General features: G+C 72.3%; 46 protein-coding genes (1 of these 46 running past the window's edge). 29 read left to right on the top strand and 17 right to left on the bottom strand.

The window, feature by feature from the left end:
• Window positions 1-825, top strand: partial view of an acyl-CoA synthetase gene (locus tag ACFXI4_RS17885; protein WP_384991638.1) — the 3' portion only. 729 nt of this gene lie to the left of the window's left edge; the window shows 825 of its 1554 coding nt (coding positions 730-1554); its start codon lies beyond the left edge, outside the window; its stop codon occupies window positions 823-825.
• A 21-nt stretch (window positions 826-846) separates the two neighbouring features.
• Here the strand turns inward: ACFXI4_RS17885 and ACFXI4_RS17880 are convergent, their stop codons facing one another.
• Both ACFXI4_RS17880 and ACFXI4_RS17875 read right to left on the bottom strand, forming a co-directional pair.
• Window positions 847-1059 (bottom strand): helix-turn-helix domain-containing protein, encoded by a 213-nt coding sequence (locus tag ACFXI4_RS17880; RefSeq protein WP_384991635.1) that lies wholly within the window; start codon window positions 1057-1059, stop codon window positions 847-849.
• A gap of 208 nt (window positions 1060-1267) precedes the next feature.
• Window positions 1268-3673 carry a penicillin acylase family protein gene (locus ACFXI4_RS17875; protein ID WP_384991631.1) on the bottom strand — a complete coding sequence of 802 codons (2406 nt, stop codon included), beginning with the start codon at window positions 3671-3673 and terminating at the stop codon, window positions 1268-1270.
• A gap of 107 nt (window positions 3674-3780) precedes the next feature.
• Here ACFXI4_RS17875 and ACFXI4_RS17870 point away from each other — a divergent pair, with 107 nt between their 5' ends.
• The 4 genes from ACFXI4_RS17870 to ACFXI4_RS17855 all read left to right on the top strand — a co-directional run bounded on the left by ACFXI4_RS17870 (window position 3781) and on the right by ACFXI4_RS17855 (window position 8543).
• Window positions 3781-5280, top strand: a complete 1500-nt coding sequence (locus ACFXI4_RS17870; protein WP_384991628.1) for an acyl-CoA synthetase — start codon at window positions 3781-3783, stop codon at window positions 5278-5280.
• Window positions 5281-5365: 85 nt separating this feature from the next.
• Complete coding sequence (locus ACFXI4_RS17865; protein ID WP_384991625.1) at window positions 5366-6904, top strand: fibronectin type III domain-containing protein; 1539 nt, start codon at window positions 5366-5368, stop codon at window positions 6902-6904.
• A 9-nt stretch (window positions 6905-6913) separates the two neighbouring features.
• Window positions 6914-7633 (top strand): class I SAM-dependent methyltransferase, encoded by a 720-nt coding sequence (locus tag ACFXI4_RS17860; RefSeq protein ID WP_384991622.1) that lies wholly within the window; start codon window positions 6914-6916, stop codon window positions 7631-7633.
• 73 nt (window positions 7634-7706) lie between these two features.
• On the top strand, window positions 7707-8543 hold the full coding sequence (locus tag ACFXI4_RS17855; RefSeq protein ID WP_384991619.1) for an alpha/beta fold hydrolase: 837 nt from the start codon (window positions 7707-7709) through the stop codon (window positions 8541-8543).
• A 68-nt stretch (window positions 8544-8611) separates the two neighbouring features.
• Here ACFXI4_RS17855 and ACFXI4_RS17850 read toward each other — a convergent pair whose 3' ends face one another.
• Window positions 8612-10222, bottom strand: a complete 1611-nt coding sequence (locus tag ACFXI4_RS17850; RefSeq protein ID WP_384991616.1) for an acyl-CoA synthetase — start codon at window positions 10220-10222, stop codon at window positions 8612-8614.
• 186 nt (window positions 10223-10408) lie between these two features.
• Between ACFXI4_RS17850 and ACFXI4_RS17845 the strand changes: the two genes are divergently transcribed.
• From ACFXI4_RS17845 to ACFXI4_RS17805, 9 genes are all read left to right on the top strand, one after another.
• Window positions 10409-11209 (top strand): crotonase/enoyl-CoA hydratase family protein, encoded by an 801-nt coding sequence (locus ACFXI4_RS17845; protein WP_362723298.1) that lies wholly within the window; start codon window positions 10409-10411, stop codon window positions 11207-11209.
• Window positions 11210-11333: 124 nt separating this feature from the next.
• Entirely contained in the window at window positions 11334-12275 is a 942-nt protein-coding gene (locus tag ACFXI4_RS17840; protein ID WP_384991613.1) for a Zn-ribbon domain-containing OB-fold protein, read from the top strand.
• Entirely contained in the window at window positions 12272-13342 is a 1071-nt protein-coding gene (locus ACFXI4_RS17835) for a thiolase domain-containing protein (protein WP_384991611.1), read from the top strand. Before ACFXI4_RS17840 ends, ACFXI4_RS17835 begins: the two co-directional genes overlap by 4 nt.
• Complete coding sequence (locus ACFXI4_RS17830) at window positions 13339-14505, top strand: thiolase domain-containing protein (protein ID WP_384991609.1); 1167 nt, start codon at window positions 13339-13341, stop codon at window positions 14503-14505. Before ACFXI4_RS17835 ends, ACFXI4_RS17830 begins: the two co-directional genes overlap by 4 nt.
• A gap of 83 nt (window positions 14506-14588) precedes the next feature.
• The gene (locus ACFXI4_RS17825) at window positions 14589-14831 is read left to right on the top strand and encodes a DUF397 domain-containing protein (protein WP_384991607.1); all 243 of its coding nucleotides are present in this window, start codon (window positions 14589-14591) and stop codon (window positions 14829-14831) included.
• 149 nt (window positions 14832-14980) lie between these two features.
• A complete protein-coding gene (locus tag ACFXI4_RS17820; protein WP_384991605.1) occupies window positions 14981-15886 on the top strand; it encodes a universal stress protein in 906 nt (301 codons plus the stop codon).
• Between the two features lie 137 nt (window positions 15887-16023).
• Window positions 16024-18687 (top strand): ATP-binding protein, encoded by a 2664-nt coding sequence (locus ACFXI4_RS17815; RefSeq protein WP_384991603.1) that lies wholly within the window; start codon window positions 16024-16026, stop codon window positions 18685-18687.
• A gap of 708 nt (window positions 18688-19395) precedes the next feature.
• Window positions 19396-19701, top strand: a complete 306-nt coding sequence (locus tag ACFXI4_RS17810) for a hypothetical protein (RefSeq protein WP_384991600.1) — start codon at window positions 19396-19398, stop codon at window positions 19699-19701.
• Window positions 19702-19789: 88 nt separating this feature from the next.
• A complete protein-coding gene (locus ACFXI4_RS17805; RefSeq protein WP_362727862.1) occupies window positions 19790-20287 on the top strand; it encodes a hypothetical protein in 498 nt (165 codons plus the stop codon).
• A 6-nt stretch (window positions 20288-20293) separates the two neighbouring features.
• Here ACFXI4_RS17805 and ACFXI4_RS17800 read toward each other — a convergent pair whose 3' ends face one another.
• Window positions 20294-22282 carry an N-acetylmuramoyl-L-alanine amidase gene (locus tag ACFXI4_RS17800; RefSeq protein ID WP_384991596.1) on the bottom strand — a complete coding sequence of 663 codons (1989 nt, stop codon included), beginning with the start codon at window positions 22280-22282 and terminating at the stop codon, window positions 20294-20296.
• A gap of 254 nt (window positions 22283-22536) precedes the next feature.
• Window positions 22537-23676 (bottom strand): aminoglycoside phosphotransferase family protein, encoded by a 1140-nt coding sequence (locus ACFXI4_RS17795; protein WP_384991593.1) that lies wholly within the window; start codon window positions 23674-23676, stop codon window positions 22537-22539.
• 266 nt (window positions 23677-23942) lie between these two features.
• Here ACFXI4_RS17795 and ACFXI4_RS17790 point away from each other — a divergent pair, with 266 nt between their 5' ends.
• Window positions 23943-25442, top strand: coding sequence for a hypothetical protein (locus ACFXI4_RS17790; protein WP_362723277.1), 1500 nt, complete (start codon window positions 23943-23945; stop codon window positions 25440-25442).
• 54 nt (window positions 25443-25496) lie between these two features.
• Here the strand turns inward: ACFXI4_RS17790 and ACFXI4_RS17785 are convergent, their stop codons facing one another.
• Window positions 25497-26927, bottom strand: a complete 1431-nt coding sequence (locus tag ACFXI4_RS17785; protein ID WP_384991590.1) for a PP2C family protein-serine/threonine phosphatase — start codon at window positions 26925-26927, stop codon at window positions 25497-25499.
• A gap of 349 nt (window positions 26928-27276) precedes the next feature.
• Between ACFXI4_RS17785 and ACFXI4_RS17780 the strand changes: the two genes are divergently transcribed.
• Together ACFXI4_RS17780 and ACFXI4_RS17775 are read left to right on the top strand one after the other, a co-directional pair.
• Window positions 27277-27690 (top strand): SsgA family sporulation/cell division regulator, encoded by a 414-nt coding sequence (locus tag ACFXI4_RS17780; protein WP_362723272.1) that lies wholly within the window; start codon window positions 27277-27279, stop codon window positions 27688-27690.
• Between the two features lie 140 nt (window positions 27691-27830).
• Window positions 27831-29858 (top strand): phosphocholine-specific phospholipase C, encoded by a 2028-nt coding sequence (locus ACFXI4_RS17775; RefSeq protein WP_384991587.1) that lies wholly within the window; start codon window positions 27831-27833, stop codon window positions 29856-29858.
• Here the strand turns inward: ACFXI4_RS17775 and ACFXI4_RS17770 are convergent.
• Together ACFXI4_RS17770 and ACFXI4_RS17765 are read right to left on the bottom strand one after the other, a co-directional pair.
• Window positions 29848-30876 (bottom strand): Gfo/Idh/MocA family protein, encoded by a 1029-nt coding sequence (locus ACFXI4_RS17770; RefSeq protein WP_384991584.1) that lies wholly within the window; start codon window positions 30874-30876, stop codon window positions 29848-29850. The genes ACFXI4_RS17775 and ACFXI4_RS17770 overlap by 11 nt on opposite strands.
• Before the next feature lie 81 nt (window positions 30877-30957).
• Window positions 30958-32052: a chemotaxis protein gene (locus ACFXI4_RS17765; RefSeq protein WP_362723627.1), complete on the bottom strand. Its 1095-nt coding sequence runs from the start codon at window positions 32050-32052 to the stop codon at window positions 30958-30960.
• A 79-nt stretch (window positions 32053-32131) separates the two neighbouring features.
• Here ACFXI4_RS17765 and ACFXI4_RS17760 point away from each other — a divergent pair, with 79 nt between their 5' ends.
• The 3 genes from ACFXI4_RS17760 (at window position 32132) to asnB (ending at window position 35514) form a co-directional block, all read left to right on the top strand.
• Window positions 32132-32482 carry a hypothetical protein gene (locus ACFXI4_RS17760; RefSeq protein WP_384991581.1) on the top strand — a complete coding sequence of 117 codons (351 nt, stop codon included), beginning with the start codon at window positions 32132-32134 and terminating at the stop codon, window positions 32480-32482.
• Window positions 32483-32570: 88 nt separating this feature from the next.
• Window positions 32571-33350: an alpha/beta fold hydrolase gene (locus tag ACFXI4_RS17755; RefSeq protein ID WP_362723633.1), complete on the top strand. Its 780-nt coding sequence runs from the start codon at window positions 32571-32573 to the stop codon at window positions 33348-33350.
• Between the two features lie 325 nt (window positions 33351-33675).
• Window positions 33676-35514, top strand: coding sequence for an asparagine synthase (glutamine-hydrolyzing) (gene asnB / locus ACFXI4_RS17750; RefSeq protein WP_384991577.1), 1839 nt, complete (start codon window positions 33676-33678; stop codon window positions 35512-35514).
• Window positions 35515-35517: 3 nt separating this feature from the next.
• Here the strand turns inward: asnB and ACFXI4_RS17745 are convergent, their stop codons facing one another.
• Window positions 35518-37116, bottom strand: coding sequence for an alpha/beta hydrolase (locus tag ACFXI4_RS17745; protein WP_384991574.1), 1599 nt, complete (start codon window positions 37114-37116; stop codon window positions 35518-35520).
• 279 nt (window positions 37117-37395) lie between these two features.
• Here ACFXI4_RS17745 and ACFXI4_RS17740 point away from each other — a divergent pair, with 279 nt between their 5' ends.
• The 3 genes from ACFXI4_RS17740 (at window position 37396) to ACFXI4_RS17730 (ending at window position 39763) form a co-directional block, all read left to right on the top strand.
• Window positions 37396-38049: a chaplin gene (locus ACFXI4_RS17740; protein ID WP_384991570.1), complete on the top strand. Its 654-nt coding sequence runs from the start codon at window positions 37396-37398 to the stop codon at window positions 38047-38049.
• 255 nt (window positions 38050-38304) lie between these two features.
• Window positions 38305-39159, top strand: coding sequence for a GNAT family N-acetyltransferase (locus ACFXI4_RS17735; RefSeq protein ID WP_384991568.1), 855 nt, complete (start codon window positions 38305-38307; stop codon window positions 39157-39159).
• Between the two features lie 319 nt (window positions 39160-39478).
• Window positions 39479-39763, top strand: a complete 285-nt coding sequence (locus tag ACFXI4_RS17730) for a hypothetical protein (protein WP_384991565.1) — start codon at window positions 39479-39481, stop codon at window positions 39761-39763.
• Window positions 39764-39799: 36 nt separating this feature from the next.
• Here the strand turns inward: ACFXI4_RS17730 and ACFXI4_RS17725 are convergent, their stop codons facing one another.
• Window positions 39800-40063, bottom strand: coding sequence for a GlsB/YeaQ/YmgE family stress response membrane protein (locus tag ACFXI4_RS17725; protein ID WP_384991562.1), 264 nt, complete (start codon window positions 40061-40063; stop codon window positions 39800-39802).
• Window positions 40064-40279: 216 nt separating this feature from the next.
• Between ACFXI4_RS17725 and ACFXI4_RS17720 the strand changes: the two genes are divergently transcribed.
• Window positions 40280-41695, top strand: a complete 1416-nt coding sequence (locus ACFXI4_RS17720; RefSeq protein ID WP_384991559.1) for a hydrolase — start codon at window positions 40280-40282, stop codon at window positions 41693-41695.
• Here ACFXI4_RS17720 and ACFXI4_RS17715 read toward each other — a convergent pair.
• Together ACFXI4_RS17715 and ACFXI4_RS17710 are read right to left on the bottom strand one after the other, a co-directional pair.
• Window positions 41682-44432: a sugar-binding domain-containing protein gene (locus tag ACFXI4_RS17715; protein WP_384991557.1), complete on the bottom strand. Its 2751-nt coding sequence runs from the start codon at window positions 44430-44432 to the stop codon at window positions 41682-41684. The two genes, ACFXI4_RS17720 and ACFXI4_RS17715, sit on opposite strands and share 14 nt — an antisense overlap.
• Before the next feature lie 111 nt (window positions 44433-44543).
• On the bottom strand, window positions 44544-45731 hold the full coding sequence (locus ACFXI4_RS17710) for an ROK family protein (RefSeq protein WP_384991554.1): 1188 nt from the start codon (window positions 45729-45731) through the stop codon (window positions 44544-44546).
• Window positions 45732-45870: 139 nt separating this feature from the next.
• Here ACFXI4_RS17710 and ACFXI4_RS17705 point away from each other — a divergent pair, with 139 nt between their 5' ends.
• A complete protein-coding gene (locus tag ACFXI4_RS17705) occupies window positions 45871-47340 on the top strand; it encodes an APC family permease (protein ID WP_384991552.1) in 1470 nt (489 codons plus the stop codon).
• 155 nt (window positions 47341-47495) lie between these two features.
• A complete protein-coding gene (locus ACFXI4_RS17700; RefSeq protein WP_384991974.1) occupies window positions 47496-48263 on the top strand; it encodes an ArsR/SmtB family transcription factor in 768 nt (255 codons plus the stop codon).
• 73 nt (window positions 48264-48336) lie between these two features.
• On the opposite strand, the gene ACFXI4_RS17695 is transcribed toward ACFXI4_RS17700, so the two are convergent.
• Window positions 48337-48777 (bottom strand): SPW repeat protein, encoded by a 441-nt coding sequence (locus tag ACFXI4_RS17695; RefSeq protein ID WP_384991549.1) that lies wholly within the window; start codon window positions 48775-48777, stop codon window positions 48337-48339.
• 180 nt (window positions 48778-48957) lie between these two features.
• Window positions 48958-49548: a sigma-70 family RNA polymerase sigma factor gene (locus ACFXI4_RS17690; protein WP_384991547.1), complete on the bottom strand. Its 591-nt coding sequence runs from the start codon at window positions 49546-49548 to the stop codon at window positions 48958-48960.
• A 242-nt stretch (window positions 49549-49790) separates the two neighbouring features.
• On the opposite strand from ACFXI4_RS17690, the gene ACFXI4_RS17685 reads away from it, so the two are divergent.
• On the top strand, window positions 49791-50744 hold the full coding sequence (locus ACFXI4_RS17685; protein ID WP_384991544.1) for a MerR family transcriptional regulator: 954 nt from the start codon (window positions 49791-49793) through the stop codon (window positions 50742-50744).
• A gap of 150 nt (window positions 50745-50894) precedes the next feature.
• Complete coding sequence (locus tag ACFXI4_RS17680) at window positions 50895-52142, top strand: NAD(P)/FAD-dependent oxidoreductase (RefSeq protein WP_384991541.1); 1248 nt, start codon at window positions 50895-50897, stop codon at window positions 52140-52142.
• A 243-nt stretch (window positions 52143-52385) separates the two neighbouring features.
• Here the strand turns inward: ACFXI4_RS17680 and ACFXI4_RS17675 are convergent, their stop codons facing one another.
• The 3 genes from ACFXI4_RS17675 to ACFXI4_RS17665 all read right to left on the bottom strand — a co-directional run bounded on the left by ACFXI4_RS17675 (window position 52386) and on the right by ACFXI4_RS17665 (window position 56883).
• Window positions 52386-53891: a cryptochrome/photolyase family protein gene (locus ACFXI4_RS17675; RefSeq protein WP_384991538.1), complete on the bottom strand. Its 1506-nt coding sequence runs from the start codon at window positions 53889-53891 to the stop codon at window positions 52386-52388.
• A gap of 13 nt (window positions 53892-53904) precedes the next feature.
• A complete protein-coding gene (locus ACFXI4_RS17670) occupies window positions 53905-55278 on the bottom strand; it encodes a cryptochrome/photolyase family protein (protein ID WP_384991536.1) in 1374 nt (457 codons plus the stop codon).
• 75 nt (window positions 55279-55353) lie between these two features.
• Entirely contained in the window at window positions 55354-56883 is a 1530-nt protein-coding gene (locus tag ACFXI4_RS17665) for an SDR family oxidoreductase (RefSeq protein WP_384991533.1), read from the bottom strand.
• Window positions 56884-57112: 229 nt separating this feature from the next.
• Between ACFXI4_RS17665 and ACFXI4_RS17660 the strand changes: the two genes are divergently transcribed.
• On the top strand, window positions 57113-57280 hold the full coding sequence (locus ACFXI4_RS17660) for a hypothetical protein (RefSeq protein ID WP_384991531.1): 168 nt from the start codon (window positions 57113-57115) through the stop codon (window positions 57278-57280).
• Window positions 57281-57401: the final 121 nt, after the last annotated feature.

The following is a 57401-nucleotide window of genomic DNA, read 5'->3' as shown; positions in this document are numbered from 1 at the left end:
CGCCTGATCGACGCACACCGCTGCACCCACACCCATATGGTCCCCACCCAGTTCCACCGCCTGCTCGCCCTCCCCGAACAGGTACGCGCCCGCTACGACGTCTCCTCCATGCGGCACGCCATCCACGGCGCCGCTCCCTGCCCGGACCACGTCAAGCGGGCGATGCTCGACTGGTGGGGTCCCAGCGTCGAGGAGTACTACGCGGCCAGCGAGGGCGGCGGCGCCTTCGCCACCGCCGAGGACTGGCTGAAGAAGCCGGGTACGGTCGGCAAGGCCTGGCCGATCAGCGAGCTCGCGGTCTTCGACGACGACGGCAACCGGCTGCCGCCCGGTGAACTCGGCACCGTCTACATGAAGATGAACACCGGCGGCTTCTCCTACCACAAGGACGAGGCCAAGACGGAGAAGAACCGCATCGGCGACTTCTTCACCGTCGGTGATCTCGGCTACCTCGACGAGGACGGTTACCTCTTCCTGCGCGACCGCAAGATCGACATGATCATCTCCGGTGGCGTCAACATCTACCCCGCCGAGATCGAGTCCGCGCTCCTCTCCCACCCCGCCGTCGCCGACGCGGCCGCCTTCGGCATCCCGCACGACGACTGGGGCGAGGAGGTCAAGGCCGTGGTGGAACCCGCCCCGGGACACGAACCCGGCCCGGAACTGGCCGCCGCCCTCCTCGCCCACTGCGCGGAACAGCTCGCCGGCTACAAGCGGCCCAGGACCGTCGACTTCATCACGGAGATGCCCCGCGACCCCAACGGCAAGCTGTACAAGCGGCGTCTGCGCGACCCGTACTGGCAGGGCCGCACCCGCCCGGTGTGAGCACCGCGCCGGCCGACGGCCTCAGAGATGCCGGCGCGGATGGTCCTCCAGGAATCCGGCGAGGCCGGCTGCGGCGGTGCCGATCTCGCGGTAGACCCGGGACAGCAGCTGCCGTACACCCTGCTCGGTGAGGCGCAGTTCCTTGGCGACCACGGCCACCGGGTGCCCCATGACGGTGAGTTCGGCGGTCCTCAGTTCCTGCGTGGTCGGCGTGTCCGCCTGCGTGCAGCGCAACGGCGGCAGACGCAGGCCTGCCGCCGACAGCTCACCCCTGGCCCGGGCGGCGAGCGCCTGGGCCGCGCATTCCCCAAAGGGGCGTACGGGAGCACGCTGAAGCAGAATTCCCCTGGTCCGAGCGACTGTTGATGCACGGAGCGACGACCAGAGCCTCCGCTGTCACGCGCATACGGTCCCGCCCCACGTGGAGCGGGGCCGCACGCGTTCAGCTTGCGTGCACCCGGACGGATTTCAACGCCGGGGACGAAAGGATGTCCTTCTCGCAGAACCGCGCCGTCACCCAACTCCCGGCCGAGAACAGCCGGGTCTGGTCACTGTGGTGCGGCGAGTGCGGATTCGAGGACTGGGAGTACGTCAGCAAGGTGCGGGCGACGGGGCAGTGACCGCCGTCCCAGCCCACCGCCTGGATGTGACTCGACCCGAACGCGACGTCCGCGTAGCCGCCGCGCGCGGCGTCCCAGACCGGCTCGATCTTGTTCCAGATCCCCAGCGCCTCGGTACCGCCCGGCACCGGAAGCCGCTGCCCGTCGCGCACGACGAACTGGTGCTCCCCGAGCCGGGAGTCCAGCGGGATGCCCGCCGTCCGCAGTTCGGCCACGGCGTCGGCGAGGGCCTTGGCGAACTCGGGCGTGGCCGTGTTGAGCGTGTTCGGGGTGTGTACCGGATCGGCCGCCGAGAACGGCACCCGCCACCGCGGGGCCGTCGGTACCGTGGCCGCGAGCTTCCGCCAGAAACGGTCGAAGAGCAGCGCGCCCCGGCTGCCGGCGTTCATCGTGCGGTCCCAGGCCGCGAGCACCGGGCAGGCCGCCGAGACGTCGACCACGGTGCCGTCGCCGCCCCTCGCCCTGCCTCCGGGCAGCGCGGCACACCCCCTCGCCGCGTCGGCCGCCGCCAGGTCGCCCGCGGGCACCCGGTTCGCGAACTCCTGCTGCTGGAGGTCCTGGACGGTCAGCCCGCCCCGCTCCGCCATCGCCGCCACGTCCTCGATCGCGCCCCGCGTGCGCAGCCCGCGCTGCGTCCCCACCGAGCCGAAGATCCGCTCGTACCCGGTCAGCGGCCGGTCGGCGTTGGTCAGCCAGGCGCTGTCGTTGGAGTTCTCCACGTAGGGAGCGTCCTGGAGGACGGGCATCCGGGCGGGCCCGAAGATGCCCGCCTGCACGGCGTCGGCGTCACGGCCGGGCACGCACGCCCCGCGCGAGCCGTCGAGCACCGCGAGCCCCGCCTGCGGATAGGTGACCTTGCCGAGGTCGGTCGAGCAGCGGGCCACGAGGTCGTCGGTGATCCGGGGCAGCACCTGCGACTGGGTGAACAGGGTGTGCCCGGCGGAGTCCGCGGCGACCGTGTTCACCCACGGCAGCCCCTGGTGCCGGTCGAGGGAGGCGCGGACGTCCGCCGTGGAGCGCGCCCTGGCGAAGCCGAGCGAGGTGTCGGCGAACCGGAAGTTGGCGGCGTTGGGATCGTTGAACGCGTACGCCGTCGTGGCGGTCCAGGGCAGCGGCGGCTCGCCGTCCGGATCGGCGACGACCGGGCCGTACCGGGTCCACCACTGGGTGCGGGTGACGGGGGCGCCGCCCCTGACCGCCACGGTCACCGTCCGCCTGGTCATCCGCTCCGGCCTGCCGTCCACCAGATAGACGGTGGGGTCGGACGCGTCGAGGGCGAGCCGGGTCAGGCTGAAGGGGACGCCGGTCGCGACGGTGTGGCTCCAGGCCACCTGGGAGGTGTAGCCGATGGCCACCGTAGGGGTGCCGAGCAGGGACGCGCCGGCCACGTTCAGTTCGCCCGGGATGGTCTGCTGCGACTGCCAGAACCGGCGTCCGCCCTGCCACGGGTAGTGCGGGTTGCCCAGCAGCAGACCACGGCCGTTCGCGGTGGTGGCACCGCCGAAGGCGACCGCGTTCGATCCCATGCCGGAGGTCGCGGACCGGTCCTGTACGGCTTTGATCAGGGCCCTGGCGTCCACTCCCCGTTCGGGTACCGCGCCGGTGGGCGGCGCCGCGGCGGTGATCTCGTCCACGGCGCCGCCCTGGCCGCCCAGCACGGAGAGTGCGTAGTAACGGGTGGCCACGTCCAGCGTGGTGACCGGGCGCACCCAGGCGGCGCCCGCGCAGGCCGGGTCGGTGATCCGGTGCCGCGCCAGCCAGGTGTTGTACCCGGCGGCGAATCCCCGCATCAGGTCCTTCACCTGCCGGCTCGGGCCCAGCGGCGCCGGTTCGGTGAGCAGCCCCTCCACCGTGCCGGACTGCCGTACGCCCCGGAAGTACAGGTCGCTGGAGAGGTTGTCCCCGGCCGAGGAGAGCGACAGGTCGGTGGCCGCGGTGGAACCGAAGAAGCGCGAGCGGTCGCCGCGCACGGTCGTGAAGCCGTCGGCGAGGGTGCAGACCTGGTCGGCCGCCTGCGCCCAGCCGGTGCCGAAGCCCAGGTCGGCGTAGTCCCCGGCGAGGACGTGCGGGATGCCGTACTCGGTGTAGCGGATGACGGCGGACAGGGAGCCGTGCGAGGGACGGTCCTGACGGGCGGGCCGATCGGCCGCCGCGGCCGGTAACGCGGCCGAGGCGGTGAGCAGGGCGACGGCTGCGACGAGCAGCCGTCTCGCGCGGGTGGTGCGCATTGTGTCTCCCAACGTCGTTGCCGGACAGAGCGGTTGGGCCCGGTTGCGGGCGTGCGCGGTGCGACGGTGCTTGACCTCTCCCGGTGACGGACCGAGGATCATGAGTCATGACGCAGGGACAGGGCAGCACGGTTGACGGGGTGCTGCGGCGCAGCGCCCGGCGCACCCCCGCACGGGTGGCGCTGGAGTACGGCGACCGCCGGTGGACGTACGGGGAACTCGACGACGCCGTCTCGCGGGCGGCGAGCGTCCTGCTCGGCCAGGGCCTCACCCGCGGCGACCGGGTCGGTACCTACGGGCACAACTCGGACGCCTACCTGATCACGTTCCTCGCCTGCGCCCGGGCCGGCCTCGTGCACGTGCCGGTCAACCAGAACCTGACCGGTGACGACCTCGCCTACATCGTGGGCCAGTCGGGCAGCTCACTGGTGCTCGCCGACCCCGGCCTCGCCGGACGGCTCCCGGACGGGGCACGGGTGCTGCCGCTGCGGGACGCCGAGGGCTCGATCCTCGCCCGGCTCGCCGACGCGCCGCCGTACGACGGTCCCGAACCGCGTACCGAGGACCTGGTGCAGTTGCTCTACACCTCGGGCACCACGGCGCTGCCCAAGGGCGCCATGATGACCCACCGGGCGCTGGTGCACGAGTACCTGAGCGCGATCGCCGCCCTCGACCTGAGCGCCGGGGACCGTCCCGCGCACGCGCTGCCGCTCTACCACTCCGCCCAGATGCACGTGTTCCTGCTGCCCTACCTGGCGGTCGGCGCGACCAACATCGTCCTGGACGGCCCGGACGGTGACACCCTCTTCGACCTGATCGAGACCGGGCGGGTGGACAGCCTCTTCGCGCCTCCCACCGTGTGGATCGGGCTGTCCGACCGGCCCGACTTCGGCTCCCGCGACCTGGGCGGACTGCGCAAGGCCTACTACGGTGCGTCGATCATGCCGGTGCCGGTCCTGGAGCGGCTGCGTGAACGGCTGCCGCAACTGGCCCTGTTCAACTGCTTCGGGCAGAGCGAGATCGGGCCGCTGGCCACCGTCCTGGCGCCCGAGGAGCACAAGGGGCGGCTGGACTCCTGCGGCCGTACCGTGCTGTTCGTGGAGGCGCGGGTGGTCGGTCAGGACGGGCAGGACGTGCCCGACGGCACGCCCGGCGAAATCGTCTACCGGTCACCGCAGTTGTGCGAGGGGTACTGGGAGAAGCCCGAGGAGACCCAGGAGGCCTTCCGCGACGGCTGGTTCCACTCCGGCGACCTCGCCGTGCGCGACGCCCACGGCTTCCTCACCATCGTCGACCGGGTGAAGGACGTCATCAACTCCGGTGGCGTACTGGTCGCCTCCCGGCAGGTCGAGGACGCGCTCTACACCCACGAGGCCGTCGCCGAGGCCGCGGTGATCGGCCTGCCCGACGAGCGGTGGATCGAGGCGGTCACGGCGGTCGTCGTGGCCCGCGGCGAGGTCGGCGAGGCCGAGCTGATCGCCCACGTGCGGGAGAAGATCCCCGCCTTCAAGGCGCCCAAGCGAGTGGTGTTCGTGGACGCGCTGCCCCGCAACGCCAGCGGGAAGATCCTGAAGCGGGAGCTGCGGCAGCGGTTCGGTGAGGCCTAGTGAGCACCCAAGACGTCCGGTTCCCCACCTCGCGCGGCCTCCTGCACCACCTCCGCCGTTCACCGGTGGCGCGCACCTAGCAGACATGCGCTGCTGTCTCCCCGTCCCCCTCGGCGCACTCGCGGGCGTTCCCGGCCCCTGCGAGATGCTGCGCTCCGCTCTGCTGCTCGCACCCGCCCTGCTCAGGTCCGCCACCGTTCCCGCGCCGCGCCACCCCCGCTCCCTCGCCGCCGTCCACCTGGAACTGGTCACCCTCACCGAGGACCGCGCCGTCATCACCTGGCACACCGCCCTGCCCGGCACCGACGACGGCACCGGCCGCATGCTGCCCGCCGTCACGGAGGGCGAGGTCCGCTACGGCACCCACCCCGCGCACCTGAACCGCACCGCGGGCGAGGACCGCCCCACCGCGCACCACCATGTCGAACTCACCGGCCTGGAGCCGGGCCAGACCTACTACTACCAGGCCCGCTCCCGAGGCGTGCCCGCCACCCCCACCGCGCTGCACCTGGTGCGCGGCAACGCGGCCGGCACCTCCCGGCACGGCCTCGGCTCGCCCGGCGGCCCCTACTCCTTCACCACCCCGCAGCCGCCGCCCGGCCGCCACCTGCTGTCCGTCGCCCTCTGCAACGACCTGCACATCGGCGAGACCGTCGCCGGGCTGGTGGCCGGCGCGCCCTTCCTGCGCGGAGTCGCCCAGCGGGCCGGGCTCACCGCCCACCCGGCGCTCATGACCGGCGCCGTGCTCGACGAGGCCCACAGCCGCGGCGCCCAACTGCTGCTGGCCGCCGGTGACATCTCCGCCGGCGGCGGACCGGCCGACCTGGCGGAGGCCAGACGGATCCTGGACGGTTTCGGCACCCATCGGCGGGACTACTTCGTGGTCCGCGGCAACCACGACCGCACCACCGAGGAAGGCGACACCTTCACCCGTGCCTTCGGCCCGCCGGACGGTCCCGGCTGCTTCGAGCACGAGGTGGGCGGGCTGCGGATCATCGGTCTCGACACCTACGACAAACGCGGGAACGGGGGTGACGCGGGCGGTCTCGGCGCCGAGCAACTGGCCTGGTTCCGGCGCCGGCTGCGGGCCCGCCGGGAACAGCCCACCGTGGTCTTCGGACACCATCCGCTCACCGTCCGGGACGCCCTCTTCCCGGTGAGCCCCGGACAGCGTCTCGACCGCAGCCAGGCCCGTGTGATCCTGCGCGCCTACGCCGCGGCCCCGGGTGTGTTCCTCCACCATGCCGGCCACACCCACCGCAACAAGCGTACCCGCGTGGCCCGCGCACCCCAGGTGACCCTGCAGGAGGTCGGTGCCGCGAAGGAGTACCCCGGCGGGTTCTTCCTGCTGCGGATCCACTCCGGCGGCTACGCCCTCAACTTCTTCCGGGCCCGCCACACCGAGGCCCTGGAGTGGAACGAGCGCAGCCGACGGCAGGCCGGCGGGCTGTGGCCGTACCACGCGCTCGGCCGTACCGTCGCCGACCGCAACAGCGTGGCCGTCCGTGACCTGTCCGGTATCAGCCGCCCGGCACAGCCGTCCGCGCCGCCGCGTTCGTCCCAAGGGATGACGGCCGCGCCGAACCCCCGCCCGGATGTGGCCCGGGGCACGCCGCCTCCGTAGCGTGGTTGCATGTCGACCCTCTGGGAACTCATGCACGACTGCATCCCCGACGACCACGCCCGCCAGGTCACCTCCCGCTACTACCTCGACGAGGCCATGAGCTCGCCACGGGCCCCGGACCGGGTGGTCGACCTCGGGTGCGGGCGCGGCACCTCCGCCGGGCTCTTCCGCCGGCACGCCCCCCACGTGCGGTGGGTGGGGCTCGACATCCGGGACTCCCCGGAGGCCGCACAGCGCTCGCCCGGCGGCGACCCGGTGGTGTACTTCGACGGCGTCAACATGCCGTTCCGCTCCGGCGCCGTGCCGCTGGTCTACTCGCACCAGGTCTTCGAGCACGTCGCCCGTCCCCGGGAGCTGCTCGCGGAGGTGGGCCGGGTACTGCGTCCCGGCGGACTGTTCATCGGCAGCACCTCCCAGTTCGAGCCCTACCACTCCTTCAGCCTGTGGAACTACACGCCGTACGGCTTCCGGGTGCTGGTGGAGGAGGCCGGGCTGGCCCTGGAGGAGATCCGGCCCTCGCTGGACGGCGTGACCCTGATCATGCGCACCTACCAATCGGCTCGGAAAAAGGAGTACGGCCGCTTCTGGCAGGAGGAGTCGCCGCTCAACACGGAGATCGACACCTGGGGACGCAAGAGCGGGCGGCACACGGCCCTGGTGAACCTGCGCAAGCTCACGTTCTGCGGCCAGTTCGCGTTCCGGGTGACCAAGCCGGCCGCGTCCGTCTGACCCGGCCGCTCCCCGGCCGCCGCCGGCCGGACCCCGTTGCGGCACGGCACCGCCGTACCCCATGATCAGTGGCATGCCCAGCTTCACCGCGGGGGACGGGACCCGCCTCGCGTACCACGTCCGAGGCGAGGGCGAACCGCTCGTCGTGCTGCCCGGCGGGCCCATGCGCGCCTCCGCCTACCTCGGGGAGCTGGGCGGGCTGACAGCCCACCGCAGGCTGATCCTGCTCGATCTGCGCGGGACCGGCGACTCCGCGGTGCCCGCCGACCCGGCGTCCTACCGCTGCGACCAACAGGTCGACGACGTGGAGATGTTGCGTGCCCACATGGGGCTCGACCACATGGACGTACTGTCGCACTCGGCGGGTGCGAGCCTGGCGATCCTGTACGCGGCGGCCCGGCCGCACCGGGTACGGCGGCTCGCGCTGATCACCGGCAACCCCTCGGCCCTCGGCCTGCGGACCACCCCGGAGGAACGGCTGGCGGCAGCCCGGCTGCGGGCCCGGGAGCCCTGGTTCGGCGCGGCGTACCCGGGTCTGGAGGCCTGGCTGCACGGCACCGGCGACTTCGACGAGGCGTTCATGCCCTTCTTCTACGGCCGCTGGGACGACATCGCCCGGGCCCATGACGCGGCCGCCGCGGAACAGACCAACGACGCGGCCGCAGACCGCTTCTTCGCCGACGGAGCCTTCACACCCGACGCCACCCGGACCGCCCTGCGCGCCCTCACCTCCCCCGTCCTGCTGTACGCGGGCGAACTCGACGGCGGGCCCAGCCCCGCACTGGTCCGGCGTGCCGCCGAGGCCTTCCCGGACGCCGAGGTCATCGTGCAGCCCGGGGCCGCGCACTACCCCTGGCTCGACGACCCCGAGGAGTTCGTCCGCCGTACCGTCGGCTTCCTGGACGCCTGAGCCGTGCTCACCTGCCCGGCCGGCCGGCCTCAAGAGCCCGCCCTCGGCCTCCGGCGGTGCTCCGCGTCCTACCGGTCGGCGGCCACCGCGACCTCCCGCGCCCACCGGTAGTCCGCCTTGCCGCTCGGCGACCGCTGGATGGACTCGGCGATCACCAGCTGGCGGGGGATCTTGTATCCGGCCAGCTGGGTACGGCAGTGGGTCTGGATGTCCGTGAGGGAGGGCCGGCCGGCGCCCTCGCGCAGCTGCACCACGGCCGCCACGTGGTTGCCCCACCGGGCGTCCGGTACCCCGGCCACCAACGCGTCGTACACGTCCGGGTGGGACTTCAGTGCCTGCTCGACCTCCTCCGGGTACACCTTCTCGCCCCCGGTGTTGATGCACTGCGAGCCCCGGCCGAGCACCGTGACGACGCCGTCCGCGTCGACCGTGCCCATGTCGCCGAGGAGCACCCAGCGCCGGCCGTCCTTCTCGAAGAAGGTCTCGGCCGTTTTCCGCGGGTCGTTGTAGTAGCCGAGCGGAACATGGCCGCACTGTGCGACCCGGCCGGTCTCGCCCGCCGCCACCGGCTCGCGGGTCACCGGATCGACCACCTGCGTACGGGAGTTCACCCGGACCCGGAACCGGCTGCCGGCTCCGGAGTCGTTCGTCGCGGTGCCGTTGAAGCCGGACTCGGAGGACCCGAAGTTGTTCAGCAGCATGCAGTTCGGGACGAGTTCGCTGAACTGCCGGCGCACCGTCTCGGAGAGGATCGCGCCGGAGGAGGAGACACTGAACATGGAGGAGCAGTCGGTACCCTTCAGCGGCCCCTTCAGGGCGTCGATCAGCGGGCGCAGCATCGCGTCGCCGACCAGCGACATGCTGGTGACCTTCTCCCTCTCAACGGTCCGCAGCACCTCCTCGGGCACGAACTTGCGGTGGATGACCACCCGTTGCCCGAAGTTGAATCCGATGAAGGTGGTGAGCGTCGACGTGCCGTGCATCAGCGGGGGAGTGGGGAAGAAGGTGATCCCCGTGCCACCCGCCGCGACCCGCTCCGCCAGCTCCTCGGGCCGCCGCACCGGCTCACCGGTCGGCGCACCGCCTCCCAGCCCGGCGAAGAAAAGGTCCTCCTGACGCCACATCACGCCCTTGGGCAGCCCTGTCGTGCCGCCGGTGTAGATGATGAACTGGTCGTCCGCCGAACGCGCCGGGAAACCCCGTTCGGGCGACCCCGCCGCCTCTGCCTCCGCGAAGGACACGGCCTTGGGGCCCGACTCCGACTCGCCCACCCGCACCAGGTGCCGCAGCTTCGGCGCCCGCGGCAGCGCCGCCGCCACCCGGTCGTCGAACTCCGCGTCGAAGACCAGCGCGACCAGGTCCGCATCCTGATAGAGGTACGCCAACTCATCCTCGACGTAACGGTAGTTGACATTGACCGGCACGATCCGCGCCTTCAGGCACCCGAGCACCGTCTGGAGGTACTCGACCCCGTTGTAGAGGTGCAGTCCGAGATGCTCGCCGGGGCGGATCCCGCTGTCGGCCAGATGGTGGCCGATCCGGTTGGCGGCCGCGTCCAGCTCCGCGTAGGTCAGCCGGCGCTCCGCGCCGGTGCCGGGGTGGTCGAGGTACACGAGCGCCTCGCGGTCCGCGGCCACGTCGACGACCGACTCGAACAGATCGGCAAGGTTGTACTCCACCGCTCCTCCTGACCCCGGCAACCATGGCGAAGAAAGGCGCACTTGTCGGTTCGCCGGTCATCAGAGCAAAGGGCGCGGCAAGTGGGAAGGGTTCGCGCGAAGAAATCTGACTGACTGTCAGAAAACCCTTGAAGTGCCTCCCGCCCTACTGCAACCTGTTCTCGTTCCGGCAGAGGGGAGAGGTCCATGGGTGGGACAGAACACCTCACCGTACGGCGCGAGGGCGCCACACTGGTGCTCACGCTCGACAGGCCCGAGGCCAAGAACGCGCTCTCGATCTCCATGCTCGTCGGCCTGTACGACGGCTGGATCGAGGCCGACGAGGACGACACGGTCCGCTCCGTCGTGCTCACCGGAGCCGGTGGCGCCTTCTGCGCCGGAATGGACCTCAAGGCGCTGGCCGGAGCGGGCATGGCGGGCGAGGGGCACCGCGACCGGCTCAAGGCCGACCCGGACCTGCACTGGAAGGCGATGCTGCGCCATCATCGCCCGCGCAAACCGGTGATCGCCGCCGTCGAGGGTTACTGCGTGGCCGGCGGCACCGAGATCCTCCAGGGCACCGACATCCGGGTCGCGGGGGAGTCCGCGACCTTCGGCCTGTTCGAGGTGAGACGCGGGCTCTTCCCGATCGGCGGCTCCACGGTCCGGCTGCAACGCCAGATCCCACGCACCCATGCCCTGGAGATGCTGCTCACCGGACGGCCGTACACCGCCCGCGAGGCCGCAGCCATCGGGCTCGTCGGCCATGTCGTCCCGGACGGCGGCGCCCTCGGCAAGGCCCTGGAGATCGCCGAACAGATCAACGCGTGCGGGCCGCTGGCGGTAGAGGCGGTCAAGGCGTCGGTGTACGAGACGGCGGAGATGACGGAGACCGACGGACTGGCCGCGGAGCTGACGCGGGGCTGGCCGGTGTTCGACACCGCGGACGCGAAGGAGGGCGCGCGGGCGTTCGCGGAGAAGCGGACACCTGAGTACAAGCGCGCGTAGAGCCGTGCCGGGTGCGGCGGTCCGGACACCGCGGGCCGCCCGTGGCCGGCCGCGCCGCACGTGGTGCAGCCCCGCGCCCCTTTCGGGGGCGCCGCACACCGACCCCGTCAAGGAGGCAGCCCCGATGCCCGAAGTCCTCAGAGCCCCCCTCGTCGTCGAGTTCCCCTTCACCCGCTCCCTCGGCCCGGTCCAGAGCGCCTTCCTCACCGGACTGCGCGAACGCGTCGTCCTCGGCGTGCGGACCGGCGACGGCCGCGTCCTCGTCCCGCCCGTCGAGTACGACCCGGTCACCGCCGAGGAGATCCGCGACCTGGTCGAGGTCGCGCCCACCGGCACGGTCACCACCTGGGCCTGGAACCACGAACCCCGCCGCGGCCAGCCCCTGGACACCCCCTTCGCCTGGGTCCTGGTCCGCCTCGACGGCGCCGACACCGCCCTGCTGCACGCCCTGGACGCCCCGGGCCCCGAGGCCGTCCGCACCGGCATGCGGGTCCGCGTCCGCTGGGCCGGGGAGCGGTCGGGCGCCATCACCGACATCGCCTGCTTCGAGCCCCATGACGGCGAGGCCGCCGAACCGGCCGGGCACGGCGGCGAGTTCGAGGACGCCGTGCACTGCATCGTCGCCCACGCCCGGCTCGACTACACCTACTCCCCGGGCCGCGCCCAGGCCGCCTACATCGAGGCACTGTCCACCCGGCGGACCTACGGCGAACGCTGCCCCTCCTGCGCGAAGGTGTACGTCCCGCCCAGGGGTGCCTGCCCCACCTGCGGGGTGGCCACGACGGAACAGGTCGAAGTGGGTCCCCGCGGCACCGTCACCACGTTCTGCATCGTCAACATCAAGGCCAAGAACCTCGACATCGAGGTGCCCTACGTCTACGGCCACATCGCCCTCGACGGCGCAGGCCTCGCCCTGCACGGCCGGATCGGCGGCATCCCCTACGACCAGGTGCGGATGGGCCTCAGGGTCGAACCGGTGTGGACCGAGGGAGCCCGCTACCCCGACCACTACCGGCCCACCGGCGAACCCGACGCCGACTACGACACCTACAAGGAGCTGCTGTGACCAGGGAGGAAGCAACCGGCGTCCGGGACATCGCGGTCGTCGCCTTCGCGCAGACCGGCCACCGGCGCACCAGCGAGGAGCTCTCCGAGGTGGAGATGCTCATGCCGGTGCTGCACGACGTACTCGAACAGACCGGCCTGCGCACCGCCGACATCGGCTTCACCTGCTCCGGCTCCAGCGACTACCTCGCCGGCCGCGCCTTCTCCTTCACCCTCGCCCTCGACGGCGTCGGCGCGTGGCCGCCGATCTCCGAGTCCCACGTCGAGATGGACGGCGCCTGGGCGCTGTACGAGGCGTGGACCAAGCTGCTCACCGGGGACGCGGACACCGCGCTCGTCTACTCGTACGGCAAGTCCTCACCCGGCTCGGTCCGGGACGTCCTCACCCGCCAGCTCGACCCCTACTACCTGGCCCCGCTCTGGCCGGACTCCGTCGCCCTCGCCGCGCTCCAGGCGCAGGCCCTCATCGACGCGGGCGAGACCGACGAGCCGGCGCTGGCCGCGGTCGGCGCCCGCAGCCGGGCGGACGCCGAGGCCAACCCCCACGCCCAGCTGCGGGGTTCGGTACCGCAGGGGGACTACCTGGTCCGGCCGCTGCGCACCGGCGACTGCCCGCCCATCGGTGACGGGGCCGCCGCGGTGATCCTCGCGGCCGGGGAGCGGGCCCGTCAGCTGTGCTCCCGGCCCGCCTGGATCCGGGGCATCGACCACCGGATCGAGGCGCACGGCCTCGGCGTCCGCGACCTGACCGACGCCCCCTCGGTGCGGCTCGCCGCCGAGCGGGCCGGCGCCTTCCGACGGCCCGTCGACACCGCGGAGCTGCACGCGCCGTTCAGCTCGCAGGAGGTGGTGCTCCGCAAGGCGCTGCGGCTCGGCGACGAGGTACGGGTGAACCCGTCCGGCGGGGCCCTCGCCGCCAACCCGATCATGGCCGCGGGGCTGATCCGGCTCGGCGAGGCCGCCGCCCGCATCCACCGCGGCGACTCCGACCGTGCCCTCGCGCATGCCACCTCCGGGCCCTGTCTGCAGCAGAACCTGGTCGCCGTACTCGAAGGGGAACCGCGATGAGCAAGGAGCCCGTGGCCGTCGTAGGGGTCGGCCAGACCAAACACGTGGCGGCCCGGCGGGACGTGTCGATCGCCGGGCTCGTCCGGGAGGCCGCGCGACGCGCCCTCGACGACGCCGGACTGGACTGGGCCGACATCGATGCCGTCGTCATCGGCAAGGCGCCCGACTTCTTCGAGGGCGTGATGATGCCCGAGCTGTACCTGGCGGACGCGCTCGGGGCGGTCGGCAAACCCATGTTGCGGGTCCACACAGCGGGGTCCGTCGGCGGCTCCACGGCACTGGTCGCCGCCAACCTCGTCGCCGCCCGCGTCCACTCCACCGTCCTCACCCTCGCCTTCGAAAAGCAGTCCGAGTCCAACGCCATGTGGGGGCTGTCCCTGCCCATCCCCTTCCAGCAGCCGCTGCTGGCGGGCGCGGGCGGTTTCTTCGCCCCCCACGTGCGGGCCTACATGCGGCGCAGCGGCGCCCCCGACACCGTCGGCTCGCTGGTCGCCTACAAGGACCGCCGCAACGCGCTCAAGAACCCCTACGCCCACCTCCACGAACACGACATCACCCTGGAGAAGGTCCAGGCGTCCCCCATGCTGTGGGACCCCATCCGCTACTCGGAGACCTGCCCCTCCTCGGACGGGGCCTGCGCCATGGTCCTCACCGACCGGGCCGGCGCGGCGCGCTCGCCGAAGCCACCCGCCTGGATGCTGGGCGGCGCCATGCGCAGCGAACCCACCCTGTTCGCGGGCAAGGACGCCGTCTCGCCGCAGGCCGGGAAGGACTGCGCGGCCGACGTCTACCGCCAGGCCGGTGTCGCCGACCCGCGCCGGGACATCGACGCCGTCGAGATGTACGTACCGTTCTCCTGGTACGAGCCGATGTGGCTGGAGAACCTCGGCTTCGCCGAGGAGGGCGAAGGCTGGAAACTCACCGAATCGGGTGTCACCGAACTCGACGGGGACCTCCCCGTCAACATGTCGGGCGGAGTGCTCTCCACCAATCCGATCGGCGCCTCCGGCATGATCCGCTTCGCCGAGGCCGTCCTCCAGGTCCGCGGCCTGGCCGGAGAACACCAGGTGGACGGGGCCCGCAAGGTGCTCGGGCACGCCTACGGCGGCGGCTCCCAGTTCTTCTCGATGTGGCTGGTAGGCGCCGTGGCGCCCGACTCCTGAAAGGACCCCCTCACGTGGCCTGTTGAGTGCCGGAACCGAAAGCTAGGCTGGCCGCGGACGACGTATTCGGGAGGAGCACGGACGTGGCCGAGAGCACCATCCAGCAGCAGTCGGTACTGGGCTGGGAGAAGCCGGAGCTGGACCTCAGCGGGGCCGAGTGGCAGTCCAGCAGCCGTGGCCTGGGGGATGTCCAGATCGCCTTTGTCGAGGGATTCATCGCGATGCGCAACAGCGGCCGCCCGCAGAGCCATTCCCTCATCTTCACCCCCGCCGAATGGGGCGCCTTCGTGTCGGGGGCCCGGGAGGGCGAGTTCGACCTGACCTGAGCGCCGCCCACGGTTCCGCGGCAGAGAGGTGAACCGGGGGGTGTTCCGCAAGGATTTCCGGACACGTGACCAGCAGCGCCCTTCCGGGGCCGCCGCCTGAGACAGGCTGGCCCCGGACAGGGAAGGTCGCATTCCGGAGGTGAGCAACGATGAGCACTGCGCCGGTCATCGCCGCGGTGGACGGTTCGGACGACAGCCTGCGCGCCCTGGACTGGGCCCACGACGCGGCCCGGCGACGGGACGTGCCCCTGCGGGTGGTGCACGTGCGCCAGTACGCCGCCTGGGGACAGCCGGACGTCATGGTCGCCGGAGAGCCCGACGAGGCCGGCGACCCCGTCCTCGACCAGGTCCGCGACCGGCTGGCCGCCGGGAGCGCGGGACCGGCCGCCGAGTACGTCGCCATGGAGGGCGCCCCCACCGCACTGCTGCCCGAACTGGGCGCCGACGCCCAGCTGCTGGTGCTGGGATCCCGGGGCCGAGGCGGCTTCGCCAGCCTCATCCTGGGCTCCAACGGCATGGCCGCCGCCCGCGACGCCCGGTGCCCGGTGGTCGTCGTGCCCCGGCCGGGGCGCGAGGTCCCCGACGAGTTCCCCGCCCGGTCCGGGCCCCGGGTCGTGGTCGGCGTGGACGTGGACAGCCCCGACGACGCCACCCTCGCGTTCGCCTTCGCGGAGGCCGCCCGGCGCGGCGCCCGTCTCCAGGTGGTCGCCGCCTACCCGTGGCCGGTCCGGTTCTGGGCCACGGCCGGGGAACTCGCCCCGTCGGTCGTCGACCAGGACGAGGTCGAGCAGGAGACCCGCACGCTCGCCGAGGGCTTCCTCGCCCCGTACCTCAAGGAGCACCCGGACGTGTCCGCCGAGGCCCTCGCGCTCCCCGGCGACGCGGCCGGGGCTCTGGTCGCCGCTTCGAAGGACGCCGAACTGGTCGTCGTGGGGCGGCATCGACGGCGCCTGTCGGCGCCCGCCCGCATGCTGGGTTCGGTCACGCAGGCCGTCCTCCTGCACGCGGCGAGCCCGATCGCGGTGATCCCCCCGGCGTCGTCCGAAGGGTCCTGAAGTGTCCTGTCAAGCCCCTGGGTCAGTAACCGTCAGTAGGGAGCGGATCACGCTCATCAGGCGTACGCTGAGCTGCCTGCAAGCCACGGTGCGCGCCCGCTCCCCGCGCTCGCGCATCACCGTGGCGGGGGGTGGTCATGGGACAGCGGATGCTTCGGAACCGGCGGACGCTCTACGAACGTGAGAGCGAACTCGCCGTCGTCGACGAGGCGTTGGCCGAACTCACCGGCCTGGGCGCGGACGGAGCGGATCCGGCCGACCGACCGCTCGGCGCGCTGCTCGCCTTCGCCGGGCGGGCCGGCATCGGCAAGACCACGCTCCTCACCGAGGTCCGCCGCCGTGCGGCCGCACAGGGCTGCACCGTGCTCTCCGCCCGCGGCGGCGACCAGGAACAGCGCGTCGCCTTCCATGTCGCCCGCCAGCTCCTGCAGCCCCGCCTCGCCGGCGCGCCGGAGGCCGAACTCCGCGCCTCACTGGGCAGTTGGTACGACATCGTCGGCCCCGCCCTGGGCCTGTGCGCCCCCACCGAGGGTGCCCCGCCGGACCTGCAGGGCCTGCGCGACGGCCTTGACTGGGTGCTCACCCACCTTGTGGTGCGCCAGGCGCCGGTGGTCCTGGTCCTCGACGACGCACACTGGGCCGACCCCGAATCCCTCGGCTGGCTCGCCGCGTTCGCGCCCCGCGCCGAGCAGCTCCCGCTGCTCGTCGTCGTCGCCTACCGGCCAGACGAACTCCCCGACCACGCCGAGTTGTTGCGGGGACTGCCCGGCCGGGCCGGCGGCCGCCCGCACGACCTGGAACCGCTCAGCGCCGACGCCGTGGCCGGACTGGTCCGCGAGAGCCTCGGCGCGCACGCCGACGACGCCTTCTGCCACGAGTGCTGGGCCGTCACCGCCGGTAACCCCTTCGAGACCGTCGAACTGACGGCCAAGGTCCACGACCGCGGCCTCGACCCCACCGAGGCGGGCGCCCCCCTGCTGCGCGACCTCGCAGCCGCCGTCAAGGGAAGCGGGCTGATCGCGCGGCTGGAACGCCTCGGCCCCTCCACCGTCCGGTTCGCCTGGGCCTGCGCCGTGCTCGGCACCGAGATCCATCCCGTACTCGCCGCCGCCGTGGCCGGCCTCGGCCAGGAAGAGGCCGCCGACGCCGCCGACGCCCTGCGCGGCGCCCGCGTCCTGACCGGCGTCGAGACCCTGGAGTTCGTCCACCCGCTGATCGCCACCGCCGTCTACCGGGCCATCCCGCCCGGCGTCCGGGTCGCCCTGCACGGCCAGGCCGCCTGGTGCGTCACCGACGACGGCCAGGCCGCGGCCACCGCCGCCCGGCACCTCCTGGAGACCCACCCCGAGGGCGACCCCTGGGTCGTCCGGCGGCTGCGTGCCGCCGCCGGCGAGACCCTGCGGGCCGGCGCCCCCGACGCCGCCTGCCGCTTCCTCGCCCGGGCCCTGCGGGAGCCCCCGGCCGCCAAGGACCGCGCCGCCGTCCTCTACGAACTCGGCAGCGCCTCCCTGCTGACCGAACCCGCCACCACCGTCAACCACCTGCGCGCGGCCCTCGCCGAACCCATCGCCGAACCCGGGCTGCGCCAGAACATCGTCTACCGGCTCTCCCAGGTCCTCGCCCACAGCGACCGGCTCGCCGATGCCTCCGAGACCCTGGCCCGTGAGATCCGATTGACCGGCGACGCCCGGGTCCGGCTGCGGATGCTCTCCGAACAGTTCATGTGGGACGCCTTCCGCGCCGACGAACCCGACCACCCCTCCCGCTCCCGTCGGCTGGCCCGGCTCGCCGACCGGCTCCAGGGCCGCGACCTCACCGAGCGGTACATCATCGGCCTGCGCACCTGGGACGCGGTGCAGCGCGGCGAACCCGCCGACGTCGCGCTCCGCCACGCCGAGCGCGCCCTCGCGGGCGGTCTCGGCTGGGCCGAGTCGGAGCGCGGTTTCGAGGTGCCCGTACTGGTCGCCCTCGCCTTCATGTACGCCGACCGGCCCGATCGCACCGAGGAGCTCTTCGCCACCGGCACCGCCGACTTCGAACGCCAGGGCTGGCGCGGGGCGCACCTCTCCTTCGGCTACACGCTTCACGGCTACGTCCGCTACCGGCGCGGCCGCCTCGCCGAGGCCGAGGACCTGGTCCGCTCCGGACTGCGCCTCGCCGAACGCGTCGGCCCCGGCACCCCCGCCCTCTGGTACGCGGTCGGCACCCTCGTACAGACCCTGCTCGCCCGCGGCCGCACCGACGAGGCCACCCGGGTCGCCGAGGACCACTCCTTCCACGAGCCGTTCCCGGCCGCGGTGGTCTTCCCCGACGCCCAGACGGTCTACGGGGAACTGCTCCTCGCGCGTGGCCTCACCCGGGACGCCGCAGCCGAGCTCTCGGCAGCGGGCCGCCGCCTGGAACCACGCGGGATCCGCAACCCCGCGTGGTGCCCCTGGCAGCTCCACCTGGCCCGCGCCGAGAGCCACGACGCACCCGACCGTGCCTTGGCCACGGCCCTGGAAGCGGTCGGCCGCGCCCGCCAGTTCGGCGCCCCGTCGGCGATCGGCCAGGCCCTGCGCACCGCCGCGGAGGTCACGAGTGGCCCGGCACGCCTGGCCTACCTGAAGGAAGCGGTGGCTCATCTGGAACGGTCCCCGGCGGCCTACGAACTTGCTTGCGCGCAGGTGTCCCTGGGCCGGGAACTCCGCGACGCCGGCCACCTCCGCAGGGGCCTGGAGACGGCCGAGCGATGCCATGCGGACGGCCTGGCGGACGAGGCACGAGCCGAACTTGCGGCGACGGAGACGGCGGCACTCTAGAACCAGGACCTGTCCGGCGGATCAGGCCGCGGGAGGTCGACGCCGCTTCGTCAGCGCCGGTGAGCGGGGCCCGGTGCGGCCGGCTGCAGGGTTGAGGAGGGCGGCAGCGCGGTGGGGGCACCTCCCGGCCGAAGGCCGCAGGACGTCGGCGGCCGACGGCAACGCCGCCGGGGGTCCCCTCCGGGGGAGGGCGCGGCGGGCCCCGCGTCCGCGACGTGATCCGCCGGACAGGTCCTGGTGCTCCGCGCCGTCCGCGGGCGGCGCGGAATGCGGGACGGTGCGTTTCGTCGGAACGTGGTCGTGTCCGCCTGCGGGTCGAGGAGGGAGCACGAGCGGTCCGCTCGCGGAGGTTCTCGACGCGCACGGCGGCGTGCGGCGCTGGGAGCGGCTGACGACCGCGACCGCCAGCCTCGTCAGCGAGGGCGGACTCCTCGCGTCCAAGGGTCCTCCCAGGACCCGCGGCCGCGCCGGACGACGGTCGGCCTGCGTGAGGAACGGGCGTCGGTGAGCCCTTCGGCCCGCCCGGACCGCACACCGACTTCACGACCGGCCGGGTGGCGATCAGGCGAAGCGACGGCACGGTCGTGGCCGAGCGCCTCGACCCGCGTACATCGTCGTCCGGGCACGTCCTGGACACCCCCCGGGATCCGCTGGACCGCGCCTGCTTCAACGGCTCCGCGCCGTGGACGCACCTGACCACCCTTCTTCATGATCATGGACGGCGTGGCCGTGGAGGACGAGGGGCCCTGGGCCGAATCGCCGGCCGAGCGTCGGCGCGGTCCGCGGGCCACGTGCCCGGACGCCGTCGCGAGCCACCGCACGGTCCAGGACTTCTGCTTCGGGGACGACCTGCCCTGCAGGCGGCACGACCACCACGTGGACATCGCCGGCGGCCTCGCGGCCGCCGCGTACGTCACCGGCATCGAGGAGTCGGACGGCGTCAAGTTCCCGGTCGGGCGCCGCGCGTGCCAAGCGGGACCGACGGACGACCCGATCGTGATCACGTCACGGTGAGCATCGGTCGGGGCGACGTGCACTTCTCCTGACGGCCGGAGGACGCGCGGCGGCCGGGAAAGCCCCGCGGCCCCGTACCATGGACCGCATGTCGTTCCTCCGTCGCCGCAGCGCCACTCCCGCCGGCCCCGACTTCGACGTTCTGGCCATGGACCCGGGCGACTGGCCCGGCAACCTCGGCGCCGGGCTGCTGCCCGCCCCCGACGGCACCTGCCAGGGCGTCTTCCTGCGTTACGACCTCTTCGGCGGCCGTGGCCCCGCGATGATCATCGGCAACCTCCCGGAGGGCTCGCCGGCCCGCGAGGTCGCGGAGGACGAGGTCCCCTTCGAGGTCGGCCAGCTCCTGCTCGCGCTGGAGAACGACGAGGACGTCACCGTCGCCGGCACCGAGGACATGCCGGTGCTGCAGGGCGACAACCTGCTGATCGTGCGCCGCCTCAAGCTCTCCGAGAGCCGGATCTCCTGCGTCCAGTTCGACCGCAGCGACGGCGTCCTCGTGACCATCGCCGCCTGGGACCGCCCGATCACGGACGACCTGTACGCCCTGCTGAAACCGCTCCCGGCGGAGCTGTTCCAGCAGGGCTGACGAGGGTTACCTCCGCGCCCACCGGCTGGCCGGCGCCACGGTCACGTCGGCCGCGCGGACGAACTCGATCCGGTGGCCGTACTGGATCTCGTAGTACAGGTCCTTGCCGACCACGACCCGGTGCGAGGCGGTGTCGAAGGTGACCGCGTAGTAGTACTCGCCCCGCAGCACGTCACCGACCACGTACTCCTGGCCCGCCGGGATGGTGTACGGCAGCGGCGACACCGCCTGCGCGGGTACCCCGGAGGGGTAGGCGGCCGCCTCCGGATAGGCGCGGCCGTACACCGGGACGCTCGTCAGGCCCGCCTTCGGCGTCACGACCAGCCCCGTGGCGGTCACCGCCGTCGGCGCCTTCGCCGGGTTCCTGAACCAGGCCTTCTGCCCGAGGTACCAGATCGCCGTCCAGTCGCCCCAGGTGTCCGCCACCGCGTACTGCTGACCGGTGGAGACCCGCGAGGAGAGATCGTTCACGTCGGCCGTCGGAGTCCTGCCGAGGCCGATGTCCTTGATCAGGGCCGAGTTCTCGTCGTGGTCGGAGTACAGCCGAACCTCACTGGAACCGTGCGCGGCGCACGGCTGGCCGCTGGTGAGGCAGCCGGTGTACACCGGCTGGTTGGTGGCGTAGTCCGGCAGGATCGTCACCACACCGCCCTTCTTGCCCGCCGTGCGCTTGAAGGGGTGGTCCAGCAGCTCGAAGTAGTGCCGCCAGTCCCAGAACGGGCCGGGGTCGGTGTGCATCCCGGGGATCGTGGAGGTGGTCGGCCCGGGCACGGTGTCGTGGCCGAGGATGTGCTGCCGGTCCAGCGGGATGCCGTACTCGGTGGTCAGGTACTTCACCAGCCGGGCCGACGACCGGTACATCGCCTCCGTGTACCAGGAGTCCGGCGCCGCGAGGAAGCCCTCGTGTTCGATGCCGATCGACTTGGCGTTGATGTACCAGTTACCCGCGTGCCAGGCCACGTCCTTCGCCTTGACGTGCTGGGCGATCAGACCGTCGGTCGAACGGATGGTGTAGTTCCAGGACACATAGGTCGGGTCCTGGACCAGGTTGATGGTCCCGTCCCAGGCGCCCTCCGTGTCATGGATGACGATGTACCTGATGCTCTGCGCGGCCGGCCGGTCCCCGAGGTCGTGGTTGCCGTAGTCGTTGTCCCCGAACTCCTCGTAGGGCGCCGGAATCCATTCGCACGACACCGTTGTCGGGCATTCGGTGTCGTCCGCCGCCACGGTGCGCAGCCCGGTCAGCTTCAGCTGTGCGGTGTCGGCCTTCAGATCCGGCCGGGCGGCGAGGGCGACGACCTGACCCTCGTCCGTGACGCGCTGCTCGCCGGTGTGGAGGACGTCGAACACGTCGTTGGCGTACGCCGCCGCGGTCGCCGCGTCGTCGGCGCCGGAGAAACGGGCGATCGCGCCGTACCAGTCGGCCGGGTCGGCGCTGAGCGGCTGGTGCAGGGACCGCTGCGCGGACGCGAGCAGCGCGGCGCCGCCGGCCACGTTCGCGGCCGGGTCGGTGCGCAGTCGCGCCGCCGGGATTCCGGTCAGCCCGGCAGCCCGGACGAGGGTCTTCAGGCGCGCCGGGAGCGCGGAGTTCGCCGGCACCTTGACGCCGGGGTGCAGGGCCGGGCGGGCGCTGTCGCCGCGCGCGTCCTCGGTGCCGTCCGCGAAGTGCTCGGTGGTGGTGGCCAGCGCGGTGTGCGCGTCGGTGAGGTGCATGGGGCCGTAACCCCCCGTCACACTCGGTGCGCCGCCGTGGGTGTCCCAGCGGGACTGGAGATAGGAGACGGCCAGCAGAACGTTCGGCGGCACGTGGTACTCGGTGGCGGCGGACGCGAACGCACGCTGGAGCAGGCCGACGGACGACGCGCTCTCGCCGGGCGGCGGAGCGGCACCCAGCAACGGCAGCAGCAGGGCGGCGGAGCCGACGGCTGCGGCTGCCGCCCTGCGCGTATGTCTGCCGCCGTGGGTGGGCGCTGGGTCGGTGACGGATCCTCGCAATGCGGCCTCCTGGGGCGATCGGGCGCGGCGGGGCGTGCGGGGCTGAGCGTGGCTCAGTGGTACCGGCTTGCCGACGATCCGTCAATCATGCCCAGAGGGCGGAGAATTCCCATGTCATGCGATGACCGTGGGAGTTTCGCGCCGGAGGCTCCCGGCCTGCGCGGCGTCAGTGGCGTACACCAGTGAACGGTACGACCGTCCGAGAAATCCGCGGTGCGCGGTTGTCCTGAGCGCACCGCGGATCCTCGTCCCCGTCAGCGAGTGCCGACCGCCGCGCGCACGGCCCGGCGGGCCAGCTGGCAGTCGTCGTGCAGCCGCCGGAGCAGCAGCCGCTGTTCCTCGCCGGTCGGCGCGGCACCCGGGTGGGCCGAACCCGGTGCCGCCGGGGCCGTCTCGTGCATCGAACGCTGCACGGCGGTCTCGTAGGTCCGGATCTCCCGGGTGAGGACCAGCATCAGGTTCACCAGGAAGGCGTCCCGGGACGCGGGCCCCGCCGACTGGGCGATCTGACTGATCTGACGACGCGCCACCGGAGCGTCCCCGAGAACCGACCAGAGCGTCGCCAGGTCGTACCCCGGCAGATACCAGCCCGCGTGCTCCCAGTCCACCAGCACCGGACCGGCCGGCGACAGCAGGATGTTCGACAGCAGGGCGTCGCCGTGGCAGAACTGGCCCGTACCCTGCCGGCCCGCCGCGACCGCGATGCCGTGCACCAGCTTCTGCAGGTCACCCATGTCGCGGTCGGTGAGCAGACCCAGCTCGTGGTACCGGGAGATACGGGCCGCGTAGTCCACGGGGGCGTCGAAGGTGCCCGCCGGGGGCCGCCAGGCGTTCAACCGGCAGATCGCGCCCAGGGCGGCCCGGATGTCCGCGCGGGGCGGAGCCTCCACCGGGTGCCGCTGGACCGCCGCCACCCGGCCGGGCATCCGCTCGATCACCAGCGTGCAGTTGTCCGGGTCCGCCGCGATCAGCCGCGGCACCCGGATCGGAGGCCGCTGCCGGACGAACGAACGGTATGCGGCTATTTCGTGACGGCTCCGCTCCGCCCAGGCGGGGGAGTGGTCCAGCAGACACTTGGCCACGGCCGTGCTGCGCCCCGTCGTCCCGACGAGGATCACGGACCGTCCGGAGCGGCGCAGCACCTGCACCGGAGCGAACTCCGGGCAGATCCGGTGCACCGACGCGATGGCGGTGCGCAGCTGTGCTCCCTGGGGACCGGACAAGTCCAGCCTCCCGCTGAGCGGTTGGGTGCCCGGAACCGGGACGCGCCGTGGCCGGCCCACGACCGGTACGGCGGCCCCGGTGCGCGCGGGGTCGAGATAGGGTCCGCTGCCCGCCGGGCGGGGGCGCAGCGTCCGGGGCGGAGCGGACACGGAGGACGATGCTGCGTACATGGGCGATACAGATCCCTTCGTGTACCTGCGGTGCCTGCCTGAGAAGTCCTGCGAGAGGTCCTCGGCGCCCACCCGTCCCGGCCGCCCGGACACACCCTGGGGAGTGAGCCCGTGGAGTGGCGACCGGGTCGGGATGGCGCATTCCTACCTGACACCCGTCGCCCAGTGGCACACCATCTGGCGCACCCTGGCGAACCGTGGCGAATAGTCGCCCGGCAACCTGCCCGGGGCTACTGTCAACTCAGCCGAGAACCTGGGGGCTTGACGTGAGCGGACAATCCAACACCCGTCTCTCGGACCTGTTCGGCCTGGCCGGCTGGTCCAAGGGCGAACTCGCGAGGCTGGTCAACCGGCAGGCGGCGGCCATGGGCCACCCCCAGCTGTCGACCGACACCTCCCGGGTGCGGCGGTGGATCGACACGGGAGAGATCCCGCGCGATCCGGTGCCGCGGGTGCTGGCGGTCCTGTTCACCGAGCGTCTCGGCCGTGTCGTGACCATCGAGGACCTCGGTCTGGTACGGCACGGGCGTACGGGAAAACGGCCGGACGGCGGGATGGCGGAACATCCCGACGGCATGCCGTGGGCGCCCGAACGAACCGCCGCGGTCCTCACCGAATTCACGGGAATGGACCTCATGCTCAACCGACGCGGCTTGGTGGGCGCGGGTGCCGCGCTCACCGCGGGATCCGTACTCAGCAGCGCCATGTACGACTGGCTGCACACCGACCCCACCCTGAAGGCCGACGCCCCCGTCCTCGACGACCCCCTGCACGCCGACCCCGCTGGGTTCGACCGCTACGAGGCCGCCCCCATCGGATCCGAGGAGATCGAGGAACTGGAGCGCTCCGTAGAGGTGTTCCGTGCCTGGGACGCGGCCCGCGGTGGCGGGCTGCAGCGCAAGGCCGTGGTGGGACAGCTCAACGAGGTGGGCGGCATGCTCGCCTACCGTCACCCCGACCATCTCCAGCGGCGCCTGTGGGGCGTCGCCGCCAACCTCGCCGTGCTCGCCGGCTGGATGTCGCACGACATCGGCCTGGAACCCACGGCCCAGAAGTACTTCGTCATCGCCGCCCACGCGGCCCGTGAGGGCGGTGACCGGCCGCGTGCCGGGGAGGCGCTCTCCAGAGCGGCTCGCCAGATGGTGCACATCGGCCGGCCCGACGAGGCACTCGACCTGATGAAACTCGCCCAGTCGGGCTCGGGTCAGGAGGTGCTGCCGCGCACCCAGGCGATGTTCCACACCATCGAGGCGTGGGCGCAGGCGTCGATGGGCAAGGGCCAGGCGATGCGCCGTACCCTCGGCCAGGCGGAGAGCCTGTTCGTCTCGGACCGCAGCGACGTGCCGCCGCCGAGCTGGATGCAGATGTTCAACGAGGCGGATCTGTACGGTATGCAGGCTCTGGCCTACCGCACGCTGGCCGACCACGACCCGAGCGCGGCCGTGCACGCCCGGCACTACGCGGAGAAGGCCCTGGCCCTCAGGGCCGACAGCAAGCAGGAGCGGTCGAAGATCTTCGACTTCCTCTCCATGGCCTCCGCCTGCTTCATCGCGGACGACCCCGAGCAGGCCGGCCACTACGCCCGGTTGGCCCTGGTGTCGATGGGATCGAACTCCTCGCACCGCACGTGGGACCGGCTGCGGCAGATGTACCGGCTCACCGCCGAGTACTCCAGCTACCCGCGGATCCAGGACCTGCGGGACGAGATCAAGCTCGCGCTGCCCAAGCCCAGGAACAGGGGGACGAACAACAGCGCACAGGCATAGGGGCCGGTGCGCGACCGGACACTGGTTGATCCGGGGTGGCCGACCGCCCTTACCTTATTCACTCACCTTGGCGATGAGCACGCAGGCCTCGTCCTCGCGCTCGGTCTCGCCGAACTCCTCGAGCACGGCCCTGACACAGTCCTGGGCGGTGGGTGCCTGCCCGAACCGCGGGGACAGGCCGAGGAGACGGTCCAGGGAGTCCGCCGCACTGTGCCCGGGCAACAGCCCGTCGGTGTGCAGCAGGAGCAGGTCGCCCGGTTCCAGGGTCACTTCGGCCTGCCCGTAGCCGGCTCCCGAGGTGGCGCCGAGCAGGACGCCGTCCGGCGCGTTCAGCACGCACCCCGTCCCGTCGCGGAACAGCAGCGGGGCGGGGTGCCCTGCCTGTGCCCAGGCCAGGGTGCGGGTCTCGGGGCGGTAGCGGCAGCAGACGGCGCTGCCGAGTGCGGGTTGCACGGTCGTGTCGAGCAACTGGTTCAGCAGGGACATGAGTTGTCCCGGCTGGGCGCCGGCCATCGCCATACCGCGTACGGCGCCCAGCAGCATCGTCATGCCCGAGGCGACGGCGACACCGTGCCCGGTGAGGTCACCGACGCTGAGCAGCGTGTCGCCGTCGGACAGGTCCAGCGCGTCGTACCAGTCGCCACCGAGCTGAGCGCCGGCCCCGGCCGGCAGGTGGCGGCCGGCGACGTCGAGAGCGCCCGTTGCATGGCGTGGTGGCCGCGGCGCACCGCGTCCCGCCGGTACCACGGCCACCCGCAGATCGGTCGCGAGCCGCTGCTGGTTCCGGTCCACCGGGTGGTGTCGACGCAGCGAGTCGCGGGTCTCGCGCACCGTGCGCTGGCTGCGGCGCAGTTCGCTGACGTCCCGCAGCACCGCCCACATCGAGGCGGTGCTGCCGTCGCCGCCGAGGACGGGCTCGCCCATCATGTGCACGGTCCGTACGGTTCCGTCGGGCCGCAGGACGCGGAACTCGCCGTCGATCGGCTTGGCGTCGACCAGGCAGGCGGTCACCATCTCGGTCAGCCCGGGCCGGTCCTCGTCCAGGACCACGGCGGGCAGTTCGTCGAGGGTGAGCGCGGGCGCGGCCGGGTCGCGGCCGAGGATCTGGTAGAGCTCACCGGACCAACTGGCCTCGTCCGTCAGGAGGTTCCACTCCGCGCTGCCGACCCGGCTGAGCAGCGAACCGTGCGGGAGATCGGCGGGAGCGGACCGGTGCTCCGGCGCGGCGTCCGGGACGGGTGGTGGCGGCGCGGGGCCGTCCCGCAGCTGCGCCAAGTGTTCGTCCAGATCGTTGAGTTGATGGAGCGCCAGGTCGTACAGTGCGCGCTGCCAGCGGTCGCGGGGGTCCGAACCGTCGCCGCGGGTGTCCCGCCGCACGGCGTCCACGTCACCCCTGAGCCGCCGCGTCTGCGATATCAACGCCTCGACCGAGCCGCGCCCGGGCGGCTGGGCGGCGGGGCGGTCCGCGGAGACATGGGACGGCATGACGCACTCCGATGCGGGGACGGTACGGCCAGAGCGGGCGGGGGGACCGGTTACGACTGTGGCACAGCCAGCGACGCCCCGTAAGGGATTTGGCAACACCCGATACGGTGGTGCTTCTGGCATATGTCAGAGTCCCCACTGCCTGGTGGACCACTATGAAAGGTGTACGCGACCTGGTGGCGCAAGGCGTAGGACGACTACGCGACTTGGCCTACTTCAGGGGGCCTGCGTATCGCGCTCGGGCGACTGTTCGACGCGTCGGCGTGCACAGTGTCGCGGTCTCGGCCACCCGCGGCAACTCTGTCCGGATTTCGCGTCATGCGAGGGGTACCTGTGGAGTCCTACAGGCATGGACATCACTTTCGAGCAACCCGCTCGCGCCCGGCTGATCACCGCCGAGGACCAGGAGGTGCCGGTGCCCGCCACGCTCCGGTACACCTCCGGTGATCCGCTCGCCGTGTTCATCGACTTCCCGGCCGAGGTCACCCTCGGGGGCGAGGAGGTCACCTGGACCTTCGCGCGCTCGCTGCTGGACCAGGGTCTCGATGTCCCCGCCGGGCGCGGGGACGTGCACATCTGGCCCTGCGGCCGGGGCCGTACGGCCGTGGAGTTCCACTCGCCGCACGGGCTCGCCCTGCTCCAGTTCGACACCCAGGCGCTCGTGCGTTTCCTGCAGCGCAGCCACGAGGTGGTGGCGCCGGGGGAGGAGGACGTCGACGCGGTCGTGGAGCGGGGTCTGAGCGCGTTGTTCGGCGGTGTGTGAGCCGGATCCGGCGCAGACGGCACGTCCTTCCTGTGTTGTTCACTCCCGCCTCACCGCCCCGGACCGGAGCCTGACGGATACCCCGTGCACCCTGGCGCGTGGTGTGCCGCCGGAGCACACCCGTGACGAGGACGGGACGAATGACACCGATCAGCCGAAGAGGCTTCGTGGGGCTGGGCGCTTCCGTGGCGGCGGGCATGGCGGTCGGCGCCGCCGGCCCACGGACGGCGGCCGCGGCCCAGAGCGCGGCGACCGGCACGATCTCGGACGTACGGCACGTGGTCGTCCTGATGCAGGAGAACCGCAGCTTCGACCACTACTTCGGGCGGCTCAAGGGCGTCCGCGGCTTCGCGGACCGCAGCGGCGTCACCCTGAGCGGCGGTTACCCGGTCTTCAACCAGCCCAACGGGCCGGGCCGCCAGTATCCCTGGAAGCTCAGCGCCACCCCCGCCGCCGGCGGCCAGACCGGCGAGACCCTGGCCCAGTGCAACGGCGACCTGCCGCACTCCTGGTCCTCCCAGCACTCCGCCTGGAACAAGGGCCGCCTCGACAACTGGGTCGCGGGAGTCGGCAACGTACGGTCCCTCGGCTACCTGGACCGGTCCGACATCCCCTTCCACTACGCGCTCGCCGACAACTACACGGTCTGCGACGCCTACTTCTGCTCCACCCTCAGCGCCACCGGCCCCAACCGCACCTACCTGTGGAGCGGCAAGGTCGACTCCGCCAGCTACGACGGCGGCGACGAGTCCGGGCTGACCTGGCAGAACTACGCCGAGGCCCTGCAGAACGCCGGAGTGACCTGGAAGGTCTACCAGAACGCCCAGGACAACTACGGGGACAACGGCTGCGCCTACTTCAAGAACTTCGCGGGCGCCAAGGCGGGCAACCCGCTGTACGACCGGGGCATGGCCTCGGTCCCGAAGGTGACGGGCTCCACCCCCGACGACATCGCCGCCGCCATCAAGGCCGACGTCCTCGCGGGTACCCTCCCGCAGGTCTCGTGGGTGGTCGCCGACCAGGCCTTCTCCGAGCACCCCTACGCCCCGCCCGGCGACGGGGCCCACTTCGTCAACCTGGTCTACCAGGCGCTCGCCGCCGACGAGGACGTCTTCGACTCGACCGTCCTGTTCCTCAACTACGACGAGAACGACGGCTTCTTCGACCACGTGCCACCCCCGTCGCCGCCGGCCGGCACGGCCGGTGAGTTCCTGAACGGGGTGCCGTACGGCTTCGGTTTCCGCGTTCCGATGATCGTCGTCTCGCCCTGGACGCGGGGCGGCTGGGTCTCCTCCGAGGTCTTCGAGCACACCTCGGTGCTGCGCTTCCTGGAGACCTGGACCACCGCCCTCGGCAAGCCCGCGAAGTGCCCCAACATCAGCGACTGGCGGCGCTCGGTGAGCGGCGACCTGACCGGCGTCTTCGACTTCGCCCACCCGGTTCCCGGCGCCGTGACGCTGCCCGCGACCAGCGTCATCGGCGTCTCCACCTGCGGTCCGCTGCCCAACCCGGTACCCACCACCAACGCCCTGCCCGCCCAGGAGCCCGGCACCCGCCCGGCCCGTGCGCTGCCCTACCAGCCCAACGGATACCTGGACCACCTGGAGTTCGGCACCGCCGGCAAGATCCTCGCCTGGTTCACCATGGCCAACCAGGGCACCCCGGCGACCCGCTCCGCGCACTTCTCCATCCACCCGAACGCCTACCGGGACACCACGCCCTGGCAGTACACGGTGGCCGCGGGCGGCACCGCCTCCGACTCCTTCAACATCGGCACGGGGTACGGCGCCGGGAAGTACGACCTGAGCATGGTCGGTCCCAACCGCTTCCTGCGCCGCTTCCAGGGTGATGCCACCAAGGCCGGCAAGTCGGCCGAGGTGAGCACCCGTTACACCGTGGAGCCCGGGACCGGCAAACTCGCGGTCTGGTTCAAGATGACCAACTCGGGCTCCGCGTCGGTGAGGTTCACCATCACCGCGAACAACTACCGCACCGACGGCCCCTGGACCTACCAGGTGGCCGCCGGTGCCTCGGCCGAGGACTACTTCAACGCGGTTGCCCACCAGGACGGCTGGTACGACTTCACCGTCACGGTGGACTCCGACGTGACCTGGTCGCGCCGGTTCACCGGCCACCTGGAGACGGGCTCGGCGAGCGTCAGCGGCTGACGTCCCCCGCGTACAGGTCCGGGCGTGGGGCGAGTTCGACGGCCGTACGGCCGCCGGACTCCAGCGCCCGGACCCCGGCCTCGGCGACCACGGAGGACGCGTAGCCGTCCCAGACGCTCGGGCCGGTGACCCGGCCCTGCCGGGTGGCGTCCACCCAGGACTGCACTTCGCGGTCGTAGGCGTCGGCGAACCGCACCAGATAGTCCTGGGGCACCTCCTCGCGGGCGGCGCCCGCCGAGGTGACCAGCATGGTGTGGTCCTCGCCGATGCGGGCGCTGCCCCGCTCGCAGACCGCCTCGCAGCGCACCTGGTAGCCGAAGCCGCAGTTGACGAAGACCTCGACGTCGACGAGGGCACCGCCGTCGGTCTCGAAGAGCACCAACTGCGGGTCGATGAGCCCCTCGGGGGCACCGGCGGAGGGTCGCGGCCGCAGCACGGTCACCGCGGTCAGCTCCTGGCCGAGCAGCCAGCGGGCCGCGTCGATCTCGTGCGAGACCGAGCTGTTGATCAGCATGGCGCTGGTGAAGCCGGGCGGCGAGGACACGTTGCGGTGCGTGCAGTGCAGCATCAGCGGCCGCCCCAGGCCGCCGCCGTCCAGCAGTGCTTTCAGGCGCCGGTACTCGGCGTCGTAGCGGCGCATGAACCCGATCTGCGCCAGTCGTCGGCCGAGCCCTGCTTCGGCCTCCACGACCCGGAGCGCACCGGTGGAGTCCGGCACCATGGGCTTCTCGCACAGCACCGGCAGCCCGCGGCCGAAGGCCGCGAGCAGCGGCTCCTCGTGCGCCGGGCCGGGCGAGGCGATCAGCACGGCCTCGACACCGGGTGCGTCCAGGGCGGCCAGCGGATCGGCGTGGACGGTGACCCCGTCCAGACCGGCCACCGCTTCCTTGGCGCGGTCCAGGTCGGGATCCGCGACAGCAGCCACCCGTGCGCCACTGACCACTTGGTCGAGTCGGCGTATGTGGTCGGCACCCATGTGTCCGGCACCCAGCACCGCGACGCCCAGCAGCTCAGCCACGCCTTCACTCCCTCTCGGCCGACGATCACGCTGTAGAGCGTAGACGTCGGCCGAGAGAGCGGGACCGTCAGTACCGGAGCGTCAGTAGCGGAGCACCCCGGCGATGCCGTTCTCGTCGTCCAGGGTGCCGTCCGGCACGAAGCGGACGTCGGCACCGGTCTCCAGGCACTGCTCGACGATCTCGTCCACGATGTCGTCGCGGGAGTCGAGGTCGCCGCTCGCGGCCGGGACCAGGTGGTCGCCGTCGTCGCGGACGGTCGTGCGGTAGTTCTCCTCGACGGCCAGGAGCCGGACACGGCCCTCGCGGGCGCTCTGCCAGACCTCGTCGACACCGGCCGCGAACGTCTTGTGACCGCGTGCCGATTCCAGTTCCCGGGTCACCGACGCGGTGTTGCGGCGCGAGTCCGCGTCCAGCAGAGGCCCTATCACCTGCCACACGGCCTCCGGGCCGGCGTGCGTGAGGCCACCGTGCTGCACGGGGATGCTGTGCCTGGCGACGTTGCCGAACTCCTCCCACAGGGACAGCGCGGCCTGCTCACCGGTGATGTAGAGGCGCCGCGGCTCCTCCCGCAGCAGGGCGGCCATCAGGGTGTCCGCGTCCCGCAGGAAACGCTTGGTGTCCTCGTCGCGGAAGATGCTGGGCGTGTCGCCGATGCGCTGCAGCCGCTCGGCGTCGAAGTTCTCCTGGCCGCGGGACAACGGGAAGCCGCCGGCCCGGCTCTCGGTGACCCGGTCGACCCCTCCGTTCCACAGCGTGACGCGGTCGGCCGAGATCGACAGCACCCAGAACGGCCGCTCGGCGGCCCGGGCCGAGACCAGGTTGCGGGTGAGGAAGGTGTCCGAGAGCACCACGCGCTCGGGCACACTGCGGGCCAGCGACCACACCTGGTGCTCACCTGGCGCGGCGAAGATCACCAGACCGTCCTCGGCGTGCGCCAGATCGATCTCGGCGAGGGCCCGGTCGAGCTGGTCGAAGACGTCGCTGCGCCGCTCCCGGGTGACCGCGGGATCGGTCTCCAGCTGCTTCTTCGCCTCGGCCACGACATTGCGCAGCCGGACCGGATCCTGGGCGTTGTCGGGCTCGCGGCGGTGCGTCGGCGTCAGCACCGAGACGGCGGGGTAGGGGCGCGGGCGGCGCAGCTCGGCGAGGGTCGAAGGACTGAGTGCGTGCTCCATACCAGCACCATAGGACCGATTCGCCATTGCGGCATTTGGGGTAATAAGCCTCAGTGGGATTCACCCGGAGGTGAGCGCGATGGCCCGGCTGAGCGTCGACGGTGACGAGGTGGTCGTGCGTCTGGGAGGGCGGGAGCGGCTGCTCGCCCACCGCCGCGGAGTGCGGGTGCCGCTCGCACAGGTGCGCGGGGCCTCGGTGGAGCCCGACTGGTGGCGGGTGCTGCGCGGCGAACCGCACCCCGGTCACTTCCGGCCCGACCGGTTCTGCGTCGGCGCCTGGCGGTACCCGGGCGGGACGGACTTCGTCGCCGTCCACGAACACGGCCCGGTCGTCCTGGTCGACCTGGAGCCGTCCGCCCCCTTCGCCCGGCTCGCGGTGTCCGCGGCCGACGCCGACGCGGCCGTGGCGGCCATCAAGCGCACGCTGTAACCGTGTTGAGGCCGGCTGCCCGATGACGGCGGCCGGGGGCTCCGGTTACCGTACCGGCCAGTAACCGGATCACGCCCCAGGAGGTCCCATGCCGCAGCTCGAAGTCGACGGAGCGACGCTGACGTACGACGACGAGGGTCCCCGGGACGGCGCCGCCGCGCCCCTGGTGTTCATCCACGGCTGGACCGCCGACCGGCACCGCTGGGACCACCAGATGGCCCACTTCGGCGAGAGCCGCCGGGTGATCCGCCTCGACCTTCGCGGTCACGGCGAGAGCACCGGAGCGGGGGTGAAGACGATCGAGGCACTCTCCCAGGACGTCGTCGCCCTGCTCGACCATCTCGGAGTGGATCGTTTCGTCCCCGTCGGCCACTCCATGGGCGGCATGATCTCCCAGACCCTCGCGCTCACCCACCCCGGGCGGATCGAGCGGATGGTGCTGGTCAACTCCATCGGCCGGATGACGTACAGCCGCGGCCGCGGTCTGCTGATGGCGGCCTCCACCCTGGTCCCCTTCAAGCTGTTCGTCGCGGCCAACATCCAGCGCGCCTTCGCCCCCGGCCACCCGCGTGACGAGATCCGCGCATACGTCCGCGCGTCGGCGGACACCCCGCGAGAGGTGGTGATGACGCTGTACGGCGCCATGCGGGCCTTCGACGTCCTGGACCGGGCGCCGGAGATCACCGCGCCCACCCTGATGGTGCACGGCTATCACGACATCCAGCTGCCGGTCGGACAGATGCTGCGGATGGCCAAGGCCTGCCCGGACGCCGAGGTCCGGATCATCGACGCGGGCCATGAGCTCCCCGTGGAGCGGCCGGCCGAGCTGACGGCGGTGCTGGACCGGTTCGTGACGACGGCGGAGTGACGCGAGGACGCGACGACGGCCGATGACCGGCGCCCCGGTGAAAACCGGGGCGCCGGTTCCGTTTGGCGAACATTTTGCAGTTGGCCTGTTCTTGCGGCCGGAGCCCGGTGCGGAGCGCCGTCGCGGGCCTCGTGCGGGCAAAGCGCGGCCGAAAGGGTGAGCAGGGGCAGCCGTCCGTGTTACGGCGAGGTTGACCGGGCCGGGTGCGGGGCGCACGCTCGATATATAGGTGCTGAATACAAGTGGTTCGCTCGGGCAATCGGCTCCGCCGTGGAATCGCAGGTTGGCGCACACCGCCCGGCAGACCGGCAGCAGGAGGTAACGCATGTGTGGCATCACCGGCTGGGTCTCCTTCGACCGTGACCTCACCACCGAGACGCACGCATTGGATGCAATGACGGAGACCATGGCCTGTCGCGGCCCCGACGACCGGGGTACCTGGAGCGAGGGCCCCGCCGCTCTGGGCCACCGCCGGCTCGCGATCATCGACCTGCCCGGCGGCCGCCAGCCCATGACCGTCCGCACCCCGGACGGCACCGTCGCGATGGTCTACTCCGGCGAGGCCTACAACTTCACCGAGCTGCGCCGCGAACTCGCCGACCGCGGACACCGGTTCACCACCGACTCCGACACCGAGGTGGTACTGCGGGGCTACGTGGAGTGGGGGGACGCCGTCGCCGAGCGGCTGAACGGCATGTACGCCTTCGCGGTCTGGGACGGCCGGCACGACAAGCTCGTGATGATCCGCGACCGCATGGGCATCAAGCCGTTCTACCTCTACCCGACCCCGGACGGCGTCCTGTTCGGCTCCGAGCCGAAGGCGATCCTGGCCAACCCGCTGATCCGCCCCCGGGTCGGCCTGGACGGGCTGCGTGAACTGTTCACCATGGTCAAGACCCCCGGGCACGCCGTGTGGGAGGGCATGCGCGAGGTGGAGCCCGGCACCGTCGTCACCGTCGACCGCCGCGGACTGCGCACCCGGACCTACTGGCGGCTGGAGACGCGTCCGCACGCCGACGACCGTGATACCACCGTCGCCACCGTCCGCGAGCTCCTCGACGACATCGTGCGCCGCCAGCTGGTCGCCGACGTGCCCCGCTGCACCCTGCTCTCCGGCGGCCTCGACTCCTCCGCCATGACCGCGCTGGCCGCCCAACAGCTCGCCGTGCAGGGCGAGAAGGTCCGCAGTTTCGCCGTCGACTTCGTCGGCCAGACCGACAACTTCGTCGCCGACGAGCTGCGCTCCACCCCCGACACGCCGTTCGTGCACGACGTGGCACGGCTCGCCCGCACCGACCACCAGGACATCGTCCTGGATGTGAACAGCCTCGCCGACCCCGCGGTCCGCGAGCGGGTGATCCGGGCCCGTGACCTGCCGGCCGGGTTCGGGGACATGGACGCCTCGCTCCTGCTGCTCTTCCGGGCCGTCCGCGACCAGTCCACCGTCGCGCTGTCCGGAGAGTCCGCCGACGAGGTGTTCGGTGGCTACCTGCAGTTCTTCGACGAGGACGCCCGCACGGCCGACACCTTCCCCTGGCTCTGCCTGGCCGGCCGGCACTTCGGCGACGACACCGACGTACTGCGCACGGACCTCACCAAGTCCCTCGACCTGGAGTCGTACATCGCCGACGGCTACCACTCCGCCGTCACCGGCGTCCAACGCCTCGACGGCGAGAGCGACTTCGAGTTCCGGATGCGCCGGATGAGCTATCTGCACCTCACCCGTTTCGTCCGCATGCTGCTCGACCGCAAGGACCGGATGAGCATGGCCGTCGGCCTGGAGGTCCGGGTGCCGTTCTGCGATCACCGGCTGGTCGAGTACGTCTACAACGCGCCCTGGGCACTGAAGTCCTTCGACGGCCGTGAGAAGACCCTGCTGCGCGAGGCCACCAGGGACGTCCTGCCGCAGTCCGTGTACGACCGGGTCAAGAGCCCCTACCCGTCCACCCAGGACCCGGAGTACGGCCGTGCCCTCCAGGACCAGGTCAAGGACTTGCTGGCCCAGCCCGGCCACCGGGTCTTCGACCTCGTCGACCGCGAGAAGGCGGACCGCGCTGCCCACCGGACCGGGCTCAACGGACAGGGCGCCCGGCGCGGCCTGGAACGCACCCTCGACCTGGCCCACTGGCTCGACCTCTACGCCCCCGACCTCACCCTGTCCTGAGGCTCAGCCCGACGAGCCGGCGCGGGTGCCGTCCGCCGGGCAGGAGCTGCCGTCGGCCGGCAGCGTGCCGTACAGCAGGAAGTCGTCGACCTTGCCGTGCACGCAGGTGGAGAACGTGTAGCCGGTGTGGCCGTCGCTCCTGTTGTCCAGCACCACGGCCGACGGCCCGAGGCGCTTCGCCGTCTCGACCGCCCAGCGGTACGGCGTCGCCGGGTCGCCGCGGGTGCCCACCAGCAGGATCGGGGCCGTCGGCACGTCCTTCACCTCGTCGCGGATGAAGTCCGTGCCACGCGGCCGTCCGTAGCAGAGCAGTACCTGGGTGAGGCGGAACCGGCCGAAGACCGGGGAGGCCTGCTGGTACTCCTCGCGGAGCCGGTCGACGTCCCGGGCGACCTGCCGGGCGCTCGGCCGATCGGGGTCGTCGGCGCAGGTGATCGCCATCAGTGCGGCCGACAGGTTGTCCACGGGGATGTCGGCGCTGCCGACCGGCCCGCTGCCGCGCGGCTGCCCGACCGGCAGGGCGTAGCCGCCCGACGCGATGTTCTGCGCCCCCCGGGTGTCACCGTCCTCGATCAGGGAGGCCAGCGCCCGCTGCAGCAGCGACCACTGGTCCCTGCTGTACAGTGCCTGGACGATGGCACCCACCAGGTCCTGACCGGTGAAGGGGCCGCCGAAGTCGGACGGCACCGGGTTCTCGTCCAGCGAGCGCACCAGTTCCACCACCGCCTCCCCGGCCTTGCGCCGGTCCTGCCCGAACGGGCACCCCAGGTCGGTGACGCACCAGTCGAGGAAGTCGTCCAGCGCCGTCTGCTGCCCCTGGGCGCCCGCCACTCCCTGCTCGGCCATCGACTCGGTCAGCGTGTCCACACCGTCCAGGGCCATGCGGCCCACCTTGTCCGGGAACTGTGCCGCGTACACCGCGCCGAGCTTGGTGCCGTAGGAGAACCCGAGATAGTTCAGCTTCTTGTCGCCGAGCGACTGGCGGATGACGTCCAGGTCCCGGGAGGCGTTCACGGTGCCTATGTGGGCCAGCACGGGGCCGGAGTGCTCGGTGCACCGGACCGTCAGCTGTTCGAGAGTCTTCATCAGGGCCTGCGGATGGGCGACGTCGGGGAGCTTCTGGGCGCCGGCGTCCGCCGAGGGGTCGTCGAGGCCGTCGCCGCAGCTGACGGGGGAGGAGCGGCCGACCCCGCGCGGATCGAAGCCGACCACGTCGTAGCCGTTGGTCAGGCTCAGGAAGTCCTTGCCGTCGAGCCCGAGCCCGCTGACGCCCGAACCGCCGGGGCCGCCGAAGTTCAGCAGCACCGAGCCCCGCGACTTCCCGGTCGCCCGGTAACGGGACAGTGCCAGGTCGATGGTGCCCTCGGCCGGCTTCGCGTAGTCGAGCGGTACGGTCACCCGGGCACACTGCATGTCCTTGGGCAGCGCCCCGTCCTCGCACGCCGTCCAGTGGGCCTTCTGCCGGTAGAAGCGGCTCAGGTCCGGCTCGTTGCCGACCGCCGCGGCGGTCGCGGGAAGCCCGGCGCCGATCAGGGCCAGCGCGACGGCTCCGGCTCCGGCGCAGCGACGCGCGGCGGGCCGGTTAGGGGGCATGGCCGGCATCGAGGGCCTCCAGGGACGCTCCGTGGCGGACCGGAATCAGGGCTTTCGACGACCATAAGCGGGTCCTGGCGGGTACGCCTCCCGGCGAGCGGGCCGGAGCGGACCGCCGTACCCGGGCATGATCATCGGCTTCAGGTTCCTTACAGGGTTTTGCCCCGAGTTCGATATCGATGTCACTCGATTGGCTGAAATGTAGATAAGCCATAACTCAGACGGCGTGTCCCCGTTTTAGACGGTGCGGGCGACCGCCCGCAACAATGTCTGGAAGGCAGGGAACCTATGAAGCGGGTTACCCGAAACGGTGTGATCGCCGTCGCCGCCGCCTCCGGTGCGATGGCCTTCGCGGCCCCGTCCTGGGCCGACGCCGGCGCGGACGGCGTCGCGGCCGGCTCGTCCGGAGTGATCTCCGGCAACGGCATTCAGCTGCCGGTGCACGTCCCGGTGAACGTGTGCGGGAACACCGTGAACGTGGTGGGGCTCCTGAATCCGGCGGCCGGCAACACCTGTGAGAACACCGGCGGCGACTCGGCCACGACCGGCGGCGCCACGACCGGCGGCGCCTCGGCGCGGGGCGCCGAGGAGGACTCGCCCGGGGTGCTCTCCGGCAACGGCGTCCAGTTGCCGGTCGACCTTCCGGTGAACGTGAGCGGCAACAGCGTGAACGTGGTCGGGGCGCTCAATCCGGCCATCGGCAACACCTCCGTGAACACCTCCGGTGAGACCCCGACCACGCCGCCGAGCACGCCGCCCCCCACCCCGGTCAAGACCCACCCCGGTCCCAGGGCCGACTCCTCCGCCGCACCGCCGGTCGCGGCGGGCACGCTGGCCCACACCGGGGCGGACCTCACGGGTGCCGCCGTCGCGGGCAGCGCGGCGCTGCTGGTCGCAGGAACCGTCCTGCACCGGCGTTTCCGCACGGACCGCACGCGCTGACCCTCCGGCGAGCCGCCGAGGCGGCTCGCCGGGATCCGTGCGTGCGGTCCCCGCGGGACCCCGACCGGTGGGGCCGGTGCCGTGCGCGCGTCCTGGCGGACAGCCCCCGTCGACAAGCCCGCCGACGGGCCCCGCCGGGCCTTCGGACGGCTTGATCCCGGCGTGGTGCCGGGCCCGGTGATCGGGAAGGATGCTGCGGGCGCGGCGCCGCCCGCCGCGCCCGTGCGCCCCCTCACCTCAGAACGGAGCCCGTCGATGACCTCCCCGGCCCCCCAGGACCTCGTCGTCACCCAGGCCATGCCCGAGGACTGGCCCGTGGTCCGCGGCTGGGCCGTGGACGAGGGCTGGAATCCCGGGCTGTCGGACCTCCCCGCCTTCTTCGCCCAGGACCCCGGAGGGTTCTTCATCGGCCGGGTCGACGGCACGCCGGTGTCGGCCGTCTCCGTCGTCAACTACGACGCCCACTACGCGTTCCTCGGCTGGTACCTGGTCCGCCCTGACCTGCGCGGCCAGGGCCACGGCCTTGCCACCTGGAAGACCGCCCTGGCGCACGCCGGCACTCGTACGGTGGGTCTCGACGGGGTGGTGGCCCAGCAGGACAACTACCGCCGGTCGGGCTTCGAACTGGCCTACCGCACCGCCCGGTTCGTGGGTTGCGCCCCGGCCGCCGGGATCCCCGCGGGGGTCCGCCCGGCACGCGCCGCCGACCTGCCGGCCGTCACGGCGTACGACGGCGTCTGCTGTCCGGCCGACCGGCCGCGGTTCCTGGCCGCCTGGCTGACCGCCACCGGCCACCGGGCCTTCGTCCGCCACGACGGCGACCGCCTCACCGGCTACGGCGTGATCCGCCCCGGCCACGACTGTCTGCGCGTCGGCCCCCTGTTCGCCGACACCGCCGAGGACGCCCGCGCCCTGTTCACCGCGCTCATGGCCGAGGCGGCCGGCCGTCAGGTCGCCGTCGACGTGCCCGAGACCAGCACGGTGGGTGTCGCCCTCGCCGAAGAGGCCGGATTCACCCCCTCCTTCGAGACCGCCCGGATGTACACGGGCCCGGTCCGCGACTACGCCCTGGAGCGGGTCTTCGGGGTGACGACGCTCGAACTCGGCTGAACTGACGTGCCGCCGCGTGCCGTTCCGGGCCGGCCGCCCGGGAAGGCGTACCGGCGGCCCAGCGCGACGACCGCGCCCGTGTTGTAGACGGTGGTCTGCAGCGAGGTCGCGGCCTCGGCGCCGGCGGGTCCCGAGGCGCCCAGCAGCGCCGTCCGGATCAGGGTGCGGTGCCCCGCCGAAGGCCACGCCCCACAGGGCGACGGCGCCGACCAGCACGACGGGCGTGCCGGCGTACCGGCCGAGCACCAGCAGTACGGAGGCGAACAGCGCCAGCGGGGTGAGCGGCGTGGCCCGCGGGTACCGGTCGACCGGAAGGCGGGTGACCGGGATCCTGCCGTATCCCTATCCCTCCGGGCCCGGGCAGATCCGTCCGCCGCGCGAGTGCGTGACCCCGGGGACGGCCGCGCTGCTGAGCGGGCACGTCGAGCGCGAGCGCGTCCAGGCCCGGATCGACTGCCTGGCCCGCAACCGGGACCGCCTCGCCGCGTACCTGGCGGCGGTACGGCCGCGGGGCGACCGGCAGGGGTCGTCCCCGCGGCCGCCCCGGAGTGTTCTTCCGGTGTCCGCCGCGGCCTCGCCGCTCGCTGTGCGGCGGGCCGCATGACGGGGCGTGCGTGGCCGAAGGCGTGGAGCCCCGGGCTCACCGGCGGCCCCTGGACCGGTCGAGTGCCGCCACTCCCACTGCCGCCAGCGCGATCTGGATGAACCACTCGATCCAGTCCGGTCCCTTGGTGTCCGCCACGCCGAAACCGGCCGCGATCGCCGAGCCCAGCAGCGCCGCCACGACACCGACGACGATGGTCAGCAGAATGCCGATGTGCTGGCGGCCGGGGACGACCAGGCGCCCCAGCACACCGATGATGATACCGATGATGATGGCACTGATGATGCCCGAGATCTCCATGTCCGCCCCTCTTCGTCGATGCCCCGCTGAGTCAAATCTGCCCGCTCAATGCACGCGCAGTCTCCTCCGGTTGTTACAGCGGTTTTCTGTTCATCAATCAGACATGCCATGTACCTTTCAATGAGTCGACGCGTGTAGAAATCTCAACCAGGTTCTACGCGCGAAGAGTTGGCGCCCCCACCGCCTCAACCCCACCCCCTCATGGAGGTTCGCCGGATGTCTGGATCCAGCAGATCCCGCCACAGAATCACCACCGCCCTGGCCGGGTTCGCCCTGTTCGCCGCGGGAGCCGCCCTCCAGGTCGGCACCGCGGCCGCCCCCGCCCACGCGGCCACCACCTACCGCGTCCTGTTCGACGACGGGCACGCCGAGGAGGCCGGCAACGCGGACTGGATCATCTCCACCAGCAAGCCCGACCCGCTCTCCCAGGACTCCTCGCCCTCCTCGGAGACGGACTGGACCGGAGCCCTGTCGTCCTGGGGCGTCGCCCTCCAGAAGACCGGCAGCTACAGCCTCAAGACCGCCACCAGCGCGCTGACGTACGGCGGTTCGTCGACCACCGACCTGTCGAAGTTCGACGCGCTGGTGCTGCCCGAGCCCAACACGCTGTTCACGACCGCCGAGAAGACGGCCATCATGAACTTCGTGAAGAACGGCGGGGGCCTGTTCATGGTCTCCGACCACACCGGCGCCGACCGCAACAACGACGGCTACGACGCCGTCGAGATCTTCAACGACCTGATGACGAACAACAGCGTCGACTCGACCGACCCGTTCGGTTTCTCGATCGACACGCTCGACATCAGCTCCGGCTACCCGGCGGCGATCAGCGACAGCACCAACCCGGTGCTGCACGGATCCTTCGGGACCGTCACCAAGAGCCTGATCGCCGACGGGACGACGGCGACCCTGAAGCCGTCGGACAACTCCGCCGTCAAGGGCCTGCTCTACCGCAGCGGTTACTCCGGCAACACCGGGGCTTTCTTCGCCACCAGCACCTTCGGCAGCGGACGCGTGGCCTTCTGGGGCGACACCTCACCCGTCGACGACGGCACCGGCCAGTCCGGCAACACGCTGTACGACGGCTGGAACGACAGCGGCGCCACCAACGCGGCCCTCGCCCTGAACGCCACCGCCTGGCTCGCCGGGGGCGGCAGCAGCGGTGGCGGTGGCGGCACCTGCACCGCAGCCCAGCTGCTCGGCAACCCCGGCTTCGAGTCCGGCAACACCACCTGGACCGGCAGCAGCGGGGTCATCACCAACTCCAGCGGCGAGGCCGCCCGCACCGGCTCGTACAAGGCCTGGCTCGACGGTTACGGATCGGCCCACACCGACACCCTGTCCCAGTCGGTGACCATCCCGTCCGGCTGCTCCGCGACGCTCAGTTTCTATCTCCACGTGGACACCGCGGAGACCACCACCAGCACCGCCTACGACAAGCTGACGGTGACCGCCGGATCCACCACCCTGGCCACGTACTCCAATCTCAACGCGGCTTCCGGATACGTCCTGAAGAGCTTCGACGTCTCCTCCCTGGCCGGCACCACGGCCACCATCAAGTTCTCCGGTGCCGAGGGGTCGACCCTCCAGACGTCGTTCGTCGTCGACGACACCGCGCTCAACGTGAGCTGAGCCCGGCGGACGGTTCCGGCGCGGCTGCCGGAACCGTCCGCTCCACCGCGTTCCAGCCGGAGACCCGCACCCGGGGATCCGAGCCGTGCAGGTCGGCTGTGCGGTAGGTGGCCGTCACGGTCGCCGACTCGCCCGGCCACAGGCTCACCTCGTTGTCCGACCACCGGACCGGCAGCACGGGCCTGCCGTCCGCGTCGACCAGATGGACGTCCGTCAGCAGGGCCGGAGTCCTCCCGGTTCCCGTGTTGCGGACGGTGACCGTGGTGGTGGACGTGCCGTCGGCCTGCGTCGTCGACGCCGTCGCCGTGACCGGCACCCGGGCCATCGACGCCAGCCCCTTCAGGTCCGCGTAGCCGGTCGTCGGGGTGTGCCACCAGTCGGTCTTCGCCCAGTCGAGGGAGTCGGCCCTGGTGGAGAGCCAGTAGACGTTGCGGCTCACCTCGTGGCCGGCCGCGTCGGTCAGGACCAGCCGCGCCAGGTACGTGGACGGCAGTCCGCTCACCGACGCCGGCAGGGTGAGCGCCGTGGTGTGCGCGCCGTCCCCCTTGACCGAGACACCGGCGACCGACTTGTCGTACCGCTGCGTTCCGTCGGGGTCGAAGAGCGTCACCCGCGCGGTGAGGCCGGACGCCGCGGCGTGCCGGTTGTTCACCACGGCCACGGTGCGGTCGTCGTAGGAGTACTGCACGTGCAGCGGCTCGTTGGCCTTCTTCGCGCCGAAGTAGGCACCGCCCTGATCGAGATAACGGTCCATCAGTTGCCAGTGCAGGGACGTCCAGCCGCTGTTGAACATCCAGTACACGACCCCCGTGGACGGCGCCGCGGCGTCGGTCTGGTTGCGTCCGTACGCCTCGTACTGGGCCCGGACGTTCTCGTACTGGGCGAGCTGCGCCTTGCGGACGTAGTCGGTGAGGCTCTTCGGGGCGCCGTACCGGCCGGTGAGGGCGTCGTCGTAGACCTTGAGGGTGCCGAAGACCGGGGACGGGGAGCGGTGGTACTGCTTGAGGTCCGGGTTCTTCCAGAGGGTGTCGAGCTCGGCCGGGGTCATCATGCGGCGCAGGGTGTCCAGGGTGGGGATGTCCGGGCCCGCGCTGGTCTCGGAGTTGAAGCCGGTGGCGCCGCCCTCCCGCTTGGCGTACCAGTAGTTCGGCGGGATCCAGTCGTAGGGCCCGGTCATCTTCATGCCTGAACTGCCCAGCTGCGGAGTGGAGTTGTCGGAGGCGGCGGAGACCACCGGGACGGACCAGTCGGCCGCGTCCAAGGCGTCCAGGTAGAGCTTCTCGATCTTCGCGTCGGGTGCGAAGTCGCTGCCGATCAGGAAGGAGACGACGCTCGGGTGGTCCCGCAGCCGGGCGGCTTCGGCGGCCATGGAGGCCTGTGCGACCGGGTAGTCGGCGGCCGTCCACTTCTCGCCGCGCTCGCCGTCGCCGTTGACCTGCCCCTCCCACTTGTCGCAGCACTCCCAGCCGGGCAGGGTGAGGATGCCGTACCGGTCGGCGAGGTCGAAGAACTCGTCCGGCTCGATGTGCCCTTCCAGCCGGATGGCGTTGAGCCCGAGGTCGAGCGCGTACTTCAGCCGGTCCTCGGCATAGGTCCGGTCCCAGCGCAGGAACTCGTCCGGTGACCAGCCGCCGCCCTTGATCAGCAGCCTGCGGCCGTTGACCGAGTACTGGCGTGCGCCGTCGGAGTTCAGCGGTGCCCGCACGTCACGGACGCCGAAGCGTTCGTGCGCGGTGTCCGAGGCCGTGCCGGCGACCGAGGCGGTGAGATCGAGGTCGTACAGCGGCTGACCGCCCATGCCGGCCGGCCACCACACCTTCGGGGAGGTGAGGTGCAGTCCCGGCACGTCGGCGGGGGTGAAGGTGACGGTCTTGGTCTGGTGCGCGGCGAGCGCGACCGACCTGGACACGGCCACTCCGGCGACCGTGCCGGAGACCTCGGCGGTGACCGGCCGGTCCGAATCGTTGCGGGCCTCGGCCTTCACCGTCAGGTCGGCCGTCGCCAGGGAGGGCACCGCCAGCTCGGTGACCACGTGCGCGTCGCGCAGCGCGACCGATCCGCCGCGCCGGACCACGACGTCACGGACGATGCCCATGTTCTGGTCGGGCGGCGGCTGGAGCCAGTCGATCCAGCCCATGGTGAGGTTCTTGTCCGGATCGTTGGGCTGGATGCGGAAGGCGACCGTGTTGGTCCCGGACCGGACCAGCGAGGTGACGTCCAGTTCGTGATGCGTGTAGGCGCCGGTGACGTCGGCGGTCGTCGCCACCCGGTGGCCGTTGACGTAGACGTCGGCCGCCGAGATCACCCCGCTGAAGTCGAGGTAGGTGCGCCGCGAGGTGTCCGTCACGGTGAAGTCGCTGCGGTACCACCAGGGCACCTGGAAGGGCGACTTGGGGATCTTCTGGAGGTTGGTGGAGACGAACGGGTCGTCGTACGCGCCGTCGGCGAGGAGCGCGGCCAGCACGGTGGACCGGGGGCCCGCCGGATACCAGCCCCTGGCCGGATAGCCGGGGGAGGAGACCGCCGCAGCCGAGTCGCTCACGTCGGCCGTCGACCGGATGGCGTATCCGGACAGCGCGGTCCGCGATCCGGCGGCGGACGGCACACGGGTGATCCGGGCGGGCCCGTGGGCCGGGTCGCGGGCTCCGGCCCAGGCACTGGTGTTGAGTGAACCGAGCAGGCCGAGGGCCACGGCGGCCGTGGCGAGGCGGTGTCCGGGGGCGCGGCGAGGGAACACGTGGTCTCCAGGCTCGTAAAGTTAGGAAACTTTACTAACCCGGCTCAAGCTAGGGTCCCGAGAGGGTGGTGTCAATCACCGTGGTGTCCGCGCGAGTTGGCGGCGGCGGATTCAGGACGTGCCCGACCTGCGCTGGAAGACCAGGTCACGGGCGGTGCCGAGGGCCGTGGCCACCGCGCCGAGCAGCACCGCGTCCTCGCCGAGCCGGCTGGGCGCGAGCTTCGGACGCAGCGGGGTGAGCGTGCGCAGATGCTCCCGTACCGGCCGCAGCAGCAGGTCGACGCTGTGGCCGACCCCGCCGCCGAGCACCACCAGGTCGGGGTCGAGTACGGCGGCGGCCGCGGCCACCGTGTGCGCGATCCGCTCGCCCTCCAGGCGCACCGCCTCGACGGCGGCGGGGTCGCCCTGACGGGCCGCGTCGAACACGGACTTCGCGGTGAGCTGACCGGTCATCCCGAACCGGCGTGCCGCCTCGACCACGGCCACCCCCGACACCGCGTCCTCCAGCCGCTCCGGCTTGCGCTGCCGTCCCGGCCAGGGCAGGAAGCCGATCTCCCCGGCGAGCCCGTGGGCCCCCGTGAACAGCCGCCCCTCGCTGACGACCCCCATCCCCAGGCCGGTCCCGATCATGATGTACGCGAACAGCCGGCTGCCCGCCCCGGCGCCGTACGTGTACTCGCCGAGTGCCGCGAGATTGGCGTCGTTGTGCACCTCCAGCGGGACGCCCAGCTCCTCGTGCATCCGGTCGAAGAGCCCGGCGCGCCCCCAGCCGGGCAGGTGCATCGCGTACCGCACCCGCCGCTGCCGCTCGTCGTACACGCCCGGCGTGCCGACCACGCCGTGCACCACCTCGGCGGGATCGACGCCCGAGTTGGCGACGACCTGCCGTGCCGTGGTGACCAGCAGGTCGGCCATGGCCCCCGAGCCCCGGGCCCGGTTGCGCACGTCGGAGCGGGCGACCAGGGTGCCGTCCAGGTCGGCGACCGCCACCCGCAGCCAGCCGCGTCCCACGTCGACGCCGAGTGCGTGACCGGCCGCCGGGTCGGGGGCGTACAGCACGGCGGTGCGGCCGCGCTCCGGGGCGTGCGTGCCGGCCTCCCGGACCAGGCCCGCCGACTCCAGTGCCGCGAGCGCGCTGGACACCGTCGGTTTCGACAGGCCGGTCTCACGGGCGAGTTGGGCGCGGGAGGCGGACCCGAGCCGGCGCAGCCGGTCCAGCAGCAGCCGCTCGTTGGTGCTGCGCAGTCGCTGCCGGCTCCAGGGCTGTTCCTGCTGCTCTACGACGTCGCTGGCGGCCATCACACCATTCTCACCGATTCCCGACGCATACTTGACGCATCTAGTAAGGCTCCTTAACTTTATCGGCCATCCCGCCGAATCGGCCGCCGTCCGTCGGCCGCGTCCCGCCCCGTCCCCAGCGCCTCGCTCAGGAGCCCCCATGTCCGGTAGTCCCGGCAGTCCCCTCGGTCCCGGTAGTCCGCCGTCCGACGGCGGTTTCGTCCGGCGCGTCGGCCTGTTCCAGGCCACCACCATCAACATGAGCCAGATGTGCGGCATCGGCCCGTTCGTGACCATCCCGCTGATGGTGTCCGCGTTCGGCGGCCCGCAGGCCGTGATCGGCTTCGTCGCGGGCGCCCTGCTCGCGCTCTGCGACGGTCTCGTCTGGGCCGAGCTCGGCGCCGCGATGCCCGGCTCCGGGGGCAGTTACGTCTATCTGCGCCAGGCCTTCCAGTACCGCACCGGACGTCTGATGCCGTTCCTGTTCGTCTGGACGGCGATGCTCTTCATCCCGCTGATCATGTCGACGGGCGTGGTCGGCTTCGTGCAGTACCTGGGTTATCTGGCCCCCGGCCTCGGCCAGACCTCCGGCGATCTCATCGGGCTCGGCATCATCGTGCTGGTGGTGCTGCTGCTCTGGCGGGGCATCGAGCACATCGCCCGGATCACCGCCGTGATGTGGACGGTGATGATCGCCTCGGTGCTGCTGGTGATCGTCGCCGCGGCCTCCGACTTCAGCCCGCACCTCGCCTTCACCTACCCGGCGCACGCCTTCGACCTGACCGGCGACCACTTCTGGGTGGGCTTCGCCGCGGGCCTGACCATCGGCATCTACGACTACCTCGGCTACAACACCACCGCCTACATGGGCGCCGAGATCAAGGACCCCGGCCGCGTCCTGCCGCGCTCCATCCTCTTCTCGATCGTCGGCATCATGGCGATCTACCTGCTGCTGCAGATCGGCACGCTCGGGGTCATCGACTGGCACCGCATGACGAACGCGCACGACATCGCCTCGACCTCGGTGGCCTCCGCGGTCCTGGAGGAGACCTGGGGCAAGGGCGCCGCCGACACGGTGACCGTACTGATCCTGATCACGGCCTTCGCCTCGGTCTTCACCGGCCTGCTCGGCGGTTCCCGGGTGCCCTACGACGCGGCCCGCGACCGGGTCTTCTTCCGCCCCTACGAGAAGCTCCACCCCAAGCACCGCTTCCCGATGCTGGGCCTGGCGACCATGGGCGTGATCACCGCGATCGGCTTCCTGATCGGCCGCCACACCGACCTGGCCACGCTGATCCAGCTGCTCACCACCGTGATGGTGATCGTGCAGGCGCTGGCCCAGATCCTCGCGCTCAGTGTGCTGCGCCGCCGCCAGCCGACGCTGAAACGGCCGTACCGTATGTGGCTCTACCCCGTGCCGAGCGTCATCGCCTTCGCCGGCTGGTGCGTGATCTACGGGTACGCCGACAAGAACTCCCCGGGCCGCCACCCCATCGAGTGGTCCCTGGCCTGGCTCGTCCTCGGGTGCGTGGCGTTCCTGATCTGGGCGCGCCTGGAGAAGGTGTGGCCGTTCGGCCGCAAGGAGATCAGTGAGGAGTACCTGACACCGCAGAACCCGGTCGCGGTCTAGAGACTCCGGGACCCACGTCAGCCTCACCCGGCACGGGCGACTCCCGTCGGGTGAGGCCTTTTTCGTGCCGGACACCGCGCGTGCTCCTCGCGCGGCTTGACATGCAGGCAATTGCCTGCATAACGTTGAGTGTGCGATCAGAGGACGACAGCGGGATGGACCAGGTCTTCAAGGCGCTGGCCGACGACACGCGCAGACGGTTGCTGGACCGGCTGCACGAGCAGAACGGCCAGACGCTGGGGGAGCTGTGCGAGCGCATCGCGATGACCCGGCAGTCGGTGACCCAGCATCTGGCCGTCCTGGAGGCCGCGAACCTGATCAGCACGGTGCGGCGGGGGCGGGAGAAGCTGCACTACCTCAACCCCGTGCCGCTCCAGGAGATCCAGGAGCGGTGGATCGACAAGTTCGAGCGCCCGCGGCTGCGTGCGCTCGGCGACCTGAAGCGACGAGCCGAGGAAACCATGAGCGACAAACCCAGCTATGTCTATGTCACCTACATCGCCAGCACCCCCGAGAAGGTCTGGGACGCCCTCACGGACGCCGACCTGACCGCCGTCTACTGGGGGCACTCCAACGTCTCCGACTGGCGGCCCGGCTCCCGCTGGGAACACGTGCGCACCGACGGCTCGGGCGTCGCCGACGTGGTGGGCACGGTCGTCGAGAGCGACCGCCCGAGCCGGCTGGTCACCAGCTGGGCCGCGCCGGAGCACGAGGGGGAGCCGGCCCGGCACTCCCGGGTCACCTTCGACATCCGGCCGCACGCCGACATCGTCCGGCTCACCGTCACCCACGAGGACCTGGACGGCGAGGACGAGCTGCGCGCCATCTCGGCGGGCTGGCCGGCCGTGCTGTCCAACCTGAAGTCCCTCATCGAGACGGGCAGTCCGCTTCCGCAGGAGCCCTGGCTGGTACCCGGCCGGTGAACGGCGCGGCGGGGCCGGTCCGCCGTCACCGGACCGGTCCCGCGTCCTCCCTTCTGAGGGGGAGCCTGTGTGGCTACGGCACGGGCGTCCGCTTGGCCGTCGAGGCGGCACACACCAGCCCGAGGCAGAGTGCCAGCGCGCCGATGATCACGTTGTTGATGATGACGCCCGTGTCCGGGCTGCGGCCGACCACCCAGGGCGCGATGATCATCCAGATACCCAGGGCGCACATGGCCCAGCTGAGGCCGTACATGCGCTCCGGAGCCCGGGTGAACCCGAGTGCCAGGAGGCCTATCGCTATGCCCATGATCAGGTTGTGGGTCATCAGTGCCGGCTGGCTCGCCGTGTAGTGGAGGATCCACGGGGACGCCGCGCAGTACAGACCGAGCAGGAACACCGGTCCGTCCACGAGGGCCACATCACGACCGCCGAGCATGCGGTCGTAACGCTCCCGCATCTCGCCTACATCGGGGTGGCTCGATATGTCGCTTCTGCCGTGCGAGACGTTGGCCATGAGTCGTCTCCTTTGACTGTGCAGCCTGACCGCGTCTGGTGCGTGCGTTGTACGCCGCTATAGGACATTCTGCCCTTATTTTCCTTTTATGTGTAGAGCGGGATACGGGTCGGGGTGTGGGGTGCGGAGTGCATCGCTTCTGCATCGAAAAGAAAGGCGAAAGGCGGCCCGGTGAGCGAGTCAGCCGAACGCCTCCGGCTGGAGAGTGCCGCGCAGCCGGTGCAGGCCGCGGCGGGCGTGACTCTTGACCGTGCCCAGCGGCCAGCCGGTGCGCTCCGCGATCTGGGTGTGGGTGAGGTCCTCGTAGAAGGCCAGCCGGAGCACCCGCTGCTGAGGGGCGGGCAGTTTGGCCAGCTCGTCCAGGACGACGAACCGGTCAAGGGCCGCGTCGGGCTGCCGGGCCGCGGGATCGGCGAGGGCCAGCGACGAACCGGCCGACGCGATCACCGCGAGCCGACGCGTCCGGGCGGCCAGCGCGTCGGCGATCTTCCGCCTGGTGATCCCCGTGATCCAGCCGCCGAACGTGCCGCGCTCCGGGCGGAAACCCCGCCGTCCCCGCCACACGCCGAGGAACACCAGCTGGGTCACGTCCTCCGCCTCCCTGGCGTCGCCAAGGGACCGCCAGGCCAGCGTGTGCACCAGCGCCGACCAGCGGTGATAGGCCGCCGCCAGACAGTCCTCGTCGCCCGCCACCAGGCCGCGCGCGAGCTCCTCGTCGGTGAGCGACTCCGCCGTCGGCGCCGTCGCCACGGCACTGCCCTGCGGACTCATGTCGGCGGCTCCTCGTTTCGCAGGGCGCCCCTCGGAGGGGTCGGCGGCCCGGACGGGCGGACCCGGAACGGCCGCCGGTACGAGCCCTGGCACCGTTCATCGTCCGAGCACCGGAACCTGGTCATCAACTCGCATCGTTTCTGCGTCGTATAGTCGCTGCCATGAGACAGTCATCCGCCTGGGGGAACGCTTCGCACGGCGAGACGCAGGACCCGCCGGGAAGAGCCGCGAGGGCGGCGGACATGCCCCTGACGACCGGTGCACTGGCCCGCCGGCTAGGGGTGTCGCCCACCACCCTCCGTTCCTGGGACCGCCGTTACGGCATCGGGCCCGCCATCCGCGCCGACGGACGGCACCGCCGCTGGAGCCCGCGGGACGTGGCCGTGCTGGAGGCGATGTGCCGGCTCACCTCGTCGGGGGTGCCGCCGGCCGAGGCCGCCCGAGCCGCCAGGGAGACGGCCGAGGCGCCGCCGGGGACGGCCGCGACGGTGCCACCGCCGGTCCGCGGCCCCTCGCACGCGGCCGGGGCGCTGCCCCTCGTCGACGCACGCCAGGAGTGCCGGGGGCTGGCCCGGGCGGCCGTACGGCTGGACGCCCCGGCCGTCGAGGAACTGCTGACCACCGCCGTGGAGCAGTACGGCATCGCCGTCGCCTGGCAGGAGGTGATGGTGCCGACCCTGCACGCCGTGGGACGCAAGTGGGTCTCGTCGGGGGACCGTTACGTCGAGGTCGAGCACCTGCTGTCCTGGTACGTCTCCACCGCCCTGCGCCGGCGCACCCCGCCGCCCGACCGGCAGGGCGCCGGACCCGTCGTCCTCGCCTGCGTGCCCGGCGAGCAGCACACCCTGCCGATCGAGGCGCTCAATGCCGGGCTGGCCGAACTGGGCCTGCCCACCCGCATGTTCGGCGCCGCCGTGCCCGCCGAGGCGCTCGTGGCCGCGGTGCGGCGGCTCGGCCCGTCGGCCGTGGTGCTGTGGGCCCAGGCGCGCTCCACGGCCAGCCTGCCGCTGGCCCGGCACGTCGCCGACACCCAGTGGGGTGTGAAGGGCGCGCGCCGCCGTCCCCTGGTGATGCTGGGCGGCCCCGGCTGGTCCGGTCCTTCGGTGCGCGGGATGCTCCGGCCGCCGAGCCTGCAGCACGCCCTGGACATCCTCGGTGCCGCGTACCGGGAGGGGGCCGCCGGCGAACCGTCCTGACGGTCGCCCCTCGGCAGGTCCGGTGGGCCCTTCGCCGCATCCGGGGTACCCGCAGGACGGGAAGTCGTTCACACACACCCGCGCGTCACCGCGCGCGGCCGACGCCGGCCGGGATCCCGCCCGCCGGTCCGAGCAGCCGAGGGGCCCGTCATGTCCGTGTCCGCCCGTATCCCCGACGTTCTCGTGATCGGCGCGGGCGTCGCCGGACTGGCCTGCGCCCAGGACCTGCTGGGTGCCGGGCTCGACGTCCGGGTGCTCGAAGCGTCCGACGCGGTCGGCGGCCGGATGCGCTCCGACCGGGTCGACGGCTTCGTCGTCGACCGCGGCTTCCAGGTCTTCAACACCTCGTACCCCCAGGTCCGCCGCCGGCTGTCGCTGCGTGCCCTCAGGCTCCGGCCGTTCACCCCCGGCTTCCTCGTCCACACCGGGGACGGCGGGCCGGTGCGCCTCGGCGACCCCACCCGGCGGCCCCGTACCCTCCCCGGCCTGGTCACGGGGCGGGTCGCCGGAGCCCGCGACCTCGTGGCCCTCGGGCTGCTGTCGGCGCGGGACATGCTCGCCCCGGTGCGGCTGGTGAAGCGGCCCGAGGACCGCACCACCCGCACCGAGCTGGCCGCGGCCGGATTCTCCGACGACTTCGTCGAACGGTTCCTCCGGCCGTTCCTCTCCGGTGTCTTCCTGGAGGACGACCTGGAGACGTCCAGCCGGTTCTTCCACCTCGTGTGGCGCAGCATGCTGCGCGGCACCCTGTGCCTGCCGGCCGACGGGATCGGCGCGGTGCCCGACAAGCTCGCCGCCGACCTGCCCGGCGGAACGGTCCGGCTGGGCACACCGGTGACCGCCCTCACCGACGACGGCGCCGTCACGGCCGACGGCACCGAGGTGCCCGCGCGTGCCGTGGTGGTGGCCACCGGCGCGGGCCCGGCCGCCGGCCTGCTCCCCGGCCTGGACGTCCCCGCCGGCCGCACGGTGACGACGTACTACCACGCCGCTCCGCGCTCGCCCCTGGGCGAGCCCACCCTGCTCGTCGACGAGCACCGCCGCTTCCTCAACACCTGCGTCCTGAGCGACGTGGTCCCCGGCCACGCACCGGCCGGCACCGCGCTCGTCGCCACCTCGGTCCTCGGCGCGGCCGCCGGCGGCCGGGAGCCGTCGCTGCGCGCGGCCCTGTCCGAGGCCTACGGCACCGACACCGCCGGCTGGGACCTCCTCACCACCCGCACGGTCCCGGACGCGCTGCCCGCGATGCCGCCTCCGTGGCCGCTGAGCCGCACCAGCCGGGTGGCCCGGGGCCGCCACGTGTGCGGGGACCACCGCGCCACCGGCTCGGTCCAGGGCGCCCTCGCCTCCGGGGCCCGCGCCGCCCGCGAGGTGCTGGAGGACCTGCACCGCGGCTAGCGCCTGTCCCGCGGATCACGCCGTGGACGCGGGGTCTGCCACGCCCTTCCCCGGAGGGGGCCATGGCGGCGCTGTCGTCGGTCGTCGGCGTCCCCCGGCCCTGGGCCGGGAGGTGCCCCCGTCGCGTCGCCGCCTTCCTCCGCCTGGCGGGTGGGCGCACCGGACCCCGCTCACCGGCGCTGATGAGGCGCCGGTGCCCGCCCGCGACCCGATCCGCCGGACGGGCCCTGGCGCTCCGCCGGGTCAGGGCGGACCGGTGCCGCGCCGCCTGTCCTGGCGGAGGACCTCGCCGAGGTCGGTGAGACGGTCCAGGCCGCCAAGCGCCCGGGCCATGCGGGGGTTGTCCGACAGGCGGGCCCGGTGGCGGTGCAGGAAGGACCAGTAGCCGGCCGTGAACGGGCAGGCCCGGTCGCCGACCCGGTCGGCGGGGCGGTAGGCGCACGAACCGCACAGGTCGCTCATCCGGTGCACGTACGCGCCGCCCGAGGTGTACGGCTTGGTCGTCATGCGCCCGCCGTCCGCGTACTGGGACATGCCGACCACGTTCGGCAGCATCACCCAGTCGTAGCCGTCGACGAAGCAGCGATGGAACCAGTCGGTCACCGCGGCCGGGTCCCAGCCCCGCTGCAGGGCATGGCTGCCGAGCAGCATCAGACGGGGGACGTGATGGGTCCAGCCGGTGTCGCGGACCTGTGCCAGGGTCGTCGCCAGGCAGCGCGCGGTGACCGCGTCGGCGTCCAGTTCCAGGAACCACTCCGGCAGCGGCGCGTGATGCTCCAGCGCGTTGCGGCGGCGGTAGTCCTCGCCGAAGTACCAGTACAGCTGCCACACGTACTCGCGCCAGCCGGCGATCTGCCGCACGAACCCCTCGACGCTGTTGACCGGTGCCGCCCCCGACCGCCAGGCCGACTCGGCGCCCGCCACGCACTCCAGCGGGTCCAGGAGCCCGAGGTTGAGCGAGGAGGACAGCAGGCTGTGGCTCATGACGGGGTCCGCGGCGAGCACGGCGTCCTCGTAGGGGCCGAAACCGGCCAGGCGCCGTTCGACGAACCGGCGCAGCGCGGCGAGCGCCTCCCGGCGGGAGGCCGGGAAGAGGCGCGGACCGTCCCGTCCCACGAACCGGATGCCCTCCTCGCGCTCCCAGCGGTCCAGATCGCGGCGGACCTCCTCGTCCACCTCGTCCTCGCGCGGCCGGTACGGTGCCGGGGCGCCGAGGGCCCGCGCGCCCTTCGGCGGCGGCTCACGGTTGTCGTGGTCGTGGTTCCAGTGGCCGCCGGCCGGGACGTCGCCGTCCATGAGGATGCCGTGGCCGCGCCGCACCCGGCGGTAGAAGTCCTCCTGGCGCAGCCGCTGCCCGTCGAGGCCGTCCGCCCAGGCGCGGAACTCCTCGTGCGGGACCAGGAATCCGCGCGCGGGCAGGACCGTGACGCCGGGCAGCGCCGACACCAGTCGCAGAGCCGCCCGGGACGTGGGGTGATGGACCGTCACGGAGCCCCCGCCGAGGGCCTGGTGGAGTCCCTCACGGTAGGTCTCGGCCCGTACGTACCTCACCCGGTCGCCGAGTTCGGCCGCGCGGTGCCGCATCGCGGACAGCACGAGATGGGCCTTGGCCCGGTGGAAGCGCCGGCGCCGGAAGACCGACCTGGCCTCGACCATCACGACCGGTGCGCCGCGGTCGGGTCCGCCGTCGCCGGCGGCCAGGAAGTGCGGGCCGAGCTGGTCGCCGAACAGCCAGTGCGGGGTGGCCATGCGCGGGGCTCCTTCAGTCGCGGGCGCGGGCCTGCCTGAAGCGGGCGAGGCCCTCGGACAGCTCGACCACCGGATCCGGGTAGTCGCCGATGCCGGCCCGGTCCAGTCCTCGCAGCTTCCACGGCTCGTGCACCGACGGGCCGTCGACCGAGGCGAGTTCGGGAACCCAACGGCGGACGTACGCCCCGTCGGGGTCGTACCGCTTGGCCTGGGTCACGGGGTTGAGGACGCGATTGGGGCGGGTGTCGGTGCCGGTGCCCGCCATCCACTGCCAGTTGAGCTGGTTGTTGGCGACGTCGCCGTCGACCAGGAGGTCCAGGAAGTGGCGGGCGCCCACACGCCAGTCGACGTACAGCGTCTTGGCGAGGAAGCTCGCGGCCAGCAGCCGGCCCCGGTTGTGCATCCAGCCCTCGTGGCGCAGCTGGCGCATCGCCGCGTCGATCACCGGGTATCCGGTACGCCCCTCCTTCCAGGCCTCGATGTCCTGGCGCGCGGCGTACTCGGAGCGCCAGCGGTCGCGTTTGGTGCGGTAGTCGGCGGTGGCCGCCGCGGGCCGGGCGGCGAGCACCTGGCGGTGGAAGTCCCGCCAGGCCAGCTGCCGTACGAAGGCCTCCGGTCCGGGCCCCTCCACCGTGCGCGCCCGCTGGACCAGCTCGATCGGGGAGAGCGTCCCGAAGTGCAGATGGGGCGAGAAACGGGAGGTGGCGTCACCCGCCAGGTCGTCGTGCCGGTCCTCGTACCCGCCGATCCCGCCACCCAGCCAGGCACTCATGCGCGTGCGCGCCTCCGACTCCCCGCCGGCCGCCAGACCCTCGGACACCCCGGAGAGGTCCGCGCGGGAGGGCACTGCCTCGGAGCCGACCCCGTCCGGCACCCGCACCTCGCGCGGCGCGGCCAGCACATCGCGCAGCCTTACGCCGGACCACTGGCGGAAGTACGGGGTGAAGACGGCGAAGTGGTCCGAGGAGGCCGGGGTGAGGTCGCCGGGCGTCACGGCGGTGGTCACGGTGTCGTGCACGTGCAGTCGCCGCCCCTCCGCCTCCAACGCCCGGCGCAGCCGCTGTTCCCGCTGGTGGGCGTAGGCGCTGACGTCGCCGGCCAGATGGACCTCGTCGGCGTCGGTCTCGGCGGCCACCTTGCAGACCTCGTCGACGACGTCGCCGGAGCGCACCACCAGCCGGCCGCCCCGCTTGCGCAGACCGCCGTCGAGGTCCCGCAGACAGTCGGCGAGGAACGCCAGCCGGTTGGGCACAGCGAACCCGGCGTCCATGACGCCCTGGTCGCGTACGAACAGCGGAACCACCTCGCGGGCCTCGTTGGCGGCCCGCAACGGCGGATGGTCGTGCAGGCGCAGGTCGGCGGTGAACAGGACGACCGAGACGTTCATGAGACTTCTCCGGGATCGAATGGCAGGCGGCCGGTGAGGTACTTCCGGCCCGGGCGGCCCTGCGGATGCGGCCGGTCACCCGCCGGCCGTTGATGTGCTCGCGGGGGCGGCCGGGGCGCGGGCCGCGGCGAGCGCGATGTTGCGGGCCATGCCGCCGAACACGACCGCGTGGAAGGGGGAGACACTCCACCAGTAGGCGTGGCCGAGGAGTCCGTGCGGATGGAACAGGGCCCGCTGGCGGTACCGGGTACGGCCCCCGGGGTCCGTGTCGGCGCACATCTCCAGCCAGGCGAGACCCGGGAGCCGCATCTCGGCGCGCAGCCGCAGCAGACGGCCGGGCTCGATCTCCTCCACCCGCCAGAAGTCCAGCGAGTCGCCCACCCGCAGCCGTGTCGCGTCCCGCCGCCCGCGGCGCAGCCCCACCCCGCCCACCAGCCGGTCCAGACTGCCCCGTACCGCCCAGGCCAGCGGGAAGGAGTACCAGCCGTTGTCGCCGCCGATGCCCTCGATCACCCGCCACAGGGCCTCCCGTGAGGCGTTCACGGTCAGCTCCCGCCGGTCCGTGTACAGGCTGCCGCCCGCCCAGTCGGGGTCGGTGGGCAGCGGGTCGCTGGGCGCGCCGGGCACCGCCGCCGACGACCAGCGGGTGGTCACCTGCGCGTCCTGGATGCGTTGCAGGGCCAGCCGCACCGCCTCGTCGAACCCGAACGGGTGCCCGGGCGGGTCGGGCACGTACCGCGCGATGTCGTGCTCGTGACAGACGACCTCATGGCGCAGTGACTCGGTCAGCGGCCGGGCGATCGACGCGGGGACGGGGGTGACCAGCCCGACCCAGTGACTGGACAGGCCGGGGGTGAGCACCGGCACCGGGATGATGACCCGGCGGGGCAGCCCGGCGACCGCCGCGTACCGCAGCATCATGTCCCGGTAGGTCAGCACGTCCGGTCCGCCGATGTCGAAGGCGCGGCTGACGCCGGCCGGCATCCGGGCGCTGCCGACGAGGTACCGCAGCACGTCCCGGACCGCCACCGGCTGGATGCGGGTACGCACCCAGCTGGGGGTGATCATGACCGGCAGACGTTCGGTCAGGTAGCGCAGCATCTCGAAGGAGACCGAGCCCGAACCGATGACGACCGCGGCACGCAGCACGGTCGTGGGCACCCCGGAGTCCAGCAGGATCCGGCCCACCTCGGCGCGCGAGCGCAGATGCGCCGAGAGTTCGGACTCCGGCACGCCCGACGGGGTCAGACCGCCGAGGTAGACGACACGCCGTACCCCCGCGGCCCGGGCCGCCTCGCCGAAGATCCGCGCCGCCCTGCGGTCGGTCGCCTCGAAGTCGCCGCCGCTGCCCAGCGCGTGCACCAGGTAGTAGGCGACGTCCACACCCCGCATGGCCTCGGCGACGTCGGCGGCGTCCGTCACATCGCCCCGCACCACCTCCGCCTGTCCGGCCCAGGGATGGTCGCGCAGCTTTCCGGGGGAGCGCGCCAGACAGCGCACCCGATGGCCCTCGGCGAGCAGCTCCGGCACCAGCCTGCCGCCGATGTATCCGGTCGCCCCGGTGACCAGGCAACGCAGACCGGGGGCCTGGTCGTCAGCGTTCATCAGCTCTGCGTCCTCCGCGTCGGCCCCCCTGGAGATCACTTCCCCGTGTGCCGCCGTTCCGGATGCGGCAGATTTCATGATCTGCCCGCCGGGGACCGCGGTCGACCGGGAGCGGCGGATGGCGGCACCGGGCCGCTCCTGGGCATGTCCGCGTCCATCGCGGGCAGACGAACCGCAGGACAGGAGCCGTAGCCGGCCGGAGGCAAGGACGCTGGAGGTGTCTGCCGCGATGAGCGCGAAGGTGTTGGAACGTTTCCCTGCCGGAGCCCCGCGGGGCTCGTGGCCGGCGGAGGAGTACGCGGCGCAGTGCCGTGCCGCGGGTGAGCCCGCGACGGTCGTGATGGACCTGCGGACGGACGCCTTCCTCGTCGTCGTCCCCGGCTCTGACGACGACTGACCTCCTCAGCGGGCGGGGGGGGGGGGGGCCGGCCCGCCGGCCGCCCGGGGGGGGGGGGGGGGGCCCGGCCGGGGCGGGGGCGCGGCGGCCGCCCCCCCCAACCCCGGCGTCTGGTGCCCGC

Source organism: Streptomyces sp. NPDC059224, assembly GCF_042754285.1.
Classification (GTDB): domain Bacteria; phylum Actinomycetota; class Actinomycetes; order Streptomycetales; family Streptomycetaceae; genus Streptomyces.
Note: the sequence above shows the minus strand (reverse complement) of the source record. Positions and strands in the feature narration are given on the sequence as shown.

What these genes read in the sequence shown, in the direction of transcription:
- ACFXI4_RS17875 (WP_384991631.1), bottom strand. Translation starts at nt 3,673, where the DNA reads ATGCGCACCACCCGCGCGAGACGGCTGCTCGTCGCAGCCGTCGCCCTG.
- ACFXI4_RS17870 (WP_384991628.1), top strand. Translation starts at nt 3,781, where the DNA reads ATGACGCAGGGACAGGGCAGCACGGTTGACGGGGTGCTGCGGCGCAGC.
- ACFXI4_RS17865 (WP_384991625.1), top strand. Translation starts at nt 5,366, where the DNA reads ATGCGCTGCTGTCTCCCCGTCCCCCTCGGCGCACTCGCGGGCGTTCCC.
- ACFXI4_RS17860 (WP_384991622.1), top strand. Translation starts at nt 6,914, where the DNA reads ATGTCGACCCTCTGGGAACTCATGCACGACTGCATCCCCGACGACCAC.
- ACFXI4_RS17855 (WP_384991619.1), top strand. Translation starts at nt 7,707, where the DNA reads ATGCCCAGCTTCACCGCGGGGGACGGGACCCGCCTCGCGTACCACGTC.
- ACFXI4_RS17845 (WP_362723298.1), top strand. Translation starts at nt 10,409, where the DNA reads ATGGGTGGGACAGAACACCTCACCGTACGGCGCGAGGGCGCCACACTG.
- ACFXI4_RS17840 (WP_384991613.1), top strand. Translation starts at nt 11,334, where the DNA reads ATGCCCGAAGTCCTCAGAGCCCCCCTCGTCGTCGAGTTCCCCTTCACC.
- ACFXI4_RS17830 (WP_384991609.1), top strand. Translation starts at nt 13,339, where the DNA reads ATGAGCAAGGAGCCCGTGGCCGTCGTAGGGGTCGGCCAGACCAAACAC.
- ACFXI4_RS17820 (WP_384991605.1), top strand. Translation starts at nt 14,981, where the DNA reads ATGAGCACTGCGCCGGTCATCGCCGCGGTGGACGGTTCGGACGACAGC.
- ACFXI4_RS17815 (WP_384991603.1), top strand. Translation starts at nt 16,024, where the DNA reads ATGGGACAGCGGATGCTTCGGAACCGGCGGACGCTCTACGAACGTGAG.
- ACFXI4_RS17810 (WP_384991600.1), top strand. Translation starts at nt 19,396, where the DNA reads ATGATCATGGACGGCGTGGCCGTGGAGGACGAGGGGCCCTGGGCCGAA.
- ACFXI4_RS17805 (WP_362727862.1), top strand. Translation starts at nt 19,790, where the DNA reads ATGTCGTTCCTCCGTCGCCGCAGCGCCACTCCCGCCGGCCCCGACTTC.
- ACFXI4_RS17795 (WP_384991593.1), bottom strand. Translation starts at nt 23,676, where the DNA reads ATGTACGCAGCATCGTCCTCCGTGTCCGCTCCGCCCCGGACGCTGCGC.
- ACFXI4_RS17785 (WP_384991590.1), bottom strand. Translation starts at nt 26,927, where the DNA reads ATGCCGTCCCATGTCTCCGCGGACCGCCCCGCCGCCCAGCCGCCCGGG.
- ACFXI4_RS17780 (WP_362723272.1), top strand. Translation starts at nt 27,277, where the DNA reads ATGGACATCACTTTCGAGCAACCCGCTCGCGCCCGGCTGATCACCGCC.
- ACFXI4_RS17775 (WP_384991587.1), top strand. Translation starts at nt 27,831, where the DNA reads ATGACACCGATCAGCCGAAGAGGCTTCGTGGGGCTGGGCGCTTCCGTG.
- ACFXI4_RS17765 (WP_362723627.1), bottom strand. Translation starts at nt 32,052, where the DNA reads ATGGAGCACGCACTCAGTCCTTCGACCCTCGCCGAGCTGCGCCGCCCG.
- ACFXI4_RS17760 (WP_384991581.1), top strand. Translation starts at nt 32,132, where the DNA reads ATGGCCCGGCTGAGCGTCGACGGTGACGAGGTGGTCGTGCGTCTGGGA.
- ACFXI4_RS17755 (WP_362723633.1), top strand. Translation starts at nt 32,571, where the DNA reads ATGCCGCAGCTCGAAGTCGACGGAGCGACGCTGACGTACGACGACGAG.
- asnB (WP_384991577.1), top strand. Translation starts at nt 33,676, where the DNA reads ATGTGTGGCATCACCGGCTGGGTCTCCTTCGACCGTGACCTCACCACC.
- ACFXI4_RS17745 (WP_384991574.1), bottom strand. Translation starts at nt 37,116, where the DNA reads ATGCCGGCCATGCCCCCTAACCGGCCCGCCGCGCGTCGCTGCGCCGGA.
- ACFXI4_RS17740 (WP_384991570.1), top strand. Translation starts at nt 37,396, where the DNA reads ATGAAGCGGGTTACCCGAAACGGTGTGATCGCCGTCGCCGCCGCCTCC.
- ACFXI4_RS17735 (WP_384991568.1), top strand. Translation starts at nt 38,305, where the DNA reads ATGACCTCCCCGGCCCCCCAGGACCTCGTCGTCACCCAGGCCATGCCC.
- ACFXI4_RS17725 (WP_384991562.1), bottom strand. Translation starts at nt 40,063, where the DNA reads ATGGAGATCTCGGGCATCATCAGTGCCATCATCATCGGTATCATCATC.
- ACFXI4_RS17720 (WP_384991559.1), top strand. Translation starts at nt 40,280, where the DNA reads ATGTCTGGATCCAGCAGATCCCGCCACAGAATCACCACCGCCCTGGCC.
- ACFXI4_RS17710 (WP_384991554.1), bottom strand. Translation starts at nt 45,731, where the DNA reads ATGGCCGCCAGCGACGTCGTAGAGCAGCAGGAACAGCCCTGGAGCCGG.
- ACFXI4_RS17705 (WP_384991552.1), top strand. Translation starts at nt 45,871, where the DNA reads ATGTCCGGTAGTCCCGGCAGTCCCCTCGGTCCCGGTAGTCCGCCGTCC.
- ACFXI4_RS17700 (WP_384991974.1), top strand. Translation starts at nt 47,496, where the DNA reads ATGGACCAGGTCTTCAAGGCGCTGGCCGACGACACGCGCAGACGGTTG.
- ACFXI4_RS17695 (WP_384991549.1), bottom strand. Translation starts at nt 48,777, where the DNA reads ATGGCCAACGTCTCGCACGGCAGAAGCGACATATCGAGCCACCCCGAT.
- ACFXI4_RS17690 (WP_384991547.1), bottom strand. Translation starts at nt 49,548, where the DNA reads ATGAGTCCGCAGGGCAGTGCCGTGGCGACGGCGCCGACGGCGGAGTCG.
- ACFXI4_RS17685 (WP_384991544.1), top strand. Translation starts at nt 49,791, where the DNA reads ATGCCCCTGACGACCGGTGCACTGGCCCGCCGGCTAGGGGTGTCGCCC.
- ACFXI4_RS17680 (WP_384991541.1), top strand. Translation starts at nt 50,895, where the DNA reads ATGTCCGTGTCCGCCCGTATCCCCGACGTTCTCGTGATCGGCGCGGGC.
- ACFXI4_RS17675 (WP_384991538.1), bottom strand. Translation starts at nt 53,891, where the DNA reads ATGGCCACCCCGCACTGGCTGTTCGGCGACCAGCTCGGCCCGCACTTC.
- ACFXI4_RS17670 (WP_384991536.1), bottom strand. Translation starts at nt 55,278, where the DNA reads ATGAACGTCTCGGTCGTCCTGTTCACCGCCGACCTGCGCCTGCACGAC.
- ACFXI4_RS17665 (WP_384991533.1), bottom strand. Translation starts at nt 56,883, where the DNA reads ATGAACGCTGACGACCAGGCCCCCGGTCTGCGTTGCCTGGTCACCGGG.
- ACFXI4_RS17660 (WP_384991531.1), top strand. Translation starts at nt 57,113, where the DNA reads ATGAGCGCGAAGGTGTTGGAACGTTTCCCTGCCGGAGCCCCGCGGGGC.